This is a genomic window from Arthrobacter sp. K4-10C (genome assembly GCF_059090085.1).
Map to the genome: position 1 here is coordinate 1 of NZ_JBNHFI010000002.1, position 56,658 is coordinate 56,658.

Here is a 56,658-nt window from a genome sequence, read left to right on the forward strand (position 1 = left end):
TGGTGCCGCTGTCGGTGCCGGTGACGTTTCCGAGGGCCAGGGCTGCGTCGGCGGCAACGGCTACGTCGGTGCTGCCTGTGTCGGTGCCCAGGGTGCCAAGGCCGAGGGTTACATCAGCGGCTGCGGCCACGTCGGCGGTGGTGCCGCTGTCGGTGCCGGTGACGTTTCCGAGGGCCAGGGCTGCGTCGGCGGCAACGGCTACGTCGGTGCTGCCTGTGTCGGTGCCCAGGGTGCCGAGGCCGAGGTTGACGTCGGCCGCTGCCGCCACGTCGGCGGTGGCGCCTGAATCGGTGCCGGGGATGGTGCCGACGCCGAGCGCGACATCCACTACGGCGGCGACGTCGGTCGAGTCGGACGGCGTTGGGTCACCCAGCAGGCCCAACGACGTCGTATCAGCGGACGCCGCCGCCGAGATCAGGGCGGAAGCGGAAAGATCCGATCCGCTGGCAGTGTCCGCGTTTGCCGCGGTGCAGCCGAGGGCTAGGAGCCCGCCGGCAAAGAGGGTGCCAAGCAGCCCCCTGCGAAGGTTGGAACTCATGGTGATGTCTCCTGAAACAGTTGAGGTTCGGGCGCTGGTCAGCTGCCCGTATGGCCACGTGCTGCCGAGTGGGCAGGGCGGACTCAACTAGTCAGGAGAAGAACCGGGGTCGAAGGACACCGGTGCGGGAGCATGCTCGGTGGCTTCGCCGGCAAGATCTGCACCGGCAACAGGAAGGTCAAAGTCAAGAGTGTCCAGCCACGCTGCGGAACCGGCGGAGCTGCCGGATACGCCGCCGCTTCCCGTGCCGGAACCGGGAACAGCCGGGGCCTGGGCGCGGTACGGTGGGGCATCCTCAGCATCAGGCTGGTCCCCACCTATGGAAGGGATACCATGCATGGCCGGAGGGAAAGCCCATGTTCCTGCAAGGGCAGTTGCGCCAGCACTGGTTTTTGCGGCTGCCGCCAGGCCTGAAGCCGCAGCAACGGACTGGTCTTCGGCAGCAACATCTGCGGCCAGTGCATTTTCGCTTCCGGACTCTGCCGGTGCGGCTGGAACGACGGTTGCGGGAAGCTCTTTCCCGACTGCCACCTCGGGCAGTTCTGGAGCGGGAACCGGCAGCGGTGCAGAGCCCGTCACGGCATCCGCGACGGGCTGCAGTACAGGCTCAAGCACCGGAAGGGTCTCGGCGACGGGCGGCGCAACGGTTTCCACTACAGCTGTGGTTGTTCTGTCGGCAATTTGAGTGATGGGCGTGGACACGGCGGTCATCGTGCCCGCCGGGACCACGTGGTTTACCACCGGCACCGAAGCAACGAGGTAGTCAGCAACAGCTGACATTTGGCCCACCGCGGGCTGCAGCACGCCAGCCGAAGGTGGCGCGGCGGGTGTCTGCGCCGGTTGGGCAGGCACCGCCGGGACTATTTTCTCCGTCACCGATTGTGCAGAACTGGTGACGCCCCCCAACAGGGATGAAGTGTCCGGAAGTATGTCTGCAGCGGCCGCGGTGGACGAGAATGTCAGCCAGGTGAAGGCAGCGGCTCCAGCCAGGAGGACGGGCCGCAGGGCACGCCATGGTGAACGAGATTCACCCATGCGTACCACCCCCAGTGCAGCTGCATTCGACGACGCCTATAGCGTAAGACTGAATATTGCAGAAAGTCTAGGGCCTTCTAAAACAAATCGACAAAGCATGAACATTTGCCCGCAGGCATCACTGAGGATGTTTATGCCCGTCACGTTATTGATTGCTCGGCAATGCAAAATGAACAGTTCGTCGCGTTCCTTTTGCACTGGAGATATGCCGTTCAGTGACTATCGTTCGGATAGCTGACACCGAGCTGTGCACGCACCCCGTCAAAGAGGCGCATGGTGTTGAGTGAATCCTCCAGTGGCATTACAGGGCTTTCAACGAGGCCCTGCTGGATGCAGCGGGTTACCTCGCGAAGTTCGTACGCATAGCCCTTGCCGACGACGTCGAAGGTTTCGGTCCTGCGTTCGGCGCGCCCCGTGACCACTGTCAGTTTGCGGGGGTTGTTGATGGACCCAATGCTCTGCAGGAAACCCAGGCTGCCGGCTACCGTGGCCGTGCGTGGACCGTGGGAAAGCAGTGAAGAAGTTAGTTGGACCTGCGCGCCGTGGCGGTACCCCAGTGTCATGGCATTCTGGGCATCCACGCCGTCGCCATTGACAAAGCCCGTGGCACTCACGGTTTGGGGAAATCCAAGGGTTCCCAGCGCCCACAGGAGTGGGTACACCGAAATATCCAGGAGGGCACCACCGCCGTCCTGGCGTGACCACAGGCGGGAAGTGGGGGAGTACGGGGCGGGAAAGCCGAGATCGGCCGTCACCCAGTGGAGGTCTCCGAGTTCACCTGATGCCGCAATTTCAAACGCTCTTTGCATTCCCGGCAGGAAACGGCTCCACACTGCCTCCATCAGAAAAAGGTTGCGGCTGCGGGCGGCGTCAATCAGCTCCGCTGCTTCCCGGGCGTTGATAGTGAAAGCCTTTTCGCAGAGGACGTGCTTGCCGGCATTGAGGGCTGCCAGGACGATCTGATGGTGCTGGGCGTGCGGCGTGGCAACGTAGACAATGTCCACCGCATCATCGGCGAGGAGACGCTGGTAACCGTGCAGGCCGCCGTCGTCCCCGTACGCCACGGCGACGCCATAGGCCGCAGCGAAAGCGTCCGCCGTCGCCTGCCCACGGGAACTTACGGCGTAGAGCTCGGCGTCCGCCAACAGGGCAAGGTCCTGCGCCACTGCCCTGGCAATACCGCCGGTAGCAATGATTCCCCACCGCAGGGAATCCCCGGTGGCGGAACGGGGATCCGTATCGGGCTGGCTGGACAGCCACGGCGTGGCGATGGGCGCACTCATGGGGCCATCCTGTCACAGCGGTGGTGGTGATTTTGAACATTACCGGTTGGGTAGGCTCCGGCCCAAAGGCACTCGACGCGCCGGGAGCAGGCCGGGGGTGAGATAAGCATACCGGCTGACATAAAGGACCCTTGACAGCCTTGTCACAGCACGCGTAAGAATGAAGCACCGCTTCGGAAACCGATTTCTCACGACGGTCCAGCAACGGTTTTTATCCGCACCCACCAAGGCATGTGGTGTATTTGGCATGCCGGAAATAAGGCCAATGACGTCCCTGATCCCCGATAACGCGCACACTTTTCCCATCGGCAACTTACGCCGCACCGCACGGATTGCAGCCGCCGCATCGGTCCTGGCGCTCACCGCCGGTCTCTTTGCTGCCATACCCGGAACGGCCAGTCCAGCCCCTACCGGCGGAGGCATCATCCGCGCGGACGATGCGGCACCGACGGGCTGGGCCGCCGTCGGACGCGGCACGAACGGCGGCGCAGGCGCGCCCGCCGGAAGCCGTTATGAGGTGAGTACATTGGCGGACCTGAAGACCGCGCTCGCCAACAACGGCCAGCCCACGGCACCCAAGATCATCTATATCAACGGAACAATCGACGGAAACCAGACGCCGGACGGCCGGATTCTCGGCGAACAGGACTACGCGGCGGGCTATGACATCTACAAGTACATGTCCTGCTTTGGACCTGACGGGAAGGTGTGGAGCGACCAGACCTTTGAGTACTGCAAGAAACAGCGGCAGCTGCGGCAAACAGGCAGCAACAACATGAAGCGGCAGATTGAGGTGAGTATCCCGAGCAACACCACCCTGATTGGACTCGGCACCGACTCAGGGTTTGTCGGCGCGAACATCGTCATCCTGAGCGCCACCAACGTGGTGATGCGCAACCTGAGCGTGGAGGCGCCGGTGGACTTCTTCAGCACCTGGTCTCCGGATGACGGGGATGGTGCGTGGAACGCCCGGTTCGACGCAGTCTCCTCCGTGACGTCCGACCATCTCTGGATCGACCACGTTAGGCTGACCGACGGACGGTACCCGGACAGCGAGGCACCCATAGGTTTTCGCGGCAAGCCCGCCAACCGGCATGACGGCCTGCTGGACCTCAAGGACGGCACGGACTACGTCACCATCTCCAACAGCAAACTTTCCAACCACGACAAGACCATGCTGCTGGGCTCCGGCGACGAACACGTGGACAAGGACGGCGGAAAGCTGCGGGTCAGTTACATCGGAAATCACTTTGAAAACATCCAGCAGCGCGGACCACGTGTGCGCTTTGGCCAGGTCCACGTCCTCAACAACTACTTTGTGGGCAGCACCGACCACCCGCAGTACCCCATGGTCAGCGAAGGCCAGGGCGGCACCAGCTACTTCCTGGGCGCAGGCTACGAATCGCGGATCTTCTCAGAGGGCAACGCCTTCCACTACACGGGCCCCGGAGCCGACCCGACCATCATGGTGAGCAGCTACAACGGACACCGTTTCAGTGACACGGGCTCATGGTTCAACGGCGAGGCTGCGGACCTCAACGCCGTGGCGCGGACGTCGTTCGAACGGAACCGGGCTGAGGCGCTCAAGGAAGCAGAGCTGTCCGGCACCGCCGCCCCGGACTGGACGGACTGGGAGTTCACCACTGACGTCGGCTGGGATCCCGCGGATGCCTACAGCTACAAATCCTTCACCACCCCGCAGGCAGTGCGGAACCATGCGCTGCAGTTCACGGGGCCGGGAGTGCTGACCGTCAAGCGGTAGGTTCCCGCCTCCAGGCACGGAAAAGCCCGGTCCTCCGCAACGCGGAGGACCGGGCTTTTCCTGAGCGGGCTACTTGGTGATGGGTTCGAGCACCGGGTCGCCGACGTAAGCCGTCTTCACGTTTGCGGCGGTGACGATGACCGGCTCCAGCAGGTAGGCCGGGACGGTCTTGACGCCGTTGTTGTAGGAGTTGGGATCATTGATCTCCAGTTCCTTGCCGGCCTGGAGATCCTTCACCATGGTGATGGCGTGCTCCACGAGCTTGCGGGTGTCCTTGTTGATCGTGGAGTACTGCTCCCCGGCCATGATGGACTTGACCGACTCAACCTCGGAGTCCTGTCCCGTGATGACCGGCAGCGGCTTGCCGGCGGCCCTGACGGACGTCAAAATTGACCGGGCCAGAAGGTCATTGGGAGACAGGACACCGTCCAAGGACTGGGTCGTGTAGTTGCCACTCAGCAAGGTGTCAGCGCGGCGTTGAGCATTCTCGCCCTTCCAGGCCTGGGTTACGGCCTGTTCGAAGCTGGTCTGGCCGGAGAGGACCTTGAGGGTCCCGTCATCGATCTTCGGCTTCAGGACGCTCATGGCGCCGTCGAAGAAGACCTTGGCGTTAGCATCGTCGGGCGAGCCGGCGAACAGTTCGATGTTGTACGGGCCGGAGGGCTTCTTGGCCTTGAGGCCTTCCAGCAGCGCCTGGCCCTGCAGCTCGCCCACCTTGAAGTTGTCGTAGGCCACGTAGTAGTCCACATTCTCGGTGTTCAGCAGCAGCCGGTCATAGGCGATGATGGTGGCACCGGCATCCTTGGCCTGCTTGAGCTGGGTGCCGAGCTGCGTGCCGTCAACGGCCCCTACGATGAGGACCTTGGGGTTTTTGGTGATCATGGCGCTGATCTGGTTCTGCTGCTCCGAAACACCGGCATTGGCGAACTGCACGTCGGCCTTGAATCCGGCCTCGGTGAGGCCGTCGTTGAACAGTTTCTCGGCGAGGACCCAGTTTTCACTGGTCTTCTGCGGAAGTGCGACGGCAATGGCTGCGCCCTCCTCGAATCCGCCCGCGCCTTCGGTTCCGCCGCCCGTGCTGGGCTCGGAGCGACCGCAGCCCGTCAGCGCCAGTGCTGCGATGGCAGCTACCGCTGCGGCCTTTCCTGATTTACCAAACATTCTCATTGTTGGTTCTCTTTCTTTGTGTGGTGTGACGGTGTCAGGCCGCTGTCAGGCTTCCCTGGCGATTGCTTCCTTGGTGGAGGTGGTTTCGTCGGGCTGGAGCGGGTTGCTGGGACCGCGGCCGGACGGACGATTGAAGTTCTGGGTCAGCAGGCCGATGATCGACCTCTTGCCCTGGCTCTTGTTGTAGACATCGAAGGCGACAGCGATCAGGAGGACCAGGCCTTTGATGATCTGTGTGAGGTCGGCTCCGACGCCGAGCAGCTGCAGCCCGTTGTTCAGGACTGCCATGACCAGGCCGCCGATGATGGACCCGACGACGGTTCCTACGCCGCCGGTGACAGCGGCGCCGCCGATGAAGACTGCGGCGATGGCGTCAAGCTCCCAGCCGACGCCGTCGAACGGTCCGGATGCGGTGGACCGGCCAACGAAAATCATGCCGGCCAGGCCGGCCAGGATGGACATGTTCATCATGACCAGGAAGTTGACCTTCTTGGACTGGACGCCGGAAAGCTCGGCTGCGTGGCGGTTGCCACCGACGGCGTAGATATGGCGGCCCAGGATGGTGCGGGAGGAGATGAAGCCGTAGAGCAGGACCAGGACCGCCAGGATCAGGCCCGGGATCGGGAAGGACGTACCGGGCCGGCCGGTGGCGAAGAGGTAGGTGGCGTAGAGGATGGCAGCGGCGATCAGGACCAGCTTCAGTGCGGTGACCCACATTTCCGGGACCTCGGCGCCGAGGGCCTTGGCCCGGGCGCGGGAACGGAGTTCGCCCCAAACAACGAAGGCCGCCGCGGCGATGCCGAGCAGGAGCGTGAGGTTGTTGAACCCGGTGTCGGGGCCGACTTCCGGGAGGTAGCCGGCGCCCAGGTACTGGAAGTCATTGGGAACCGGGATGGTGTTGGACTTGCCGACGAACTGGTTGAAACCGCGGAACAGCAGCATGCCGGCCAGGGTCACGATGAAGGCGGGTATCCCCACGTAAGCCGTCCACCAGCCCTGCCAGGCGCCAATGGCCGCGCCAAGCAGCAGCCCCAGCAGGACGCCGGCGTACCAGGGGATGCCCCAGTCGCGGATGGCCAGTGCCACGGTGACGCCGACAAACGCTGCCACGGACCCGACGGAGAGGTCGATGTGTCCGGCGATGATGACCAGGACCATGCCGATGGCCAGGATCAGGATGTAGGAGTTGCCGTTGAAAAGGTTGATGACGTTGCCGGGGGTGAGGGTCCGGCCGTCGGTGGCGATTTGGAAGAAAATGATCAGTGCCACCAGGGCGAAGATCATGCCGAATTGGCGGGTGTTGCCGCCAAACAGCTTCTTGAGGGCGTTCATGGTGTCAGTCCTTGTGTCCGGAAGGTTCTGGGGTGATCCAGAGGGTCAGGCGGCTTCGGCTTTGCGGGCGGAGGTCATCAGCTTCATCAGGCTTTCCTGGCTGGCCTCGTCTTTGTTCAGGACACCGGTGATGGCGCCTTCGAAGATCGTGTAGATACGGTCGGAAAGGCCAAGGAGCTCGGGTAGCTCCGAGGAGATGACGATGACCCCCTTGCCTTGGTTGGCAAGTTGCTGGATGATGCCGTAAATCTCGTACTTGGCGCCAACGTCAATGCCGCGGGTGGGTTCATCAAGGATCAGCAGGTCCGGGTCCGTGAACATCCACTTGGCGAGGACCACCTTCTGCTGGTTGCCGCCGGAGAGCTTGGCGACCCCTTCCTCTACGGACGGGGTCTTGGTGCGCAGCGACTTGCGGTACTGCTCCGCCACCGTGAACTCCTGGTTGGGGTCCACCACGGAATTGCGGCTGATCTTCCGCAGGTTCGCGGCGACGGTGGTGGTCTTGATATCGTCCAGCAGGTTCAGCCCCAGGGACTTGCGGTCCTCCGTGACATAGCCCAGCCCGGCGTCGATGGCCTGGCGGACCGACTTCAGGGTGACTTCCTTGCCGTCCTTGTAGATCTGGCCGCTGATGAAGCGGCCGTAGGACCGGCCAAAGACCGAGCGGGCCAGCTCGGTGCGGCCTGCGCCCATCAGTCCGGCGAAACCGACGATCTCGCCACGGCGGACGAAGAAGCTGGAGTTCTTGCACACCAGCCGGTCCTGCACGTTGGGATGGCCGACGGTCCAGTTCTTGACCTCGAAGAACACCTCGCCGATCTTCGGGGTGTGGTCCGGGAAGCGGGACTCGAGGGTGCGGCCCACCATGCCTTTGATGATGCGGTCCTCATCCACGCCGTCCGCTTTGACGTTCAGCGTCTCGATGGACTTGCCGTCCCGGATGATGGTGATGGAGTCCGCGATCTGCTCGATCTCGTTGAGCTTGTGGGAAATGATGATGCAGGTGATGCCCTTGGCTTTCAGGCCGAGCATCAGGTCCAGGAGGTGCTGGGAGTCGGATTCGTTGAGTGCAGCTGTGGGCTCGTCCAGGATGAGGATCTTGACCGACTTGTTCAGGGCCTTGGCGATTTCCACCAACTGCTGCTTGCCGACGCCGATTTCCTTGATGGGCGTGTCCGGATCCTCGCGGAGGCCCACCCGCGCCAGCAGGTCCAGGGACCGGAGCCGCGCCTCGGCCCAGTCAATGACGCCGCGTTTGGTGGGTTCATTGCCCAGGAAGATGTTCTCCATAATGGACAGTTCGGGGATCAGGGCCAGTTCCTGGTGAATGATCACGATGCCGGCGTGCTCGCTGGCCCGGATGTCCCGAAACTGCTGGACCTGCCCCTGGTAGACGATGTCGCCGTCGTAGCTCCCGTACGGGTAGACGCCCGAGAGGACCTTCATCAGGGTGGATTTACCGGCGCCGTTCTCCCCGCAGATCGCGTGGATCTCGCCGGCTTTCACCCGCAGGCTCACGTCCGACAGGGCTTTGACGCCGGGGAATTCCTTGGTGATGGACCGCATTTCAAGAATGATCGGTTCGGTTTGCGTGGTCTGGGACGTCATCTGCCCTAACCCTCCAATGCAATGACTTCTTTGTCCGGCCGGGCAAAGCGCAGGGCCGTCTGATGCAAAAGTAAACTGGATCACAGCCGTTGTCGTCAAGTCTTTAACGCAACTGTGGGGTAACGAAACGGTCTACGTCTTACGGATCCCGGCATGCTGGAAGACCAGGGCGGCGGCGCCGAGGGCCTCCGCGCGGTCGCCGAGGGAGGACATGGTCAGGGTGGTGGTCTCACCGATCACCGGGACGGCATGACGGACCAGGCCACGGCGGATGGGCTCCAGGAGAAGGTTGCCCAGGCCGGCCAGGGGCCCTCCCACCACGATGACTTCCGGGTTGATCAGGTTGGCAACGTTTCCGAGGGCACGGCCCACGGACAGGCCCGCATCGTCCACGACGCGCAGCGTGGCGGGGTCCCGGTTCAAGGCTTTCCGGACGATGTCCGCAGGGGTCAGGGGCCGGTCCTCGCCGCGGCTGAGGAGCTCGATCATGGTGGTGGTGGAAGCGATTGTTTCCAGGCAGCCGCGGTTCCCGCAGCGGCAGACAAGGCCTTGCTCGTGAATGGTGGCGTGCCCTATCTCGCCGGTGATTCCCACGTTCCCGTAGTAGGGGGCGCCGTTGAGGATCAGCCCCGCGCCGATGCCCGATCCGATCTTCAGGAACATCAGGTTGCTGACCCCGGTGTGCTGCCCCCACGTCACCTCCGACCAGGCGCCAAGATTCGCGTCGTTGTCGACGAACACGGGAATTTTCAAGGTTTCCTCGAGGTGCTGCAGGATGTTGATCCCCACCCATTCAGGAAGGATGGCGCCCTGGGCCACGGTCCCGGTACGCCGGTCGATGGGGCCGGGAATTCCGACGCCGGCGCCCACCACGGCGGAACGGTCAATGCCGCTGTCCTGCAGCAGTTTGTCCAGCAGGACCACCGCTGCCTGGATTCCCTCCTCAGCCTGATGGCCGAGCGGAAGCATCACCGATTCCTCTGCGATGACGTGGTAGCTCAGGGAGGCCAGGACCACCCGGAGGTGGCGCCGGCCAAAGTCGATTCCGACGGCCACGGCACCGTTGCTGTTGAGCCGTACGTTGAGGGCCCGCCGGCCCGAACTGGTAATCGGCTCCGTGGACGCCAGGCCCGAATCCAGCATGATTTTGACGATGTTTGAAACTGTTGCCGTGGAGAGCCCAGTCTGCCGGGCAAGCTCGGCCTGCGTGGAGGGACCGCCCATAAGGCTTTCTATGATCCGCTGCTGGTTCAGCTGCCGCAGCGCAGACTGAGAACCCGGATTCTTCGGTTTGCTCTTCGTTGAGCGCGGGGTTGCGGACATGCTAAGAAGATTGCCCTATTGCCCATCTTGGCGTCAAGAAGTTAACGCATAAGCCCCCTTAGGCGCCCTTTTTTCAGCACGGGACGATCTGGCCGCGCACCCTCATCCTGCGGTGCAAAAGGCCCCGGGCTTCCGGCAGGAGTGTAGCTACGCTGGAAGAACGGCCCAACATGCGGCCGGTCCAACGATGGAAGGTGGTAGCGGTGCTGCTGGCACTCCTGCAGGAAAACGCTGCAGTCCTTGATCCCGAGGCCAACTGCGCCGTCATAGACGCGGCCGCCCGGCAAGCCTCCGCTGCCGGTGCCGACGTGCTTGTCACCCCCGAGCTTTTCCCGGTTGGGTACGCCCCCCGCAAAGTCCGGTCCGGGTTGGATCCGGCAGTCCTGCCGGCCTTGCGCGAAAGGCTCGCGGACGTCGCCCGCCGCCACGGCATCGGACTGGTTTACAGCCTTCCCCGTGTCACGGCCGAGGGGGAGTGGCAGATCGCCGCCACCCTGCTGGGTGCGGACGGGACGGTGCTGCTGGAGTACGGAAAGGTCCATCTATTCGGACCCGACGAGAGGGCTGCCTTCACGCCCGCATCCGGGCGCCCCGCAGTTGTGGACTTCAACGGAATCCCAACGTCCATGGTGATCTGCTACGACGTGGAATTTCCCGAAGCCGTCCGGGCTGCGGCGGCCGGCGGTGCCGAGCTGCTGCTGGTGCCCACCGCGCTGGCCCACGGGTTCGACGACGTTCCCCAGGTGCTGCTGCGGGCGCGGGCCCTTGAGAGCCAATTGACCGTCGCCTACGCCAACCATTCCGGCGTTGAGGACGGCTGCAGGTTCCTGGGCGGCAGCGTGATTGCCGGACCCGACGGGAAGCTGCTGTCAGCAGCAGGGGAAGAGCCGCAGTTGCTCTACGCCGAAGTGGACCCGGAAGCGGCGAAGCGTGAGCGGGCTACTGTGCCCTACCTGGAAGAGCGCCGCCCGGACCTCTACCGGGCGTGGGAAGGCTGAGCCTCCCGGGCCACGCCTCCTTCTGCAACCGCGGCATCGACAAACTGCAGGGCGATCCATAGCTCCGCCCGCGTCGAAGCCTGCGCCAGGTCCAGGTCCAGGATTTCCGCCAGCGCGGTGATCTGCCTGCGAACGCTGTTCCGGTGCAGGCCCGTGTCCTTGGCCGTCGCGTCCCAGTTGCCGTTGGCACCCAGCCACGAGCGAAGGACCTGCAGCTGGGCTTCCCGGCGCTCCGGCTCCTGCTCCAGGACCGGGGCCAGCAGCCGGGCGGCCAGCATGCCGCCGGCCTCCCTGCCAAGGAGGCCAGTGACGGACCACGTCAGTTCCTCTTCGCGGACGGTTTTGCCGGTAGCCAGGACCCGGGGGCGCAAGGCCGAGGCGCTGCGGTAGGCGGCAGCAAGGCCCGGAAGCTCCGCGGCCCGGCCCACCACAAGCCGCCAGCCCAGCTGCTCCACCTCGGCCAGCAGCTGGTCGTCCACCTTCAGGCGGGTCACAGCGGCGAAGCCATACCCGGTAAGCTCCACCATCTTCGTATCGAACAGCCGGCGCCATTGCAGCAGTTCGCGCACCGGACCGTCAGCGGCAGCCGCTGCTTCCGCCCGGATGCCCTGCACAACCCGGACCTGCCCTGTTCGGCTGCCGCCGACGCTTTGCGCCAGCAGATCCCTTATGCTGTTGAGCTCCGTGGAGCTGGCGCCTGCGAGGCTCTCCGGATGCAGCAGCAGGGCCGTCGCCAGCTGGCTTGGGGCCAGGGAGCCGCTGGTCCGCTGCCGGACCAGGAGTTCCAGCAGGCCCACCACCGAGGAGACCACGCTGTTCTGGGCGGGAGTCAGCGGCTTGTCCGTCCCAAGCACCAGGCCGCCCAGGGTGGCGTCCCTGGTGCTCCGAAGGGGATGGCCGAACACCAGCGCGGAACCGGGCACGTCGAATGCCTCGGTCTCCACCCGCGGGCCGCTGCCGGCGAGCAGCCTTTTCAGCAGCGGCTGGAGGGCGGAAAGTTCGACGGCGGCACCTGCCCGGGCGCGTATCCTCCCGTCCGCCCCAACCAGGACGGCCCACGCCGGAACCCGCTGGGCCAGGGCCGCCAGCAGCTCATGCTCGGGCCGGGCCGAAAGGACGGCCCGCATGAGGTGGCGGTTGGTCTCTGCGAGCTGGCGGAACACCTGGGCGTTGCCCGATTCCAGCAGCTTCGAGAACTCGAGTCCGAGCGCGGCGAACGGGATGCTGGCGGGTACCTCCACCAGCGTCAGGCCATGCTTCCGGCAGGCCGCCACAACGTCCTCGGGGACCGCCCCGAAGTACGGCTCAAGGCCGAAGCCCAGTGCCGCGACTCCCGCGGCCACAAGCCGGCGGACGTACCCGTCGGCAACGGCTGCCCCTGCTTTGTTGCCGGCACTGCCCGAGGCGGCGCCGCCGTCGTGGTCCCTCCCGCTGCTGCCCTGCAGGAACGGCAGTCCGGCCGTCAGCACGAATTCACCATCGAGCAGATAAGGCGTAGGGTCAACAAGTTCGCTTGGTTCCACCCAGCGAAGGGGAGCATGGCCATTGCCGGCGTCATGCACCACGGCCACACCGGGGGGCAGCGACCCGAGGAACTGGCTCAATGTCACGGCATCCAGCTGGGCGGGGAGCTCACCTGGACTGGCCCCAAGGGCTGGTGCATTGCGTCTCATGACCCAAGACTATAGGTCATTTTGCACAGCTTGAGATCCGGCTCACACCCCTACGCTGGAGAAGGGGAACCAGTTCAACCATCCACCGACATGAACGGACGTCAACGATGACTGTGCCTACACTTTCAGGCCAGGTACCGGCCCGCCCGGCCAGCCGCCCTTCGCTTGGCGCGCAGCTGCTGCGCCGCAAGCCCATCGCCCAGATGGTCACCGAAGCTGAATCCGGCCAGGGCGGGCCCCGCCTGGTCCGCAGCTTCGGGGTACTGCAGCTGACCATGATCTCCGTCGGCGCGACGCTGGGCACGGGCATCCTGGTGATCCTGGGCGAATCCGTTCCGCTGGCCGGTCCTGCCATCTGGATCTCCTTTGCCATCGCCGGACTCACGGCGCTGCTGTCCGCTGTTTCATATGCGGAAATGGCCGGGCTGGTGCCCGTAGCCGGCTCCAGCTACTCCTATACCTACGCCACCATGGGTGAGGGCATGGCGTGGATCTGCGGCTGGTGCCTGGTGCTTGAATACGCGGTGTCCGTGGCGGCTGTCGCCGTTGGCGCCGGCCAGTATGTGAACGAGGCCCTGGCCGTGTTCGGTACGGCGCTGCCGGATGCCTTCTCGCAGCCTCCGGGTGACGGCGGCCTGGTCAATATCCCCGCAGTGGTGATCGTGGTGCTCGCAACGATCCTCCTGGTCCGCGGCGCCAAGGAAAGCGCCTGGATCAACACTTCCATCGTGGTGGTCAAGGTGGGCATCCTGGTCTTCTTCTGTGCCGTCGCCTTCACCGCCTTCAACGCCGGCAACTTTGAGCCGCTGCTGCCCATGGGTGCGGCAGGCGTTTCCGCTGCAGCCTCCCGCGTCTTCTTCTCCTACATCGGCTTTGACGCCGCCTCCACCGCCGGCGAGGAAGCCCGCAACCCCAAGCGCGACCTGCCGCGCGCCATCATGCTTTCCATGCTGATCGTCACCACTATTTACGTGCTGGTGGCAGTGGCCGCCATAGGCGCCCGTCCCTGGGGCTGGTTCGACGGCACTGAGGCAGCCCTGGTGAAGATCCTCGAGGAGACCACAGGCCAGCCCTGGATTGCCCTGGTCTTTGCCGTGGGCGCCGTGTTGGCCATCGCCAGCATCGTCCTCACCGTCCTTTACGGCCAGACCCGCATCCTGCTGTCCATGTCCCGCGACGGCCTCATCCCCGCAATCTTCGGCCGCGTCTCCCGCCGGACCGGCACCCCCGTGGCCGGGACGCTGCTGGTAGGCATCGCCGTCGCACTTACGGCCGGGCTGGTGCCGCTGGGTGCGCTGGCCGACGCCACCAGCATCGGCACGCTGTTCGCGTTCGCCCTGGTGAATGTGGCGGTCATCTACCTCCGTCGGACCCGGCCCGAGCTGGAGCGTACCTTCCGGGTCCCGCTGTTCCCGCTCACGCCGATCCTTGGTGCCCTCATGTGCGGCTACCTCATGGCCAACCTCGGCGCAGACACCTGGCTGACTTTTGCCGTGTGGATGCTGGTGGGCCTGGCCGCCTACTTCGCCTACGGACGCCGCAACTCCAGGGTGGCGGCCCTGGACAACGAGGAATACCTTGAATTGTCCGCCCCCTCTCCAACGTCCGGGGCCAGCACGTCCTGACCCTTTCCAACCACCCATAGACGCCCCCGACCAACATAAGGCAGACATTCCATGACCATCGCCACCGAACTTCCGGCCTCCGATCCGTCCAGCACCTCCACACTGACGGAGGATGCCGCCCGCCGGCGCCCGGAAGAGCAGACGGCCCCCATCACGATGCTCAATCCCGACTTCCCGTTCAGCTACGACCACTACCTGGCGCACCCGGACGGGCTGGGATCCGTGCCCGAGGACATGCTGGGCACCGAGGTCGCGGTCATTGGTGCCGGGTTGTCCGGGCTGGTCACGGCGTATGAGCTGATGAAGCTGGGCCTGCGGCCGGTGGTGTACGAGGCTGACCAGATTGGCGGGCGGCTCCGCACCGCCGCCTTCCCGGCTGCACCGGGGGTGGTTGCGGACCTTGGCGGCATGCGTTTCCCGGTCTCCGGCAAGGCGTTCTACCACTACGTTGACCTGCTGGGCCTGGAAACCCAGGATTTTCCGAATCCGCTGGCGGAGGCCACCTCCAGCACGGTGATCGAACTAGCCGGCAAGAAGCACTACGCGGAAAAGCCCACTGACCTTCCGCCCTTCTTCCGCGAGGTTGCGGAGGCGTGGAAGTCAGCAGTCAACGACGGCGCCAAATTCGGGGAGATGCAGGACGCCATCCGCGCACGGGACACGGCGCGGATCAAGGAACTCTGGAACGAACTGCTGCCCCTTATGGACGAACAGACCTTCTACGGGTTCATCGCGGCAAGCGAGTCCTTTAAGGAGGCCGGCTTCGCACACCGTGAAGCATTTGGTCAGGTAGGTTTCGGCACCGGCGGCTGGGACACCGATTTCCCCAACTCCATCCTGGAAATCCTGCGTGTGGTGTACACGGACGCGGACGACCAGCACCGCCTGATCCGCGGGGGAGCGCAAAGGCTGCCGGAGGCACTGTGGCAGCACTCGCCGTCGGGCATGAAGCATTGGCCCGAGGGCACCTCGTTGGCGTCGCTGCACTCGGGTTCGCCCCGCGGCGCCGTGGGAAAGATCAGCCGCGACCCGGACGGCAACCTGCGGGTCCGGGAACGGTGGGGCCGCGAAGCCAGCTACCCGGCAGTGGTGACCACCTGCCAGTCCTGGCTCCTGTCCACTCGGATCCACACGGAGGAGGCGCTGTTCCCGGCGGAGCTGTGGACCGCCATCGAGCGCTCGCACTATATGCAGTCGTCCAAGACGTTCGTGATGGTGGACCGGCCGTTCTGGAAGGACATCGATCCGGAAACCGGCAACGAAGTCCTGTCCATGACCCTGACGGACCGGCTCAACCGAGCCACCTACCTGCTGGACAACGGCCCGGACCAGCCCGCCGTCATCCTGCTGTCCTACACGTGGAACGACGACGCACTGAAGTGGCTCGCGCTGGACGCCAACGAGCGCGTGGAACTCATGCTCCACTCACTGGAACAGATCTACCCGGGCGTGGACATCGCCAGCCACATCGTTGGCCAGCCCATCACCGTGTCCTGGGAGGCGGACCCCAACTTCATGGGCGCCTTCAAGGCGAACCTGCCGGGGCACTACCGCTACCAGCAGCGGCTCTTCACGCACTTCAAGCAGGACGGCCTGCCCGAATCCCAGCGCGGCATCTTCCTCGCCGGCGACGACGTTTCCTTCACCGCCGGCTGGGCCGAAGGCGCCGTGACCACGGGACTGAACGCCGTGTGGGGCGTCGTCAATCACCTGGGCGGCTCGTCTGCACCCGGAAATCCCGGTCCGGGCGAACTGCTGGAGACGATCGGCCCCATCAGCCTGGACTAGGCGGGCGGGGACAGCTCCCGGTGCTTCGCCGCGAGTTCGATGTACCGGGACGCATTGGCGCGCACGCCGTCGTACTCCTCATCGGTGAGTTCGCGGCGGACCTTGCCCGGAACGCCTGCAACCAGCGAGCGGGGCGGGACCACAGTCCCCTCCAGTACCACGGCGCCCGCCGCCACAAGCGAGCCGGCGCCGATCACCGCGCCGTTGAGGACGGTGGCGCCCATGCCAATCAGGCAGTTGTCCTCCACGGTGCAGCCGTGCACGACGGCGGCGTGTCCCACGCTGACACGTTTGCCCACTTTGCAGGGGAATCCCGGGTCGGCGTGGAGCACCACGTTGTCCTGCAGGTTGGTGCCTGCACCGACGGTGATGGCCGCGGTGTCGGCCCGGACGGAGACGCCGTAGAAGGCGCTGGCGTCCGGGCCCAGGCTGGCGTTGCCGATGATCGAGGCTGTAGGCGCAACGAAAGCTGATTCATGGACGTCCGGGCTGTTGCCGGCGAAAGAGTACAGGGGAGCCATGGCAACACCCTAGGCCACTCCTGCCCGCTGCGGCCCACCCGGCCCAATATGACCCGTGGGGGTGCGGAGGACCAGGAACTGGTAGTGCTGCGTCCAGGCGCCCCGCCCCGGGCCTGACTCGTCCCCGCTGCCCTCCGGCCAGGTGCGGAAGTGCTCCAGCTCGCCGTGCCCGCCGAAGATCCGACGGACCACGGCGTCACTGCGGCGGCTGAAAAACCGTCGCGGCTCCTCATCGTCCTCCGGGTTCAGGACCTCTTCATCTTCCCCGGACCAAAGCCCGACGGCGATGGGCGCCCCGGGTGAGCACACCCGGACCAGCTCGCTGACCACGTCGTGGATGCGGCTGTTGGGCACGTGCAGGAGGGTGCTCATGCTCCATGCGGCGGAAAAGGAACTGTCCGGGAACGGCAGGTTCCGGCCGCTGGCCACGCTGGCGTTCAAGCCTCTGGCCGCTGCCAGGCGGACACTTTCACCGGACAGGTCCACGCCGCAGTAGTGCAGCCCGGCGCGGACGAACTCAACGCCCTCGACGCCGGTGCCGCACCCCAGTTCGAACACGGACTGCCGGTGTTCGTCCTTAAGCAGGCGGATGAACCACTTCCGGCATTCCACCCGGTGCGGGGTGGTTGCGCGGGTGTTGCGGGCCGTGGCCTGCCGGTCGTAGAAGAGCGCGAGGTCGGCCTCGTGGTCCGCGGGATCAGGGATGCCCTGCATGACTCCAGCCTAAGGCTGGACCGCGGTCTCCGGGCCTAGTTGAAGACCACTGTCCGGTTGCCGTCCAGCAGCACCCGGTGCTCTGCATGCCACTGCACCGCCTGGACCAGGGTGCGGCCTTCCACGTCGCGGCCCATCTGCACGAACTGCTCCGGGGTGCGGGCGTGGTCCACGCGGATGACTTCCTGCTCGATGATGGGGCCCTCGTCCAAGGCAGCGGTTACGTAGTGCGCGGTGGCGCCGATCAGCTTCACCCCGCGTGCGTGGGCCTGGTGGTACGGCCTGGCGCCCTTGAAGGAGGGCAGGAACGAGTGGTGGATGTTGATGGCCTTGCCGGTCAGTTCAGTGCAAAGCTCGTCCGACAGGATCTGCATGTAGCGGGCCAGGACCGTCAGCTCGATGTCGTGCTCGGCGATGAGGGCCCGCAGCTTGTCCTCGGCCTGGCCCTTGGTGTCCTTGGTCACGGGGATGTAGTGGAACGGGATGCCGTAGAAATCGGCAAGCCCGGCAAGATCGTGGTGGTTGGACACGATGGCCGAAATCTCGACCGGCAGGGTGCCCGAACGCTGCTGGAACAGGAGGTCGTTGAGGCAGTGGGCGGAGGTGCTGGCCATCACCAGGGTCCGCACCTTCTGGCCCACGGCGTGCAGGCCCCACTGCATGCTGAAGGCTTCACCCACAGGCTCCAGCGCGGCGCGGAGCTCGGCTGCGGATGCCGCCGTCGTCACCTCAACGCGCATGAAGAAGTTGCCGGTGGCGGGGCTGCCGTACTGCTGTGAGTCCGTAATGTTGCAGCCTGCCACCAACAGGGCGCCGGCCACCGCGTGGACGATTCCGGGGCGGTCGGGGCAGGACAGGGTTACTACGTACGCTTGGCTCAGCTGCTGTTCACTCACGCCTACAAGCCTACCCGCGCTGCGGGCGCCGGTTTTGGTAGGCTGGAAGGGTCGCAACTGGCGTTGGGTGGCTAACCACCAGGGAGCGGCAATCACGAAGACCACGGATCGTACGCCTGGGCCGAGGGTCATGTTTTGCCGGAAGTGGGGCTGCGCAGCGTCCAGTGCTGCAGCGCCATGCGCGCTTTCGCGCCCGTTCATCAACGCGGTGTGAGGACGCGCCAGCCGGTAGCCTGACCTAAGCAGTGCCCACATCCCTAGCCAGGAGTTTCCGTGACTACTACAGCCACCTCAACCACAGCCGTCAGCAACCAGCCGCTGGCCGAGCTCGATCCCGAAATCGCCGCAGTCCTGGACCAGGAGCTTGGCCGCCAGCGCGGCACCCTGGAAATGATTGCCTCCGAAAACTTCGCGCCCCGCGCCGTGATGGAAGCCCAGGGCTCCGTCCTGACCAACAAGTACGCCGAGGGCTACCCGGGCCGTCGCTACTACGGTGGCTGCGAGTACGTTGATGTTGCAGAGCAGCTGGCCATCGACCGGGTCAAGGCCCTGTTCGGCGCCGAGTACGCCAACGTCCAGCCGCACTCCGGTGCGCAGGCCAACGCCGCGGCCCTGTCCGCCATGATTACCCCCGGCGACAAGATCCTTGGCTTGTCCCTGGCACACGGCGGCCACCTGACGCACGGCATGAAGCTGAACTTCTCAGGCAAGCTCTACGAGGTAGCGGCGTACCAGGTGGAGGAGGACACCTTCCGCGTGGACATGGACAAGCTCCGTGAACAGGCCATCAAGGAAAAGCCGCAGGTCATCATCGCCGGCTGGTCCGCCTACCCGCGCCACCTGGACTTCGCGGCCTTCCGCTCCATCGCCGACGAAGTGGGCGCGCTGCTCTGGACGGACATGGCGCACTTCGCCGGCCTGGTTGCCGCCGGCCTGCACCCGAGCCCGGTCCCGCACTCCGACGTCGTCACGTCCACGGTGCACAAGACCCTCGCCGGTCCCCGTTCCGGTGTGATCCTGGCCAAGGAACAGTGGGCCAAGAAACTGAACTCCAACGTGTTCCCGGGCCAGCAGGGCGGGCCCCTGATGCACGTCATCGCTGCCAAGGCCGTAGCCTTCAAGATCGCCGGCACCGAGGAATTCAAGGAGCGCCAGGAGCGCGTCCTGGAAGGCGCCCGGATCATCGCCGACCGCCTGAACCAGGCCGACGTCGCCGAAGCAGGTGTCTCCGTCCTGACCGGCGGCACCGATGTGCACCTGGTCCTCGTTGACCTGCGCAACTCCCAGCTGGACGGCCAGCAGGCCGAGGATCTCCTGCACTCCGTGGGCATCACCGTCAACCGCAACGCTGTTCCGTTCGACCCCCGCCCGCCCATGGTCACCTCCGGCCTGCGCATCGGCACCCCGGCACTGGCCACCCGCGGATTCGGCGCAGCTGAATTCACCGAGGTCGCCGAGATCATCGCCACCGCCCTGAAGGCAGGCAGCGGCACCGACGTGGAAGCCCTGCAGGCGCGCGTCGACAAGCTGGCCGCGGACTTCCCGCTCTACCCGCAGCACGAGCAGTGGTGAGCAATGCCTGAAACCACAACTGCACAGATCCTTGACGGCAAGGCTACCGCCGCAGCCATCAAGGCCGAGCTGACCGAACGCGTGGCCGCACTCAAGGCCAAGGGCGTCACTCCCGGCATCGCGACTGTGCTCGTGGGCGCGGACCCTGCCTCGCAGCTGTACGTGTCCATGAAGCACAAACAGTCTGTGCAAATCGGGATGAACTCGATCCAGCGTGAGCTTCCGGCAGATGCCACCCAGGAACGGGTGGAGGCCCTCATTGACGAACTCAATGCGGACCCCGCCTGCCACGGGTACATCGTGCAGCTGCCGTTGCCCAAGCACCTGGACACTGACGCCATCCTGGAGCGCATCGACCCCGCCAAGGACGCCGACGGCCTGCACCCTACTAACCTCGGGCGGCTGGTACTGAACGTCAACAGCGAAATCACCTCGCCGCTGCCGTGCACGCCCCGCGGCGTCATCGAGCTGCTGGAGCGCAACGGGTACAGCCTTGCGGGCAAGCACGTGGTGGTGGTGGGCCGCGGCGTCACCATCGGCCGTTCCATCGGGCTGCTGCTCACTCGGCGGAACGTCAACGCCACTGTCACCCTGACGCACACGGGCACGAAAAACCTCTCGGATCTCCTGCGCCAGGCTGACGTCATTGTGGGTGCGGCGGGTGTGAAACACATCGTCAAGGCCTCGGACGTGAAGCCGGGCGCGGCCCTGCTGGATGTCGGTGTCACCCGTGAAACCGACCCCGGGACGGGCAAGAGCAAGGTCCACGGCGATATCGATCCCGCCGCTGCGGAAGTGGCAGGCTGGATCTCGCCGAACCCCGGCGGCGTCGGCCCCATGACCGTGGCGCTGCTGATGACCAACGTGGTGGAAGCCGCGGAGCTTCAGGCCGGCATCGTTCGCTGATTCCGCCTTCCCCACGCCCCACGGCGGCACGGCACCTTTTCAAGAGAGGCACCGTGCCGCCGTCGGACGTTAAGGGCGGAACTGCTAGTCCCCTTCCACATCCCGGGCACCTCCACTAGTCTGCGGAGGGTGCACAACGAAGCCATCCTGCCCGCCGGAACCCGGGCCGGCAGCCCGCAGCCGCGCGGCACTGTGATCCGGGCCGAGAACCTGACCAAGAAGTACGGCGATGTGGCTGCGGTGGACGGCATTTCGTTCAGCGTCCCGGCGGGGCAGTCCTTTGGACTGCTGGGCCCCAATGGTGCAGGCAAGTCCACCACCATGAAGATGATCGGCGGTGTCACCGGGCGCACGTCCGGCAGCCTCAGCATCATGGGCCTGGATCCCGATTCCCACGGGCCGGAAGTGCGGGCCAACCTGGGTGTGGTGCCGCAGCAGGACAACCTGGACGAGGAGTTGCGCGTCCGCGACAACCTCCTGGTCTACGGGCGCTACTTCGGCCTGCCCATGAGCTACCTGAAGCCAAAGGCCGATGAGCTGCTGGAGTTCGCGCAGCTGACGGACAAGGCCAAGTCCAAGGTGGACGCACTCTCGGGCGGCATGAAACGGCGGCTAACCATTGCCCGCTCACTCATCAACGAACCCCGGATCCTGCTGCTGGATGAGCCCACCACAGGCCTGGATCCGCAGGCCCGGCACATCCTTTGGGACCGGCTGTTCCGGCTCAAGGAACAGGGCGTCACCCTGATCCTCACCACGCACTACATGGACGAGGCAGAGCAGCTCTGCGACAGGCTCATCGTGGTGGACAAGGGACGCATCATGGCGGAGGGGTCCCCGGCGCAGCTGATCCGGGAACACTCCACCCGGGAGGTGGTTGAGCTGCGGTTCGGGTCCGAACGCAACACCACCATCGCCACGGAACTGGACGGCATCGGGGACCGGCTGGAGGTTTTGCCGGACCGGGTGCTGATTTACGCGTACGACGGCGAAGCCGCCCTTGAGCTGGTGGCGTCCCGCGGCCTGAGGCCGCTGACGTCGCTGGTGCGGCGGTCGTCGCTGGAGGACGTCTTCCTTCGGCTCACCGGCAGGAGCCTCGTTGATTGAGCCCGAGGAAACAGGCCCCCGGGTCCTTCAGGCACACAGCCCGGAGACAGCGGCCGCGAAAGCCCGCCGCTGGGGTGCCTTCTACTACGCGGAGCAGGTGCTCCGGGTCATGAAGAACTACGGCTGGTCCATCCTGATGTACAGCGTGGGACAGCCGGTGGCATACCTTTTCGCCATGGGCATAGGCCTCGCCACACTGGTGGACAGCCAGGGAACCGGGGCTTTCGGAGGAGTCAGCTATCTCACCTTCATCGCGCCGGCATTGCTGGTGTCCGCCGCCGTCATGACCGCGGCCAATGAGTTCACCTTTCCGGTGATGGCAGGGTTCAAGTGGCGCCGGACCTACTTTGGCCCGCACGCTTCACCGCTGACGCCGGCCCAGATAGCGGCCGGCCACGTCATGGCGGTCACGCTCCGCCTGCTCCTGCAATCCGCCATCTATTTCGCCGCCGTCGCACTCTTTGGTGCCTCCCCGTCCGGCGCGGCATGGGCGGGGATCCTGGTGGCCACACTCGCCGGCCTGGCCTTCGGGCTGCCGCTGATGGCCTATTCCGCTTCCATCACGGAGGACAAGGGCCAGTTCGCGCTGGTGATGCGCCTGGTCGTGATGCCGCTGTTCCTGTTTTCCGGAACCTTCTTTCCGCTGGACACGCTCCCGCTGGCCGTCCGCTGGATCGGCTGGATCTCACCCATCTGGCATGGCACCGAGCTGGGGAGGGCAGTCAGCTACGGCTACCAGGAACCGCTGCTGCTGACGCTCGTGCACATCGCGGTCCTGGCCGGGCTCGCCGTCGCGGGCTGGGTGCTGACCCGACGCCGCTTTGCGATAAGGATGGGGCAATGAGCCAGGCTGCCCGCGGCGTTGACGTGCCGAACGCCGCGGATCCGGCCCGGAGCAGGTCGTTCGGCGTGCTGTATTCGCGCAACGCCAAGGCGGTGATTTCCCGCGGACTGATGGCCACCCGCAGCAGCAACTGGCTGGTGATGCTGTCCGGGTTCTTCGAACCGGTGCTGTTCCTGGTCTCGATGGGCGTGGGTCTGGGCGCCATCGTGGGGACGGTGGAGGGGCCAGGAGGTGGCGAGATCAGCTATGCGGCCTACATTGCACCCGCCCTGCTGGCCGTCTCGGCGATGAACGGGGCGGTGTACGACTCCACCTGGAACGTCTTCTTCAAGATGCACTTCGCCAAGCTGTACCAGGGCATGCTGTACACCTCCCTGGGTCCGCTGGATGTGGCCCTGGGGGAGATCTTCCTGGCCTTACTCCGCGGGATGCTCTACGCCACCGGATTCACGGCCGTGATGGGGGTCATGGGGCTGATCACCACGCCGTGGGCGCTCCTGATGGTCCCGGCCTCCGTGCTCATCGCGTTTGGATTCGCCAGCATGGGAATGGGAATCACCAGCTTCCTGAAGACTTTCCAGCAGATGGACTGGATCAATTTCATCCTCCTCCCCATGTTCCTCTTCAGCGCCACTTTCTACCCCCTCAGCGTCTACCCGGACCCCGTCCAATGGTTCATCCAGGCCATGCCGCTCTGGCACGGCGTGGAACTGCTGCGCCAGATCAGCGTGGGAACCTTCACGGCCGCGACGCCCATACACATCGGCTACTACCTGGCGATGACCGCCATCGGCATGCTGCTGACAACCCTGCGCCTGCGCCGGCTGTTCCTCAAATAGGCGCCCGCCGCCAGCCGCCCCAGGCGGCAAGGGATGTTCGCCGGAGGTGGAAGCGGCGGGAGCATACCCCGGGGTTTGAGAGAATAGCTGCATGCAATCTCTGGGCAGCTCCAAGTCATCCGCCAAACCCGCCAGGGGCGGCTTCTCCATGTTCCGCATCAGTGGTCCCGGGCTGATGGTCCTGGTGACGGCGTTCGTCGTGGCCGTCATCTTCGCGGCCAACCAGAACGACGTGGTTGGCTGGGTTGTTGCGGTGATCGCCCTCTTCTGGCTGCTGCTCGCCTGCTTCGTCGTGTTCAGCATCCAGAAGGCTGCGAAGAAGGCCGGAGCCAAGCTGACCGAAGCCCAGAACGCCTTTACCACGGCAGCCGGCCGTGGCCCGTCGTCGTCCGCCGTCAACCATGGCGGCACCCGCGTGGTGTCTGAACGCAGCGAGGCTGAGGAGGTCCGCGACCTGAAGCTGGACCACTCCTTCAAGATCGTCCAGGTGCAGGTCCGCGTGGTTGAGGAAGAACGCGCCAAGGGAGCTGCAGCCAACCAGGACACCATCAACCGCGCCCTGGAAACAATCGAGATCACAGCCACCAACGCCCGTGACATGATCAAGTCCTCGGGCGGCAGCGGGGAACCGGTCACCGGCACCATCATCGACTAGAGTGGAGCGGGTGAGCTCGGCATTGAAGAAGGACCACCTTCGTATCGCATCCGTTAACGTCAACGGCCTCCGGGCTGCCTACAAGAACGGCATGGCGGCCTGGCTGGAACCGCGCGATGTGGATATCCTTTGCCTTCAGGAAGTCCGGGCCCCTGATGCAATCGTGCGACAGTTGCTGGGCGAGGGCTGGCACATCCTGCATGCCGAAGCCGAAGCCAAGGGCCGGGCAGGTGTGGCCATCGCATCCCGGGAAGAGCCCCTGGCCACCCGGAACGGCATCGGGGATAACTACTTCGCGACGGCGGGACGTTGGGTGGAAGCCGATTTCCGGCTGACTGATGCTGCCGGTGAACGCGTGCAGCTGACCGTGGCCAGCGCCTACGTGCACTCCGGCGAAGTTGGCACCCCAAAGCAGGATGACAAGTTCCGCTTCCTCGATGCGATGAGCGTCCGGCTGCCGGAGCTGACCAAGCACAGCGACCACGCCCTGGTGGTGGGTGACCTCAACGTAGCCCACACCTCCTTGGACATCCGGAACTGGAAGGGCAATGTCAAGAAGGCAGGCTTCCTTCCGGAGGAACGCGCCTACTTCGACAGGTTCTTCGGCGAAGACATCGGTTGGCAGGACGTGCACCGGAACCTGGCGGGTGAGATGGACGGGCCCTATACCTGGTGGTCGCAGCGGGGCAAGGCCTTTGACAACGACACCGGCTGGCGCATCGACTACCACCTGGCAACCCCGGCGCTGGCCGGCGCCGCCATCTCCGCCGTGGTGGACCGCGCCGCTTCGTGGGACACCCGCTTCTCCGACCATGCACCCCTGGTAGTGGATTACCAGCTCTAAAGCCCGCAGTTCCCAGCCCCGAAAGTTTCCTCCCCATGACTAGCCAGACATCCTCGGCCGCCAAGAAGCGCATCCTTTCCGGTGCCAAGCCCACTGCAGACTCGCTGCACCTGGGCAACTACATCGGTGCTGTCCGCAACTGGGTGGACATGCAGGCGGAATACGACGCCGTCTTTTTCATCCCGGACCTGCACGCCATCACCGTGGATTTCGACCCCGCCGAGCTTGCCAAGCGCACCCGCATCGTTGCGGCCCAGTACATTGCCGCCGGCATCGATCCGGACAAGAGCATCTTCTTCGTCCAGTCCCATGTGCCTGAGCATGCGCAGCTGGCCTGGGCGCTGAACTGCATCACCGGCTTCGGCGAAGCCTCGCGGATGACGCAGTTCAAGGACAAGACCCAGAAGTCCGGCGCGGACGCCGCCACGCTGGGGCTCTTCGCGTACCCGACGCTGATGGCGGCCGACATCCTGCTGTACCAGACGGACCTGGTACCAGTGGGGGAGGACCAGCGCCAGCACCTGGAGCTGACCCGGAACCTGGCACAGCGCTTCAACACCAGGTTCGGTGCCACCTTCACCGTTCCGGAGGCGACCATCGTCAAAGAACGTGCCAAGATCTATGACCTCCAGAACCCCAGCGCGAAGATGTCAAAGACCGGCGAATCTCCCAACGGGGCCATCCAGCTGCTTGAGGACCCCAAAATTGCGGCCAAGCGGATCAAGTCGGCTGTCACGGACGCAGGCACCGAAATCCGATTTGACCAGGAGGAGAAGCCGGGCGTATCCAACCTGCTGACAATTTACTCGTCCCTCACCGGCAAATCCGTTGCGGAGTTGGAAGCGGAGTACCAAGGAAAGATGTACGGCCACCTGAAAGTAGACCTCGCCGAGGTGGTGGTTGAATTCGTCACTCCGCTGCGGGACCGTACCCACGAGCTGATGTCAGACCCGGCGGAGCTGGACCGGCTGCTCGCCATGGGCGCCGAACGCGCCCGGGAAATTGCCTCGGTCACGCTCGGCCAGGTGTATGAGCGCATGGGATTCCTCCCCTCCCTCAGCCTCGCAGGAGTCCGCTAGCGCCATGTCATCCAGCGTAGGCGTCATCCTGGGGTTCCCGCCTGACATTGCGGAGGAGCTGCAGCGCTGGCGGGCGTCCTTCGGGGACCCGCTGGCGAACGTGGTGCCTGCCCACATCACGCTGGTGACCACCACTCCCACCCACGACTGGGAAGCCACGCGGGAGCATGTCCGCGAAGTGGCGCGGCGGCAGAGCCCTTTCATGGTCACAATCGCCGGCACTGGTACCTTCCGTCCCGTTTCCCCCGTGGTCTTCATCAATGTGGAGGAGGGCTTTGAGGACTGTGTTGAGCTGCACGAAAAACTCCAGCAGGGGCCCCTGCAGCGGGAACTGCCTTTCACCTACCATCCCCACGTCACCATCGCCCATGACGTCGCACCGGAAAGCCTTGATGAAGCCGAAACGGCGCTGAAGAACTACAGGGCCTCCTTCCCCGTGGTTAGCATGGGTCTTTACGAGCACGATGCAGACGGCATTTGGCAGCTACGGGAAGAGCTGGACTTTGGGACCGAAACTGACAACCACGCCGGCGCCAGATTCACGGAAGCCGCCGCGGAAGCAGCAGCCAAAGCAGGCGGAGCAGCAGCCTCTTCCCACTGAGCGTGCCCAGCTGCAGCTCGCCGTCATCCAGAAACGGATCGATTGGGGCAAGGCGCGCAGGTCCGGCGGAAGCCCGTTCCCAGCCCTGATGGCCATGGTGCAGTGGCTTCTGGCCCGTCTCAACGCCTTCCGGCCCATGCGGTCCTTCCGGCACTACAGCCTCCAGCGCGGCCCGTTGATGAGCGCCGGCATCGGCTTTAACATGTTTTTCTCAATCACCGGCCTTCTCACCACCGGCTTTTCCATCGCCGGCCTGGTGCTGCGGGGGCAGCCGGCCCTCCTGGACACGATCATCAGCAGTGTGGCTTCGAGCGCGCCCGGGCTACTGAAGCTGAACGGCGGTGCGGGGCTGGTTGATCCGCAGGACCTGCTGAATCCGGAGGGACTGGGCTGGACAGCGCTGATCGGCTCCCTGGTCACTGTGGTCACCTCGCTGCGGTGGATGTCCGGGATCCGGGAGGGGCTTCGCGGCGTGCTGGGACTGCCGCCGTTGCTGGTCAACCCCATCCTCCTTAAGCTGCGGGACGCGGGAACGCTGTTGCTCCTGGGTGTGGCTCTGGTGATCAGCGCCGGGGCTTCCCTGGTGTTCGGGACCGCCGCCGGGTGGGTCTCGGATTTCCTGCGGCTCGACGACGCGCTGGCCGGGCCTCTGGCCACGTCCGTCAAAATCTCCGTTCCCCTGGTTCTGAGCTGGGTGACAGCTTTCATCATGTACAGGTTCGCCGCCAGCCTGAAGCTGTCGCGCCGGGCGCTGCTGGAAGGTACCGCCCTGGCGGCACTGGGCACTGGAGCGCTCCAGATTTTTAGCACCGAACTGCTGGCCGGAGCCAGCCGCAATCCCATCCTGGCACCGTTTGCCATCATCATCGGCCTGCTGATCTGGTTCAACCTGGTAAGCCAGGTCTACCTCATCTCAGCGGGCTGGGCGGCCGTTCGGGAAGCGGACCTGGGGAGCGTTGGCACAGGACATGACAAGGGCACTTGGGGTGCACGCCAGGTTCAACCCGGGAAAGTGCCGGTCCAGCCCGGGAAGGCTCCGCTGTACTCGGGTGACGGTAAAGCCGCTACTGCCCGGCGTCGAGGTACTGGTCGGCCCACGCAGCGATAATCCGGCCGGCCCGTGCCGCCTGGCCCTTGCCTGTCAGCAGGTGGTCGCTGCCCTCAAGGGAAACAAAGTTCCGGGGGTGGCGGGCCGTCTGGAAGATGGTGCTGGCGTTCTCGATTCCGACGGTGTTGTCCGTGGGGGAGTGGAGCACCATCAGCGGCTTGTGCAGCTGCCGGATGCAGTCGGTCAGGTCGGCGTTCTCCAGGTCCTCCACGAAATGCTTGCGGATCTCCACCCGCTTACCGCCAAGGTCGACTTCCGCGCTGCCCTCGTTCAGGATCTTGTCCAGCGCAGCGTCGAACACATGGGCCACATGCTTGGGCGAGAAAGGGGCACCCACGGTGGCGACGGCGTCGAGCTCGGGGATATCCCTGGCGGCGGCAAGCACGGCCGCGCCCCCGAAGGAGTGCCCTACCAGCAGCGAAATCGCCTTTCCTTGGCTCCGCATGAACTCCGCCGCCTTGACCGTGTCCGCCACTTTGTGGCTGAAGGAACCCGCGGACCATTCCCCGGCCGATCCGCCAAGTCCCAGGTTGTCAAAGCGCAGCATGCCCACCCCGCTGTCCGCCAGCGCCTTGCACATCCGTGATGCGGACGGCGCGTCCTTGCCCAGGGTGAAGCCGTGGGAGAAGACGCCCCAGCCCTTGACAGGGCCATCGGGCACATCAATGATGCCGGACAGAGTTTCCCCCGTGGAACCGGCGAACGAGACCTTTTCGGATCGGGACACGGCGTCCCCTTTCTTGTGGTGCGGACGGCCTTCCAGCCATGACGACGACGGCGCCGCCCACCGTACGTTTCCCGTACAAGGTGAGCGACGCCGTCGTCCGCTTGATCCTTTGGGTCAGATCTTGCGGGAAAGGATGGCCTGCTTGACCTCGGCGATAGCCTGGGTCACCTGGATGCCGCGGGGGCATGCCTCGGAGCAGTTGAAGGTGGTGCGGCAGCGCCACACGCCTTCCTTGTCGTTGAGGATTTCCAGGCGCATATCGCCGGCATCATCACGTGAATCGAAGATGAAGCGGTGCGCGTTCACGATGGCAGCCGGCCCGAAGTACTGTCCGTCGGTCCAGAACACCGGGCAGGAGGACGTGCACGCGGCGCACAGGATGCACTTGGTGGTGTCGTCGAAACGCTCGCGGTCCTCCGCGGACTGCAAACGTTCCCGGGTGGGCTCATGACCCTTGTTGATGAGGAACGGCATGACCTCGCGGTAGGACTGGAAGAACGGCTCCATGTCCACAATGAGGTCCTTTTCCACCGGCAGGCCCTTGATGGGTTCCACCGTGATGGGCTTGGACGTGTCCAGGTCCTTCAGAAGGGTCTTGCAGGCGAGCCGGTTGCGGCCGTTGATGCGCATGGCGTCGGATCCGCATACCCCGTGGGCGCAGGAGCGGCGGAAGGACAGGCTGCCGTCCATCTCCCACTTGACCTTGTGCAGGGCGTCCAGCACACGGTCCGTGCCGTACATGGTCAGGTGGAAGTCGTCCCAGGTGGCCTCCTCTGAGACCTCCGGGTTGTACCGGCGGACGCGCATGTGCACATCGAACGTGGGGATTTCGCCGCCACCGCCGACGCCGGCAGGCAGTTCAATCTTTGAGGCTGGCTCAGCGATTTCAGCGGTCATCTTAGTACTTCCTCACCATCGGCTCGTAGCGGGTAAAGACAACCGGCTTGGTGGCCAGGCGGATGCCGGCAATTGACTCTGCCGATCCGTCAGCCGGGGCGTGGTCGTCCTTGTACGCCATGGAGTGCTTCATGAATTTCTCGTCGTCGCGGTCCGGGAAGTCCTCGCGGAAGTGTCCGCCGCGGGATTCCTCGCGGTGCAGGGCTGCCACGGTCATGACCTTTGCCAGCTCCAGCAGGAAGCCGAGCTCAACGGCTTCCAGCAGGTCCAGGTTGAATCGTTTGCCCTTGTCCTGGACGTTGATGCGCTTGTACCGCTCCTCGAACGATGCGATATCGCGCAGGACCTGGTTCAGGGTCTCGGCCGTACGGAACACCTGCATGTTCGCGTCCATGGTGTCCTGCAGTTCCTTGCGGATCTGCGCCACCTTTTCGTCGCCGGTGCCGTTGCGGGCAATGTCCAGCAGTTCGGTGGTGTATGCTACCGGGTTTTCCGGAAGTTCCACGAACTGGGCCGTCTTGGCATATTCGGCAGCAGCGATGCCGGCGCGCTTGCCGAACACGTTGATGTCCAGCAGCGAGTTGGTGCCCAGCCGGTTTGAGCCGTGCACGGATACGCAGGCTACCTCACCCGCAGCGAAGAGGCCGGGGACAACCGTGTCGTTGTCCTGCAGGACCTCGGTTTCGATGTTCGTGGGGATGCCGCCCATAGCGTAGTGGGCCGTGGGGAACACGGGAACCGGCTCGGTGTAGGGCTCAACGCCCAGGTACGTGCGGGCGAACTCGGTGATGTCCGGAAGCTTGGCATCGATGTGCGCCGGCTCCAGGTGGGTCAGGTCGAGGAGCACGTAGTCCTTGTTCGGACCGCAGCCGCGGCCTTCACGGACTTCGTTGGCCATGGACCGGGCCACGATGTCACGGGGGGCCAGATCCTTGATGGTGGGGGCGTAGCGCTCCATGAAGCGCTCACCCTCCGAGTTACGCAGGATGGCACCTTCACCGCGGGCTGCCTCGGAGAGGAGGATGCCCAGGCCGGCCAGGCCGGTCGGGTGGAACTGGAAGAACTCCATGTCCTCCAGCGGAATGCCGCGGCGGAAGGCGATGCCCATGCCGTCACCGGTGAGGGTGTGGGCGTTCGAGGTGGTTTTGAAGACCTTGCCGGCGCCGCCGGAGGCGAACACCACGGACTTGGCCTGGAAGACATGCAGTTCACCGGAGGCGAGGTCGTAGGAGACCACGCCCGCCACGCGCTTCTGCTTGTACGGCGTACCGTCCTCACGGACAGCGTCCTCTTCGACCGTCAGCAGGTCCAGGACGTAGTACTCGTTGTAGAACTCGACGTTGTGCTTGACGCAGTTCTGGTAGAGGGTCTGCAGGATCATGTGGCCGGTGCGGTCCGCGGCATAGCATGCGCGGCGGACCGGCGCCTTGCCGTGGTCGCGGGTATGGCCGCCGAAGCGGCGCTGGTCGATCCGACCTTCGGGCGTGCGGTTGAACGGCAGGCCCATCTTTTCCAGGTCAAGCACGGCGTCGATGGCTTCCTTGGCCATGACCTCGGCGGCGTCCTGGTCAACCAGGTAGTCGCCGCCCTTAACGGTGTCGAACGTGTGCCATTCCCAGTTGTCTTCCTCGACGTTGGCGAGGGCTGCACACATGCCACCCTGTGCCGCACCAGTGTGCGAGCGGGTGGGGTAGAGCTTGGTCAGTACTGCTGTGCGCGCACGCTGACCGGATTCGATCGCGGCGCGCATGCCAGCGCCACCGGCACCGACGATGACGACGTCGTACTTATGGACCTGCATACCGGATGCTCTTTCTCTCAAAATTCGCTATAGAACAACGGGGCGGCTGTGCCTGCTCCGCAAAACAGGGCCCGCGGAAAAGCCCGCGGGCCCGGGGTAGTCCTGGGGCTAGGCAGGGCAGAAGCCACCGGGCAGGGGAACGCCGTCCACCACAGGGCACGGGTCAAAAGTGAAGATGACCAGGGTGCCCAGGACGATGATGACCACGGTGGCGGAGTAGAGGACGGTCTTCAGCCAGCGGCGGGTGGAGTCTTTTTCCGCATAGTCGTTAATGATGGTGCGCACGCCGTTGGTCCCATGCAGCATGGCCAGCCACAGCATGGTGAGATCCCAGAACTGCCAGAAGGGATCGGCCCACTTGCCGGCAACGAAGCCGAAGTCGATGGCATGGATGCCTTCGCCCACCAGGAGGTTCACGAAAAGGTGGCCGAAAATAAGGACCACAAGGACCACGCCGGAGAGGCGCATGAACAGCCAGGCGATCATTTCGAAGTTGCCGCGGGTGCCGCCACTGCGGCGGTACTGGGGGGCGATCCGCCCGCTGCGAGGGCTCTCGATGGTTGCAGACATGGCTTAGTGGCCTCCGAGGGCGAGGGACAGGTGGCGGATGGAGAAGGCGACCATGGTGACGACCCAGAGGCCCAGGACTGCCCAGAGCATCTGCCGCTGGTACTTGGCGCCCTTCTTCCAGAAATCGACCGCGATAATCCGCAGGCCGTTGAAGGCGTGGAAGACGATGGCGGCAACGAGGCCGGTCTCGCCCAGGGCCATCAGGGGATTCTTGTACGCACCGATCACGGCGGTGTATGCCTCGGGTGACACACGCACCAAGGAGGTGTCCAAAACGTGGACCAACAAGAAGAAAAAGATCACTACACCGGTAATACGGTGTCCTACCCAGGACCACATGCCTTCACGGCCGCGGTACAAGGTGCCAGCTGGTTTTGTCGGCACTGATAAACCTCCCTGCAACACAGCGGCGCTGGCATGAGATCCACGCGGGGGGAACGCCTGCTGCGAGAGCACTCGTAGCTCAGGCCTAAATCTAGGCTCAGCTAACAGCTTATTCAATTTAGGAACGCCTTGGTGCCCTGTAGTGGCGCGGATTATGGAAATTTGTGAGACAAAGACCACATCGTCCTGGCGCCTCATGGCCACACTGTGTCAGGGCTTCGTCGTCAGGGCACCGTCCCGCGCCAAGGGCCTCCGCTGCCGTTCGGCTAAAGTAGGCGGTGATGAGTACAGACAAAGTGATAACCCCGGCATCGCCCCTTGAGCGCTTCATTGCGGTGATCCCGGCTGGCGGAGTGGGGACCCGCCTTTGGCCCCTGTCACGCGCCGCAGCTCCCAAGTTCCTTCACGATCTCACGGGTTCGGGCAGCACGCTGCTGCGCGCCACGTATGACCGGCTGCATCCCCTTGCCGGGAGCCGGATGCTGGTAGTTACCGGCAAGGCCCACCGTGATGCCGTTTGCCGGCAGCTTCCGGAGGTCAAGGACTCGGACCTGGTCCTGGAATCCGAGCCCAAGGACTCCGCCGCGGCCATCGGTCTGGCCGCCGCCATCCTGCACGAGCGCGACCCGGGAACCATCATGGGTTCCTTCGCCGCCGACCAGGTGATCAGCCCGGACCACCTCTTCCAGCAGGCCGTCCGCGAAGCCATCCACACTGCTGCGGCCGGCAAGATCGTGACCATCGGCATCAAGCCCACCCACCCGTCCACCGGTTTCGGGTACATCCGCTCGGGCCAGGACCTTCGCATCGAAGGTGCGCCCAGCGCCCAGGACGTGGTGGAGTTCGTTGAAAAGCCCGACGAAGTGGTTGCGCAGCAGTACGTGGACAGCGGCAACTACGTGTGGAACGCCGGCATGTTCGTGGCGCCGGTGGCCCTGCTGCTCAAGCACCTTGAAGCCAACCAGCCCGAACTGTTCCAGGGCCTGCAGGAGATTGCGCGCGCCTGGGACACGCCCAGCCGGGACGAAGTCACGGCACGCGTGTGGCCCACCCTGCCGAAAATCGCGATTGATTACGCGGTTGCCGAGCCCGCAGCCGAAGCCGGGGACGTCGCCGTCGTGCCTGGAACCTTCCGTTGGGACGACGTCGGTGACTTCGCTTCCGTGGGCCGGCTCAACTCGGCCAAGGAAGTGGACGATGTCACCGTCCTGGGTGAAGGCGCCCGCGTCTTCACCGAGAACTCCAGTGGCGTGGTGGTGACGGACACCAAGCGGGTCATTGCCCTGATCGGCATCGAGGACGTTGTCATCGTGGACACCCCGGACGCGCTGCTGGTCACCACCATGGCGAACTCGCAGCGGGTCAAGGCAGCAGTTGACGCCCTCAAGGCCAGTGGCGACACGGACGTCCTTTAACCCAATATTCGCCTGCAGTTCCTTGCTGTCACGGCCGCCTGATGTAACGCGGCGACCGTGATGGCCTGTATTGCACCCATTCTCGCTAGAGTGATGCAGTGCGCAATTACACTACTGAAGCCGAGCCCACCGTCCTGGTGTCGCCGTGGCTCGAGCCGCTCCTCCCGGAACTGATCGAATTCCGTAGGGACCTGCATGCGCACCCGGAACTGTCCTTCAAGGAATTCCGCACGACGGACAAACTGGCCGAGCGCCTTGAGGAAGCAGGCCTGACCCCGCGCCGCCTTGAGGGGACCGGGCTCACCGTGGACGTCGGCGAAGGGCCCATTGCCACTGCCTTGCGCGGTGACATCGACGCCCTGCCCATCATCGAGGAAACGGGCCTGCCGTTCGCGTCGAAGAACCACGGCGTCACGCACGCGTGCGGCCATGACGTGCACACCACCACCATGCTTGGCATCGCCCTGGTGCTGCACCGCATGCACCAGGAAGCGCCTCTCGGCGCAACCGTCCGCATTATCTTCCAGCCCGCCGAGGAGACGATGCCCGGCGGCGCCCACTCGTGCATCGAGCAGGGCGTCCTGGAAGGTGTGCCCCGCATCCTGGCGCTGCATTGCGATCCGCGCATTGAGGTAGGCAAGATCGGCACGCGCATCGGGGCCATCACCTCCGCGTCGGACACTATCCGGATCGAACTCTCCGGCCGTGGCGGGCACACCTCGCGGCCACACCTGACCGAGGACCTGGTGTTCGCGCTGGCCCAGATTGCCGTCAACGTGCCCGCGGTCCTGTCACGCCGCGTGGATGTCCGCAGTGGGGTGTCGGTGGTCTGGGGCCAGATCTCGGCGGGTTCCGCGCCTAACGCGATTCCTGGCATCGGCTACATGGCGGGCACCATGCGCTGCCTGGACCGTGAGGCCTGGCATGCCGCCGGTGAACTCCTGGACGAGGTGGTCCACGAGGTGGCGGGGCCCTACGGCGTGGAGGTCAAGCTGGAGCACACCAGGGGAGTGCCGCCAGTGGTGAACTCCGAACACGAAACGGCCATTATCGAGGCCTCCGCCCGCGCAGAGATCGGCGAGAATGCCGTGGTGCTCACGCCGCAGTCCATGGGCGGCGAGGATTTCGCCTGGTTCCTGGCCGAGCTGCCCGGCGCAATGATGCGCCTGGGCACAAAGACTCCGGGCGGCGAGGAATACGACCTCCACCGCGGCGACTACATCCTGGACGAGCGGGCGCTGGGCCATGGCATACGGGTCCTGACGGCAGCGGCCCTGCGCACCATCCGCGACCTTTAGGCGCCTGACGGGAAGGGCCCGAGCGCGGCACCTGCTGAAGTGCCGCGCGTCGGGCCTTCTTCTTGCCTTCCGCCCCGTTGCAACCAGCCACTTGAGTTGTGCACAATTTAATTGCTTGCTACTCTTCTAGGCATGAGTGAAACCCCCCGCCTGCACCGCCAGGTCTGTTTCGCGCTGTACTCGGCCTCCCGCGCCGCCACCGCTGTGTACAGGCCCGTTCTTGAAGACCTGGACCTGACCTACCCGCAGTACCTGGTAATGCTGGTGCTCTGGGAAAGTGAGCCGCGGGGCGTGAAGGAGCTGGGGGAGGAGCTCGGGCTGGACTCCGGTACCCTGTCGCCACTGCTGAAGCGCCTTGAAGCGCTGGGCTTTGTTGAACGCCGCCGGTCGGGCGAGGATGAGCGCCGGGTGGCCATCCACCTCACCCCTGCGGGACGAAGCCTCAGGGCAAAGGCCTCAGTGATCCCCCAACGGCTCGCGGACGCCGCGGGACTCCCGGCCGCGGAGCTCGACCAATTGCGCGAAACCCTCGGCAAGCTCACTGCCGCCCTCCATGGTGCGCTCTGACCGGCCCACGCCGCATCGACCACAACAGAACCCGATCCCAATAGAACGGATTATCCATGAAGCCCCTTTACACGGCAGAAGCCCTGGCCTCCGGCGAAGGCCGCGACGGTACCGCACGGACCAGCGACGGCAGGCTGGACGTTTCCCTCGCCAGTCCGGTGGAACTCGGCGGCAACGGCGCCGGGACCAACCCGGAGCAGCTGTTCGCCGCCGGGTACGCCGCCTGCTTCCATTCGGCGCTCCGCCTGGTGGCGCGCAAGGAACGCGCCGACCTGACCGACTCCGCGGTGGCCGCCAAGGTGCATCTCGGCCAGCTCGACGGCGGGGCAGCGTTCGGACTCGCCGCCGAACTTGAGATCGCGCTGCCGGCCCTGGACCTGGCCACCGCGGAGGCCCTGGTCGCCAAAGCGCACCAGATCTGCCCCTACTCCAACGCCACCCGCGGCAACATCAACGTGGACATCAGGGTCCTGGAGTACTCGGCATGAGCGCCACCCTTCCCGTCGCCACCCGTGAAATCCGCCTCGCCTCCCGTCCGGTGGGCCGGCCTGCCGGGGAGAACTTCCAGCTGGCCGAATCGCCGCTGCCTGAACTGGGCAATGGACAGATCATGGTCCGGAACCTCTATATTTCCGTTGACCCCTACATGCGCGGGCGCATGAATGACGTGAAGTCCTATTCCGCACCCTTCGCCGTGGGCGCAGCGCTCGACGGCGGTGCCGTGGGTGAGGTGATCGCATCCCGTTCCGCATCACACCAGGAGGGGGACGTCGTCGTGCACTCGCTCGGCTGGCGTGAACATGCCGTGCTGGACGCCGAAGCCGTAAAGCCGGCCCGCGCGGACCTGGCGCCGCCGTCAGCGTTCCTGGGAGCCCTTGGCATGACCGGCCTGACCGCCTACGCCGGGCTGCTCAAGGTCGCCCGGTTCGCCCCGGGCGACGCCGTATTTGTTTCCGGTGCGGCCGGGGCCGTCGGCTCGCTGGTGGGCCAGATTGCCAAGGCGATGGGCGCTTCGCGGGTCATCGGCTCCGCAGGATCACCCGCCAAAGTGGCCCGGCTGCTGGAGCTCGGGTTCGATGCGGCCTTCGACTACCACGACGGTCCCGTGCGGGAGCAGCTGGAAAAGGCGGCGGGCAGCGGCGGCATCGACGTCTACTTCGACAACGTGGGCGGCGAACACCTTGAGGCCGCCCTGTCAGTATTGAACGTTGGCGGACGGGTGGCCATGTGCGGAGCCATTGCGCAATACAACTCCACGCAGCCCACCCCGGCCCCACACAACCTGATGCTCGCTATCGGCAAGCAGCTCACCCTCCGGGGTTTCCTGGTGGGCGGACAGCAGCAGCACTCGGCGGAGTTCGCCGAAAAGATGGCAGGCTGGCTGGCGGACGGCACCGTGCGCTACGACGAAACGATCGTGGACGGGTTGGAGAACGCACCGCAGGCATTCATGGACCTGCTGGACGGTGCCAACACGGGCAAGATGCTGGTGCGGCTCTAGCTTCCCGCGCTGCCCGTGCAATAGGGGGTGCCGCATGGCAGCGGCACCCCCTACTGGTTGGTAACAACTTGTAAACAATCTCCGGAAAGACATCCTGCTGTGCTACTGGCACGTGGCGCAGGCCACTAAAGTAAGTGGCATCAGTGCGCTCCGGCGCAGTGCTGCGAGCCCTCAGTGACAACAGAATTTCAGTGCAGAAACGGACACTCATTGAATTCGAGCCGTAGCGCCACTCTTTTCATCCTGGAGGAATCTTGATGACATCACTGCGTGCACACCTCAAGCGCGGTTCGGTTGCAGGCCTGGCCACGGTGGGTGCCACAGCGCTCGTGCTGGCCGGTTGCGGTGCGCCCCCCGAAGCCGGCAGTGGCTCCACCGGCGGAGCCAGCGACTACACCGGCTGCATCGTCTCCGACTCCGGCGGATTCGACGACCAGTCCTTCAACCAGTCCTCCTACGAGGGCCTGAAGAAGGCAGAGGCTGACCTGGGCATCAAGGTCAACCAGGTCGAGTCCAAGACCAACAACGACTTCGAACCCAACCTCCGGGCAATGGTGACCGCGGGCTGTGACCTCACGCTGACCATCGGCTTCCTCCTGCGCGACGCCACCAAGACGATGGCGGAGGCCAACCCGGACAGCCACTTCGCGATCGTCGATGCCACCTATGAAACACCCATCGCGAACGTGAAGCCGATCATCTACGACACCGCCCAGGCGGCCTTCCTCGCCGGTTACCTCGCGGCAGGAACCACCAAGACCGGCACCGTGGCAACGTTTGGCGGCAGGAACATCCCCACGGTCACCATTTTCATGGACGGCTTCGCCGACGGCGTGAAGTACTACAACGAGCAGAAGGGCAAGGAGGTCAAACTCCTTGGCTGGGACAAGGATGCCCAGGACGGGACATTCACCGGCGACTTCGAGAAGCAGGACGTGGGCAAACAGGTCACCCAGAACTTCTTGGACCAGGGCGCCGACATCGTGATGCCGGTCGCCGGGCCGGTCGGCAAGGGAGCCGGTGCGGCGCTGAAGGATGCCAAAGCCGCGGGCAAGGACGTTAAGCTGATTTGGGTCGACTCTGACGGATACCTCACCGCCCCTGACTACAAGGACATCATGCTGTCCTCGGTGATGAAGACGATGGGTGAAGCTGTTGAAACAGTGGTCAAGGATGACAAGGAGGGGAAGTTCAGCAATGAACCCTATGTCGGCACCCTGGCCAATGACGGCGTCCAGCTGGCACCCTTCCACGACCTCGACTCCCAGGTTTCCGCCGAACTGAAGTCCGAGCTGGAGCAGATCGAGAAGGACATCATTGACGGCAAGCTGAAGGTTGAGTCCAAGGAAAGCCCCAAGGCCTGATCCTGCGCAAAGCGCCACCGCCCGGCCGGTCCAGCACCGGCTGTGCGGTGGCGCTTTTTGCTGGCCTGTAATTCCGGCCAGCCCCCGCTCCTCCCCGGGCCGCAGCCACTAGGCTGGTGCTGCAGCCATATATCCCGTCCAGTGGATCACTGGACGCTTCGAGATTGGTCAGAGTTTTGAAACTTGAACTCAGAGGAATCACCAAACGCTTTGGCACCCTGCTGGCGAACGACCACATCGACGTGGTGGTTGAATCCGGACAAATCCACTGCCTGCTCGGCGAAAACGGCGCCGGCAAATCCACGTTGATGAATGTGCTGTACGGGCTGTATGAGCCCTCCGAAGGCGAGATCCTGATCGACGACAAACCGGTGGCTTTCCGCGGCCCGGGTGACGCCATGGCTGCCGGCATCGGCATGGTGCACCAGCACTTTATGCTTGTGCCGGTCTTCACTGTCGCCGAAAACGTGGCCCTGGGCGCGGAACCCACCAAGGCCGCAGGCTTCCTCAACCTGGACGAAACCCGCCGCCGGATCAAGGAGATTTCAGACCAGTACGGCTTCGACGTCGATCCCGATGCCTTGGTGGAAGACCTCCCCGTTGGTGTCCAGCAGCGCGTGGAGATCATCAAGGCCCTGGTCCGCAACGCCAACGTCCTGATCCTTGACGAACCCACGGCTGTGCTGACACCCCAGGAGACCGACGAACTTCTTGACATCATGCGCCAGCTCAAGGCCGGCGGCACCTCGATCGTCTTCATCTCGCACAAACTCCGGGAGGTGAAGGAAGTTTCGGACACCATCACGGTCATCCGCCGCGGAAAGGTGGTGGGTTCCGCCGAACCCACCGCCCCCACTACGGAACTGGCGTCCATGATGGTGGGCCGGGCAGTGAGCCTGAACCTGGACAAGGAACCCGCCAAACCCCAGGAGAAAACCTTTGAGGTCCGCGACCTCACGGTCATCGCCCCCAGCGGCCAGCATGTGGTTGACGGACTCAGCTTCCACATCGCCCGGGGCGAAATCCTGGCCATCGCCGGGGTCCAAGGCAACGGCCAGACCGAACTGACGGAAGCAATTTTGGGGCTGCAGGAGCGCGTGTCCGGCTCCGTGACCCTGGACGGCCAGGAACTCCTGGGCCGCACCGTCAAGGAAGTCCTCAGGGCCGGCGTCGGATTCGTTCCGGAAGACCGCAAGGTGGACGGCCTGGTGGGCACCTTCTCCGTGGCCGAAAACCTGGTCCTGGACCTATACGACAAGCCTCCCTTCGCCAAGGGCATCAGCATGAGCCCGGCGAAGATCCTCGAAAACGCGCAGGCACGCATCGGCGAGTTCGACGTCCGCACTCCTTCCGCTGCTGCGGCCGCCGGGACGCTGTCCGGCGGCAACCAGCAGAAGGTGGTGATGGCGCGTGAACTCTCCCGGCCCCTGCGCCTGTTCATCGCCTCCCAGCCCACGCGCGGCGTGGATGTGGGCTCCATCGAGTTCCTGCACCGCCGGATCGTGGCCGAGCGCGACCAGGGAACGCCCGTCATGATCATCTCCACCGAACTGGACGAGGTGATGGAGCTGGCGGACCGCATCGCGGTCCTCTATAAGGGCAGGCTGGTGGGCATCGTTCCGGCCGGCACCAGCCGCGACACCCTGGGCCTGATGATGGCCGGCATCCCCCCGGAGGAACACGCGCACACGTCCCAGGCCGGACCGGCCGCAGCCATACCCACAGCCGCCACCCCAGACGCCGAGGGAGACGACCATGTCTGACAAGCATCCCCCCAAGCACGTGGCCGGAGAAGGGCCCCGCGCCACGCCTTCCGGCAAGCCGCACCACCAGGCCAGCCCGGCCGAAGAGGAAACCGCCGCCGTCGTCTCCGTTGACACTGCCGGCGGTGCCATGGAGCCCTCCGCCGTCCCCGCCACCGCCCAAAGCGGGCAGCTTCCGGGCGGCCCGGACACCGTGCTCCGCAGGATCTTCACCGGCAGCGGCATGGTCTCCGTCCTTGCTGTGCTGCTGGCCCTCATCATCGGCGGTCTGCTGATCGCCAGCACGGACCAGCGGGTGGCCACCACCTCCACCTACTTCTTCGCCCGGCCAGCGGACTTCCTCGGCGCGGTCTGGGACGCCGCCACCCGCTCCTATATTGCGCTGTTCCAAGGCTCGGTGTTCAACCCCCGCGGGAACAGTGTGGCAGCCCAGTTCGCGCCCTTCATGGAAACGCTCACCATCGCCACGCCGCTCATCACGGCCGGCCTTGGCGTGGCACTGGCATTCCGGGCAGGGCTCTTCAACATCGGCGCCCAGGGCCAGATCATCGTGGCCGGCATCTTCGCGGCGTGGGTCGGTTTCGCGCTGCACCTGCCCTTTGGCCTGCACCTGCTCCTGGTCCTGGTGGCGGGCATCGCCGGCGGCGCCCTGTGGGGCGGACTGGTGGGCGTGCTCAAGGCCCGAACCGGTGCCCACGAGGTCATCCTCACCATCATGTTCAACTACATCGCACTGTATTTCCTGCGATATCTCCTGAACACGCCAGCGTTCCAGCGCCCGGGGGAGTCGAACCCGATCTCCCCGATCCTTGACCCCACCGCCGTCTACCCGCAGATCTTCGGCACCCAGTACCGGCTCCACCTTGGCTTCATCCTGGCCATCGGGGCCACTGTCCTGGTGTGGTGGCTGCTGAACCGTTCCACCGTCGGCTTCGAATTTCGGGCTGTCGGCGCCAATCCGAAGGCAGCCCAGACCGCCGGCATCAACGTCTCTCGCTCCACCATCCTGGTGATGGCCCTGGCAGGCGCGCTGGCCGGCATGTCCGGCGTTGCCCAGGTGGCCGGAACCGAGAAGGTGCTCACGGACGGCGTAGCCGCCACCTACGGGTTTGACGCCATCACCGTCGCGCTGCTGGGACGTTCGACGCCGTGGGGCACCTTTGCCGCCGGCCTGCTGTTCGGCGCCTTCCGCGCTGGAGCGGTCCAGATGCAGATCCAGACCGGCACCCCCATCGACATCGTCCTGGTGGTCCAATCCCTGATTGTCCTGTTCATCGCGGCACCGCCGCTGGTCCGCGCGGTCTTCGGCCTGAACCCGCGGCGGAAGAAGCCCGCCCGTCCGGCCAAGTCGCGGCAGGCAGCCACTACCGGAGGTGCAGCATGAGCACAACAGTTTCGTCCCCCCGTCCGGGTACCCCGCAACCTGCCGGAACTGACACCGGTGCCGCCGCCCTGTCAGCCAAGCCTGTCAGCTGGAAGACTCCCGTCCTGCTCGCCGCCTTCGGGCTGATAGCACTGGTCTTCTTCGGACTCCTGGCCCCCAACCAGACAGCAAGCTTCGGCATCTCCACCGGCGAGGACTTCTTCCAGCTGCCCGCCCTTGCGGTGAACGCATCCGCCGGGGGCACTGTGCTGTCCGTCCTGATGCTGGGTCTGGCCGCCTACGCGGTGTACCTCAAGACGAAGGACCGGCCCGCGCCAGGCTGGCTGCCGGTGACTTTCATCGTCCTGTTCGTTGCGGCGTTCCTCATCTGGGTTGTGGGCGGCGCCCGTACGCCGAGCATCTCACTCGCCGGACTGATCGCGGGCTCCGTCACCCTTGCCGTTCCCCTGGTGTTCGGCTCGCTGTCGGGTGTCCTCTGCGAACGGGTGGGCGTGGTCAACATCGCCATCGAAGGCCAGCTGCTTGGCGGCGCCTTCACGGCGGCGATCGTGGCCAGCATGACGCAGAACCCGTTCATCGGGCTCCTCGCCGCCGCCGTCGCCGGAGCGCTCGTGTCCATGGTGCTGGCACTGTTCAGCATCAGGTACCTTGTGAACCAGATCATCGTCGGGGTCGTCTTGAACGTGCTCGTCTCGGGCGTCACCGGCTTCCTGTTCAGCACCGTCATGCAGGAGGACAGCGCCCGGTTCAACTCCCCGCCCGGGCTGGATGCGATCGAGATTCCGGTCCTGTCCAGTATCCCCATCATCGGTCCCATCCTGTTCCGGCAGTCCCTGGTGGGTTACCTGATGTACATTGCCGTCCTGGTGGTCTGGGTGGGCCTGTTCAAAACCCGGTGGGGCCTCCGGGTGCGGGCAGTGGGCGAACACCCGCAGGCCGCCGACACCCTGGGCATCAACGTCAACGCCACCCGCTTCTGGAACGTCACACTGGGTGGCGCCGTCGCCGGGATCGGTGGCTCCTTCTTCACCCTGGTGGCCATCGACAGCTTCACCAAGGAGATCTCCGGCGGCCGCGGGTTCATCGCACTCGCCGCCCTGATCTTTGGCCGGTGGAACCCGATCGGCGCATTCTTCGCGGCACTCCTCTTCGGATTCGCGGACAACCTGCAGAGCATCGTCACTATCATCGGGACCCCCGTCCCCAGCCAGTTCATGGCCATGCTGCCGTACCTGGTGACCGTCCTCGCCGTCGCCGGACTCGTGGGCAGGTCCCGGGGACCAGCAGCCAGCGGCATACCGTACGTCAAGGGATGACCGCCGTGGACCAGACAACCGCGGTGGACTGGCAGGCCCTGGAGGCAGCCGCCGTCGCCGCCATGCGGAACGCCTACGCGCCCTACTCGAAATTTCCGGTGGGGGCCGCGGCCCTCACCGGCGACGGGAGGATCGTCAGCGGCTGCAACGTGGAAAACGCCAGCTACGGGCTCACCCTCTGTGCCGAGTGCGCATTGGTGGGCAACCTGCAGATGACAGGCGGCGGGCTGCTGCGCGCGTTCTACTGCGTGGACGGCGGCGGCAACATCCTGATGCCCTGCGGCCGTTGCCGGCAGCTTCTCTACGAATTCCGCGCCCCGGACATGGAACTCATGACCACCCGGGGTATCAAGACCATGGACCAGGTGCTGCCTGACGCCTTCGGTCCCGAACACCTGGAGGAGACACGGTGACAGAGACCCGCGCAGCGAACAACACCGCCGAAGCATTCGATGCAGTGGACATCATCCGCACCAAGCGGGACAAGGGCACACTGAGCCCCAAACAAATCGACTGGACCATTGATGCCTACACCCGGGGTGCCATCGCGGACGAACAGATGGCCGCGCTCAACATGGCAATCCTGCTGAACGGCATGAACCGTACGGAGATTGCCCGCTGGACCGCCGCGATGATCGCCTCCGGCGAGACGATGGACTTCTCCAGCCTCCGCCGGCCCGACGGTGGCCTGAAATACACCTCGGACAAGCATTCGACCGGCGGTGTCGGGGACAAGATCACCCTGCCGCTGGCTCCGCTGGTGGCAGTGTTCGGCGTCGCCGTGCCGCAGCTCTCCGGCCGCGGCCTGGGACACACCGGCGGGACCCTGGACAAGCTGGAGTCCATCCCCGGCTGGCGTGCATCCCTCCGCAACGAGGAAATGCTGGCCCAGCTGCAGGACGTGGGCGCCGTGATCTGCGCCGCCGGCGCCGGCCTGGCACCCGCCGACAAGAAGCTGTATGCCCTGCGGGACGTCACAGGAACCGTGGAAGCCATTCCGCTGATCGCCTCGTCCATCATGAGCAAGAAGATCGCCGAAGGAACCGGCTCCCTGGTGCTCGACGTCAAGGTGGGCAGCGGCGCCTTCATGAAGGACGAAGCCTCCGCACGGGAGCTTGCCGAGACCATGGTGGCCCTCGGAAAGGATGCCAGCGTCAACACGGTGGCCCTGCTGACCAACATGGACACCCCGCTGGGACTCACGGCCGGAAACGCCATTGAGGTGGAGGAATCCGTGGAAGTCCTGGCGGGCGGCGGCCCCGCCGACGTGGTGGAGCTGACGGTCAGGCTCGCCGAGGAAATGCTCACCGCTGCAGGCGTACCCGGCGCCGATCCTGCGGCCGCGCTGAAAGACGGCCGTGCCATGGACGTGTGGAACCGGATGATCGAGGCGCAGGGCGGCGATCCCCGCGCCAAGCTGCCGGTGGCACGTGAGTCCGAAACGGTCTACGCCCCTGCGGACGGGGTGCTTGTGGAACTCGACGCCCTGGCCGTGGGCATTGCCGCGTGGCGACTGGGTGCGGGACGCGCGCGCAAGGAAGATGCGGTGCAGGCAGGGGCAGGCGTCCGGATGCATGCCAAACCCGGCGCAATGGTGCGGGCCGGCGAACCGCTGATGACCCTGCTCACGGACACCCCGGAACGGTTTGCGCGCGCCAGGGAAGCCCTGGAACACGCTGTGGTCATCGCCCCCGAAGGATCAAGGCCGGCGCAGCGGCTGATCCTGGACCGCATAGCATAGGGGATCATGCAGGCCGTCAATGACTTCATCCTCGCCGCAGCCGGGCAGCCCTGGGTGCTTTTCCTGGTGCTGGCGTGCTGCATCATTGACGGCTTCTTTCCCCCCATTCCCAGCGAATCCGTGGTGGTGGGGTTGTCCGCCGTGGCTGCCACGGCGGACGTCCCCAACCCGTGGCTCCTGGTGTTGGTGGCTGCTTTGGGCGCCTTCTCCGGGGACAACATCGCCTACCTGATAGGGCGCCGGGTTGGCACCACCCGCTGGTCGTGGATGCGCCGTCCACGCATGCAAAGCGCCTTCCGCTGGGCCGGCGGGGAACTCCGGAAACGCCCCGCCTCGCTCATCCTCGTTGCCCGGTTCGTGCCCATCGGCCGGGTGGCCGTGAACCTGACAGCCGGGGCAACGCAGTACAACCACCTCCGTTTCATCGGCCTCACAACACTTTCGGCCGTCCTCTGGGCGGGGTACTCCGTGGGGATCGGGCTGTTTTTCGGCCAATGGTTCGAGGAGAACCACCTGCTGGGCGCCGTCATCGCCATCGTGTGCGCCGTGGCGCTCGGCATCGTGGTGGACGTGGTGATCAACCGCATCCGCCGGACGACTCCCGTCGTCGAACGGATGCGGGAACCCGAGGCCTGACGGGCACCGGAAATATCACCCGCAGGGACGACGCGCAGGGGCGGCTGGCGGGGATAGCGTGAAGGGTGTTCCCGGGGCCGGGGCGTAGCGAACGACGCCCCGGCCATGGGACACTTAGGAACGATTTCCGCTACGGCAGCGTCGCTATGGCTGCGTCATCATTGTCAGGAGCAAGACCGCGTGGAGTTTGTTAATGAGGCCGTGCTCCATGCAGCGGGCCAGTGGTGGATTTACCCCGTCCTGCTTGTTTTTTTCTTCGTGGACGGCTTTGCCATGGTGGTCCCGAGCGAAACCCTCATCGTGGCGCTGGCGGCCTTCGCCAGGCACAGCGGGGAACCCAACCTCTGGATCCTGGGAAGCACCGCACTGGTCGGGGCCATCGCCGGCGACAACATGGCCTTCATGCTGGGACGCCGGATCGGGCTTGACCGCTGGAAATGGATGCGCCGGCCCAAGGCGAAGAAGGCCTTCGGCTGGGCACGCTACGAACTGGACAAACGCGGGGCGGTATTGATCTTCACCGCCCGGTACATCCCCTGGGGCCGGGTAGCCGTTAACTACGTGGCCGGAAGCACCGGCTTCGCGCACCGCAGGTTTTTCCTGCTGGACGCCTTTGCCTGCATCACCTGGGTGGGCTACTCCATCGGCATCGGTCTGCTGGCCAGTTCCTTCCCCTGGCTGCACCACAACCCCCTGCTCAGTGCCGGCATCGCGGTCGTCTTCGCTATCCTCCTGGGAATTCTCATCGACCACGTGCTCCGCTGGTGGCACAAACACCTGGCCCGCAACGACGCCAAAGAAGTGGATGAATGGCTCGACGGCGGTCCCTCCGGCGCCCTTAACGGCCAGGCCGGCTCCACCCTGCTCGCCCCGTCCGCAGACGGACCGGCAGCAACCTAGCGGCTGGCTTTGCGCCCCTGCCCACCCTAAGGTGGGAACGTGACTGAGCCTATTGTTGACGCTGCCCCTGCCATCGATTTTGACCTGAAGAGCCTGCCCAAGGTTTCGCTTCACGACCACCTGGACGGAGGCCTCCGTCCGGCAACCATCATCGATCTGGCCAAGGGCGTCGGGCACACCCTTCCGTCCACCGATCCCGTGGCCCTGGGCCAGTGGTTCCGTGAATCCGCAGACTCCGGCTCGCTGGTCCGCTACCTTGAAACCTTCGACCACACGGTCGCGGTCATGCAGACGCACGAAGGCCTGTTCCGGGTCGCCAAGGAATTCGTCGAGGACCTGGCAGACGACGGCGTGGTGTACGGCGAAGTGCGGTGGGCCCCCGAACAGCACCTGCAGAAGGGCCTCACGCTCGACGAAGCCGTTGAAGCGGTGCAGGAAGGCCTTGAGGCCGGCGTGGAGGCGGTGGGGGAGAGCGGCCGCGAAATCCAGGTGGGCCAGCTGATCACGGCGATGCGCCATGCCGACCGTGGCCAGGAGATCGCCGAGCTCGCCGTCCGCCACCGCAACCGCGGTGCCGTCGGCTTCGACATCGCCGGCGCGGAAGACGGCTTCCTGCCGGCGCGCTTCAAGGACGCCTTCACCTACCTGGCGCAGCAGAACTTCCCCGCCACCGTCCACGCCGGCGAAGCCGCCGGGCTGGAAAGCATCCAGTCCGCGCTCGTGGACGGCCGCGCGCTGCGGCTGGGCCACGGCGTGCGGATCGCCGAGGACATCATGGTGGAATTCGACGACGGCTCCTCCGAAGGTGGAGAGGACACCATTGGCCTGGTCACCCTGGGCGACCTCTCGAGCTGGATCCGCGACCGCGGCATCGCCCTGGAAATCTGCCCCTCCTCGAACCTGCAGACCGGTGCAATTGCCGCGTTCGGCGACGGCATCGACAGCCACCCGCTGGACATGCTGTACCAGCTTGGCTTCAACGTCACCATCAACACGGACAACCGGCTGATGAGCGGCGTCACCCTCACGGACGAGTTCGAGCTCCTGGTGGAAACTTTCGACTACGACCTCGATGACCTGCTTGAGATCACCCTGAACGCCGCGGAGGCCTCCTTCCTGCCGCTGGAGGAGAAGGAAGCGCTGGTGGAGTACATCAACGACGCCTATGCAAACCTTGGCTGAAACTCCCGCTGAGCGGCTGGTGACCGTCATAGGCCAGCTGCGCGAGCACTGCCCCTGGATGGGTGCCCTGACGCACGCCTCACTGGTGGAATACCTCCTCGAGGAGGCCTACGAAGTGGCCGAAACCATCGAGACAGGCAATCCCGACGCCGAACTCCGGGGAGAGCTGGGTGACGTACTGCTGCAGGTGGTGCTGCACGCCCGGCTCGCCCAGGAGCGCGGTGCTTTCACGTTCGACGACGTCGCCCGCGGCCTGGCTGCCAAGATGGTCCGCCGGAACCCGCACGTTTTCCGGCCTGACGGCTCGTTGCAGGACACCTTTCCCGCAACGGTTGAGGAAATCGTGCAAAAGTGGGACGCCGTCAAACGGGCGGAACATCCTGCCCGTGCCAGCCATTTCGACGGCATTCCACACGCCCTTCCCGCACTTGCGCGTGCCCAGAAGTCTGTGGACCGTGCGGCCCGCGCACAAGCCCCTTTGCCCGCGGAAGCCCCCATCCCCGAAACGGAGGAGGAACTGGGGGAGCTGCTGCTCGCCGTCGTACGCTCGGCGCATGAGGCCGGCTTCGACGCCGAACGTGCACTGCGCGGTGCTGTCCGCCGCTACCAGCAGGGGAAATCCTGATACCAACACCATCATGACGTCCGGGGCCGGACAGGTTTCCGTAACCCGCACCACTCTCGACTACGCTAGTCCGTGACGAGTACGTCGAGTTTTCCGCTAGATTCCCCCCGTTAATCGCCCATAAGGAGCAAATTCATGGCGCTTATCGATGCCATCCACGCACGCGAGATCCTCGATTCCCGTGGCAACCCGACCGTAGAAGTTGAGGTCCTGCTTTCCGACGGCCAGATCGGCCGTGCAGCAGTACCCTCCGGCGCTTCCACCGGTGAGCACGAGGCTGTTGAGCTGCGTGACGGCGACAAGGGCCGTTACCTCGGCAAGGGCGTACAGAAGGCTGTCGACGCGATCCTCGACCAGATCGCTCCGGCCCTGACCGGCTTCGACGCCACCGACCAGCGCAGCATCGACCAGGCCATGCTGGACCTGGACGGCACCCCCAACAAGGGCAAGCTGGGCGCCAACGCCATCCTGGGTGTTTCCCTCGCCGTGGCCAACGCAGCTGCCGCCTCTGCCGACCTGCCCCTCTACAAGTACCTGGGCGGCCCGAATGCGCACGTCCTGCCCGTGCCGTTGATGAACATCCTGAACGGCGGCTCCCACGCGGACTCCGACGTCGACATCCAGGAATTCATGATCGCCCCCATCGGCGCCGAGACCTTCTCCGAGGGCCTGCGCTGGGGCGTGGAGGTTTACCACAACCTCAAGTCGGTGCTGAAGGAAAAGGGCCTGTCCACGGGCCTGGGCGACGAAGGCGGCTTCGCCCCGAACCTGCCCTCCAACCGTGCTGCGCTGGACCTGATCCAGGAAGCCATCAAGAACGCCGGCTACACCCCGGGCAAGGACATCGCACTGGCGCTGGACGTCGCATCCTCCGAGTTCTTCAAGGACGGTGCCTATCAGTTCGAGGGCAAGTCGCTGAGCTCCACCGAGATGAGCGCCTACTACACGGAACTCGTGTCCGACTACCCGCTGGTGTCCATCGAGGACCCGCTGGACGAGAACGACTGGGATGGCTGGAAGACCCTCACCGACGCCATCGGTGACAAGGTCCAGCTGGTGGGCGACGACCTGTTCGTCACCAACCCCTCCATACTGCAGCGCGGCATCGACACCCGGACCGCCAACTCGCTGCTGGTCAAGGTCAACCAGATCGGCTCCCTGACGGAGACGCTGGACGCCGTCAGCCTGGCCCAGCGCGCCGGCTACACCACCATCACCTCCCACCGCTCCGGCGAGACCGAGGACACCACCATCGCCGACATCTCGGTGGCAACCAACGCCGGCCAGATCAAGACCGGCGCACCGGCCCGCTCCGAACGCGTCGCGAAGTACAACCAGCTGCTGCGCATCGAAGAGGAGCTCGACGACGCCGCACGCTACGCAGGCCGCAGCGCGTTCCCGCGTTTCAAGGGCTAGTAGCCGCGTAAACCAATGACCGGTGGCTATGGTTGAAAGACCATAGCCACCGTTATTGTTTTTGCAGCACACGTCAGCCCGGTTGCTGTGCAGCGCCGTTTTGTTGTTCAGCACAGACAGTGGCGGCCGCAGGCAGGCCGCGTTCAGGAGTGTCATGGCTACCCGCCGTCCCCAAGTCCCCAAGGTCAGCCCCGCCCGTCCAGCCAGGGATTCCTCCGACGGTGCCGACGTCATCCAGGCGGACTTCGGTTCGGCCAAGGACAAACCAAGCCGGGAACGCCCAGCCACGGCCGCTGGCGATGACACAGCTGGCACCCGCGACACAGCTGGTCCCCGCGACACAGTACGTCCCCGCGACACAGCTGGCGCCCCGTCCGGCGGCAAGGGCGGCGCGGCCTCCGGCCCTTCCGCCGACGACCACCAGCAGCCTGTTCCGGCGAAGGCATTTTCCGGCCGGATGCTGGCACTGGCCGTGGTGATGGTCGCCATCACCATCATGTTGGCGCCCACCGTCAAGATCTTCTTCGACAAGAAGGCTGAAATCGAGGCGCTCAATGCCGACATCGCCGCGCGGGAGGCCGAAGGCGACCGGCTCCGCCAGCAGGTCTCCCGCTGGCAGGACCCCAACTACGTGAAACAGCAGGCCCGGGACCGCATTAACATGGTTATGCCGGGCGAAACCGGCTACTGGGTCTTTGGCAGCGACTTGCCTGCAGGAGACGCCAGCGGCCAGACCGGTGCAGCAGCACAAGACCCCGCCGATCTGCCGTGGGTGGATTCCCTGTGGGAGTCCATCGAGCGCGCGGCCACAGACTGAACCGCAAAAGGAAGGACGGCCCGCGAGAGTGGAACACAACACGGCAGCCGCCCGGGATGAATCCCGCCAACCATCAGCACACGACCTTGAAGTACTGAGCCGGCAGCTGGGACGGCCGGTCCGCGATGTGGTGGAAATCCCTGCCCGCTGCGTTTGCGGCAACCCGCTCGTGGCGGCAACGGCGCCGCGGCTAAGCAATGGCACCCCGTTCCCCACCACCTTCTACCTGACCCACCCCGTGATCACGTCCGCGGTCTCCAGGCTTGAAGCCGCAGGCGTCATGAACACCATGAACGAGCAGCTGGCCGACGACCCCGGCCTGGCCGCCGCCTACCGTGCCGCGCACGACGCGTACCTGGCAGCAAGGGACGCAATCGGCCGGCGGTCCGGCATCGGCGCAGTTCCCGAAATCGATGGAATCTCTGCCGGGGGCATGCCTACCCGCGTCAAATGCCTCCATGTCCTGGTGGGGCAGTCGCTCGCGGCCGGGCCGGGGGTAAATCCCCTCGGGGACGAGGCGCTGCTTCAGATCAGCGAGTGGTGGACCGTGGACAGATGCTACTGCGAGGGCGCCTGGGACACCACCGGGGACGCTCCCTCCAAGGACCTCAGCCGGCACGGGCCGCAGGGCCTGCCGGACATCGTTGGCCGCCCCGCCCCGGTGCGGAATTCCGCCACCCAGGCCGAGGCCGCCCAATGACGCGCGTCGCCGCCATCGACTGCGGCACCAATTCGATCCGCCTTCTGATCGCCGACATCAAGCGCAGCAACGGCACCACCAGCCTCACCGACGTGGTCCGTGAGATGCGCGTGGTCCGGCTGGGAGAGGGCGTGGACGCCACCGGCGAACTTGCCCCCGGCGCACTTGAACGCACGTTCGCTGCCACCGCCGATTACGCACAGCTGATCCGCCACCACGGGGCCGAGGCAGTCCGCTTCGTGGCAACCTCCGCCAGCCGGGATGCCCGCAACCGGGACGTCTTCGTGGACGGAATCCGCCACCTCCTGGGCGTGGAACCGGAAGTGATTTCCGGGGACGAGGAAGCCGCACTGTCCTTTGCCGGCGCCAGCAGCGTCCTGCCTATCCTGGACGGCCACGAGGTGCTGGTCGTGGATCTGGGCGGCGGCAGCACGGAGTTCGTCCTGGGCACCGCACAAGGCGTCACCGCGGCGAAGTCAGTAGACATCGGCTGCGTCCGGCTGACCGAACGGCACCTGCGGAACGATCCGCCCACCGCCGAACAGATAGCGGCGGCGGAAGCCGACGTGGACGCAGCCATCGCCCGTGCAGGACAGGACGTTCCGCTGGAACGCGCCACCGCCGTCGTCGGCGTTGCCGGCTCCATTACCACCATCACCGCCCACGCGCTCCGCTTGCCCGAATACACTCCGGACGTGATCCACGGCGCCGAGCTCCCCATTGATACCGTCCGCGCCGCCTCAACGGAACTCCTGGAGATGGTCAGGTCCGAACGCGCAGGGCTGCCGTACATGCACCCCGGCCGCGTGGATGTCATCGGCGCCGGGGGACTGGTATGGCGCCGGATCCTCGAACGCCTCCGCGAGCTTAGCGGTGGCCGGATCAGCACCGCGACAGCCAGCGAGCACGACATCCTCGACGGCATCGCGCTGAGCATCGGCTGAGCAGGATGCGATTCTCCACCGAACCCGTGCTGCACAGGACAGGGGCCGCGGCACTTGCCCTGGTCCTGGCCGCCTGCTGTCTTTGTGCCGGCCTTGTTACTGCTCCTGCAGCACACGCGGACGAGTGGCGCGACAAACAGTACTGGCTGGCAGATTCAGGCATCACCAAGGCCTGGGAAGTGTCCAAGGGTGCCGGCGTCAAGGTCGCCGTCATCGACAGCGGCGTGGACGCCCAGCACCCTGACCTGAAGGGCGCGGTGGCAGGCGGCTACGACGCTTCAGGCTCCGGCCAGCCCAACGGCCAGAAGAGCGTCGGGTCGAAGCCCGAACATGGCACCCTGGTTGCCACCATGCTTGCCGGACGCGGACACCAGCCCGCCCGTGCAACGCCCACGCCCGCCCCCGGCGCTGCCGCGCAGGCTCCGGACGGGATCATGGGTGTGGCCCCGGAGGCGCAGATCCTTGCGGTGTCCACCTGGCTTGGCTCACCCAACCCCTCCGGCAAAAGTGACCAGGACCAGATCCCCGAAGCCGTCAGGTGGGCAGTGGACAACGGCGCCAAAGTCATCAACATTTCACTGGGCAGCACCACCCCCCAGTGGCCGCAAAGCTGGGATGCCGCCTTCCTCTACGCCGAACAGAAGGACGTGGTCATCGTGGCCGCGGCCGGCAACCGGATCGGCGGGAACACGCAGGTTGGCGCCCCGGCCACCATTCCGGGCGTCCTCACCGTCGCCGGCCTGGACCGTACCGGAACGGCCAGCGTCGACGCGTCCTCGCAGGGCATCAGCATCGGCGTGGCGGCACCGGCCCAGAACCTGCTGGGCGGCGTCCCGGGCGGGGGATACGCCGAATGGGCCGGGACCTCCGGCTCCACGCCCATTGTTGCCGGCGTGGCAGCCCTGATCCGCTCCAAATGGCCCTCCATGAGCGCCAAGCAGGTCATCAACCGCATCATCTCCACCGCCAAGGACGCCGGCGCCCCCGGCAAGGACCCCCTCTACGGCTACGGGATCCTCAACGCGGAAGCGGCGCTGAAGGATGACGTTCCCGAAGCGAAGAGCAACCCGCTGGGGACCATCGCCGAATGGATCAGGGTCCACCGGCGCGGCAACCTGGCCACCCCCACCCCGGTGCCCACCGCCGAGGCACCCGTTGCGGCGCCGGCGCTTCCCGAGCCGACCGTTCCCGCAGCGGAACCGCCGTCCCAGCGGGACACCGCCGTAGGCGCCGCCGTCGTCATCGGTTTCGCCCTGCTGTTCGCAGCCATCATCGCAGCAGCGGCAATCCAGTTGAGAAGGGCAGCCAAGGATCCGGCCCTCACTGCGGAGGAGCCAGAAACAGGGGCCGTGGAAAGGGTGGATTCAGGGCGGAAATCCTGACGCTCCAAGCCCTCGCAGCAGTTAGTGAAGATTTTCACAAAGTACGCTATCCTTAAACTATGGCAACCACCCCAGAGCTCCAGGACCGTCCCAGGGTACTCGTCGTCGGCGGCGGGTACGTCGGCCTGTACGTAGCACTCAAACTGCAGAAGAAGATCGCGAACGCCGGTGGCATCGTCACCCTCGTGGATCCACTGCCCTACATGACTTACCAGCCGTTCCTTCCCGAGGTAGCGGGCGGCAACATCGAGGCCCGCCACGCGGTGGTGTCCCACCGCAAGCACCTCAAGCAGACCGAACTGATCCAGGGCCGAGTCACCTCGATAGACCACGCCAACCGCACCGCCGTTGTGGCTCCCGCGGACGGCGGCGAACACTTCGAAATTCCCTACTTCGACGTTGTCCTGGCGGCAGGTGCCATCACCCGCACTTTCCCCATCAAGGGCCTAGCGGATAAGGGCATCGGCCTGAAGACCATCGAGGAAGCCGTTGCGCTGCGTAACAAGGTCCTGGATCGCATTGAGGTTGCCTCCACCATGACCGATCCGGCTGCCCGCGCCAAGGCCCTCACCTTTGTGGTGGTCGGCGGCGGCTTCGCGGGCATCGAGTGCATCACCGAGATGGAGGACCTTGCCCGCGCCGCAGTGCGGAACAACCCGCGGATCAAGCAGGAGGAAGTCCGCTTCGTCCTGGTGGAAGCCATGGGCCGCATCATGCCCGAGGTCACTGCGAAGCAGGCCGAGTGGGTCGTGGAACACCTGCGCAGCCGCGGCATCGAGGTCCTGCTGAACACCTCGCTGGACAGCGCCGAAGGCACCCTCAAGCTCATCAACCTCCCGGACAAGACCCCTGCCCAGGAATTCGTAGCGGACACCCTCGTGTGGACGGCCGGCGTGCAGGCCAACCCCATGGTCCGCTCCACTGACTTCCCGCTCGAGCCCCGCGGCCGCGTCCGCGTCCTCCCGGACCTGCGCGTTGGCGGCGATGAAGGAATCGTGGACAACGCCTGGGCCGCCGGCGACATCGCGGCCGTACCCGACCTCACCGGCAAGGGCCTGCCGGACGGAACCTGCGTGCCCAACGCGCAGCACGCCCTCCGCCAGGCCAAGCGCCTTGCCAAGAACCTGTGGGCCTCGCGCTGGGAGAAGCAGCTGAAGGACTACAAGCACAAGAACCTCGGCGCAGTGGCAGGCTTCGGGGAGTGGAAGGGCGTCGCCAACATCAACCTGGTTGGCAGCATCGGACTCAAGGGCGGACTGGCCTGGCTGGCCCACCGCGGTTACCACGGCCTCGCCATGCCCACGTTCGAGCGCAAGTTCCGGGTGATCTTCAACTGGATCATCAGCTTCTTCGCCGGCCGCGACACCACCCAGCTGATGGACCTGGACAACCCGCGCGGTGCCTTCGTGGCTGCCGCCACCCCGGCTCCCAAACCGGCCGCCGCTCCCGCACCGGCTGCGCCTGCCGCGCCCGCCGCCGGCGGGGCCGGCTCGACAGCGGTGCAGGCCAAGGAATCCGTGACGGCCCAGGCCAAGTAGACACGCAGTGCCCGACGGCGGCTGTCCCTTTCGAGGGGCAGTCGCCGTTTTTGCGTCGGCGGCCCCTCGAACGGGATAGCCCACCCACGCGGCCGCATCCAGGACGTACAGGCTGCCCCTGCCCCTGCCGGTGAAGACTGCCTCCTAGACTGGGCTCATGAACGGCGAAAATAACCTGCAGGCCCTGCTGGCCGGGCTGCACCCCGTGCAGCGCAGCGGCGAGTACGTCTATGTCCTCTGGCCTCATGGACGGCCGCTTGCCGCCGGCATTGAGGCAGCGGTACGGGAGGCCGAAGGCCTGACCGTGGTGCTGCCGCGCCTTGAGGCGGACAGGCAGGGGCTGTCCTACGACTTCGTCGGAACGTGGATCACGCTGCAGATCCACTCGGACCTCGAAGCGGTTGGACTTACCGCTGCCGTCAGCAGGACATTGGCGGAAGCCCGGATCAGCTGCAATGTCCTTGCAGGTTTCCACCACGACCACCTGCTGGTGCCGGTCGCGGATGCTCCACGGGCCCTTGAGGTCCTTGCTGAACTTGCTGACCGCAGCCGGGACGTGCACCGGCCTAAGCTGCAGTTGCGCAGCGAGACCCCGGCGGACCGGGCTGCCATCCTGGCCCTGACCGCTGACGCCTTCGCCGTATCTCCAGCGACGGGACTTCCGGCAGAAGGGGAGCCTGTGGAAGTGAAAGTGCTTCGCGGATTGTTTGAGGCTAAAGAGTACATTCCGGACTTCAGCGTGGTGGCAGTTCTGGACGGGGACATTGTTGGCCACTCCATCAGCACCCGCGGGTGGGTGGGTGATCAGGGCCTCCTGGGGCTTGGCCCGATTGGCGTTACCCCCCGGCTGCAGCGGCACGGCATCGGGTCGGCGCTCATGAAGGAAACCATCGACAGGGCCAACGCAGCAGGGGAGCGCGGAATAGCGCTGCTGGGCAGCCCCGACTATTACTCCAGGTTTGGTTTTGTCCCGGCGTCCACCCTCGGTGTTCAACCACCGGAGCCGGAGTGGGGAGACTACTTCCAGCTCCTGCCGCTCGCCCTCTGGCCAGGTGGTATCCACGGGACGTTCCGGTACGCCGCACCGTTCTCGCTCGCCTGACGGGATACGATTGTCCCGGCGCCCCAGTAGCCCAATTGGCAGAGGCATCGGACTTAAAATCCGCGTGTTGTGGGTTCGAGTCCCACCTGGGGTACAAGAAGAAGCCGGAGGCCGCAGGGCCCGTGGCAGGAAGCCGTCCGCATCCTACGGGCGGCTTCCCCCGTTTAATTCCACATATGCAACGACTGTTATAAGGATGTGACCTCACTCACTTATCTTCGCCCGGGATATGCACTAGCTTGAAGCTAAATCAGGAACACCTGGTTTTTCGTGTCAAAGGCCGTTCGCACCTTTAGATCGAGGAGCTCGTAAATGACTTTAATCCCCCACGCGGGAACCCGCGTTGCCAAGCTGACAGCGCTTGGCATCGGCGTGGCCTTTATGGCAACGGCTTGCGGCGGTTCGTCCACACCCACGGCAACCGAAACCGCCACCGGATCAGCGGCAGGAATTGCATGCCCTGCCCCCGGTTCTACGGGCGGAAGCACAGCCCAGGCGACTGGCGCGGGCGGCGCGGTCCCACCGTCCAAGGGTGCAACCGAAACACCCCTTAAGCTCGGTTCGCTGCTGCCCACCACGGGTTCGCTGTCTTACTTGGGCCCGCCGGAAATTGCCGGTGTTAACCTTGGCGTGAAGGAAGTCAATGACGCTGGCGGCGTCCTGGGCAAGCCCATCGAGGTCGTTCACCGGGATTCGGGCGACACCAAGACGGACATTGCAACCCAGTCCACGTCCGCTTTGCTCGGCCAGGGCGTCAACGCCATTATCGGTGCTGCCTCCTCCGGCGTATCCAAGACGGTCATCAACCAGATCACGGGCGCCAATGTGCTGCAGTTCTCGCCCGCCAACACCTCGCCGGACTTCACCACG

General features: G+C 65.3%; 52 protein-coding genes, 1 tRNA gene, 1 pseudogene and 1 riboswitch (1 of these 55 only partly in view). Of the genes and pseudogenes, 38 read left to right on the forward strand and 16 right to left on the reverse strand.

Annotated features, from left to right (window positions below):
- The 3 genes and pseudogenes from AC5RUU_RS02765 to AC5RUU_RS02775 form a co-directional block, all read right to left on the reverse strand.
- Nucleotides 1–538: pseudogene (locus tag AC5RUU_RS02765) on the reverse strand (hypothetical protein); the annotation flags it as partial.
- Between the two features lie 87 nt (nucleotides 539–625).
- Entirely contained in the window at nucleotides 626–1,318 is a 693-nt protein-coding gene (locus AC5RUU_RS02770; protein ID WP_493973691.1) for a hypothetical protein, read from the reverse strand.
- Between the two features lie 467 nt (nucleotides 1,319–1,785).
- Entirely contained in the window at nucleotides 1,786–2,856 is a 1,071-nt protein-coding gene (locus tag AC5RUU_RS02775; RefSeq protein WP_493973692.1) for a Gfo/Idh/MocA family protein, read from the reverse strand.
- Between the two features lie 265 nt (nucleotides 2,857–3,121).
- On the opposite strand from AC5RUU_RS02775, the gene AC5RUU_RS02780 reads away from it, so the two are divergent.
- Entirely contained in the window at nucleotides 3,122–4,618 is a 1,497-nt protein-coding gene (locus tag AC5RUU_RS02780; protein ID WP_493973693.1) for a pectate lyase family protein, read from the forward strand.
- 69 nt (nucleotides 4,619–4,687) lie between these two features.
- Here AC5RUU_RS02780 and AC5RUU_RS02785 read toward each other — a convergent pair whose 3' ends face one another.
- The 4 genes from AC5RUU_RS02785 to AC5RUU_RS02800 form a co-directional block, all read right to left on the reverse strand.
- A complete protein-coding gene (locus AC5RUU_RS02785) occupies nucleotides 4,688–5,785 on the reverse strand; it encodes a substrate-binding domain-containing protein (protein WP_493973694.1) in 1,098 nt (365 codons plus the stop codon).
- 45 nt (nucleotides 5,786–5,830) lie between these two features.
- Complete coding sequence (gene mmsB, locus AC5RUU_RS02790; protein ID WP_493973695.1) at nucleotides 5,831–7,117, reverse strand: multiple monosaccharide ABC transporter permease; 1,287 nt, start codon at nucleotides 7,115–7,117, stop codon at nucleotides 5,831–5,833.
- 45 nt (nucleotides 7,118–7,162) lie between these two features.
- Entirely contained in the window at nucleotides 7,163–8,725 is a 1,563-nt protein-coding gene (gene mmsA / locus AC5RUU_RS02795; RefSeq protein WP_493973696.1) for a multiple monosaccharide ABC transporter ATP-binding protein, read from the reverse strand.
- 132 nt (nucleotides 8,726–8,857) lie between these two features.
- Nucleotides 8,858–10,048: an ROK family transcriptional regulator gene (locus tag AC5RUU_RS02800; RefSeq protein ID WP_493973697.1), complete on the reverse strand. Its 1,191-nt coding sequence runs from the start codon at nucleotides 10,046–10,048 to the stop codon at nucleotides 8,858–8,860.
- Nucleotides 10,049–10,251: 203 nt separating this feature from the next.
- On the opposite strand from AC5RUU_RS02800, the gene AC5RUU_RS02805 reads away from it, so the two are divergent.
- Nucleotides 10,252–11,046, forward strand: coding sequence for a nitrilase-related carbon-nitrogen hydrolase (locus AC5RUU_RS02805; protein ID WP_493973698.1), 795 nt, complete (start codon nucleotides 10,252–10,254; stop codon nucleotides 11,044–11,046).
- On the opposite strand, the gene AC5RUU_RS02810 is transcribed toward AC5RUU_RS02805, so the two are convergent.
- A complete protein-coding gene (locus AC5RUU_RS02810; RefSeq protein WP_493973699.1) occupies nucleotides 11,025–12,719 on the reverse strand; it encodes a PucR family transcriptional regulator in 1,695 nt (564 codons plus the stop codon). The two genes, AC5RUU_RS02805 and AC5RUU_RS02810, sit on opposite strands and share 22 nt — an antisense overlap.
- 107 nt (nucleotides 12,720–12,826) lie before the next feature.
- Between AC5RUU_RS02810 and AC5RUU_RS02815 the strand changes: the two genes are divergently transcribed.
- Together AC5RUU_RS02815 and AC5RUU_RS02820 are read left to right on the forward strand one after the other, a co-directional pair.
- Entirely contained in the window at nucleotides 12,827–14,344 is a 1,518-nt protein-coding gene (locus AC5RUU_RS02815) for an amino acid permease (RefSeq protein WP_493973700.1), read from the forward strand.
- Nucleotides 14,345–14,395: 51 nt separating this feature from the next.
- Entirely contained in the window at nucleotides 14,396–16,132 is a 1,737-nt protein-coding gene (locus AC5RUU_RS02820; RefSeq protein WP_493973701.1) for a flavin monoamine oxidase family protein, read from the forward strand.
- Here the strand turns inward: AC5RUU_RS02820 and AC5RUU_RS02825 are convergent.
- The 3 genes from AC5RUU_RS02825 to purU are packed head-to-tail and all read right to left on the reverse strand — an operon-like array spanning nucleotide 16,129 to nucleotide 18,263.
- A complete protein-coding gene (locus tag AC5RUU_RS02825; RefSeq protein WP_493973702.1) occupies nucleotides 16,129–16,653 on the reverse strand; it encodes a gamma carbonic anhydrase family protein in 525 nt (174 codons plus the stop codon). The two genes, AC5RUU_RS02820 and AC5RUU_RS02825, sit on opposite strands and share 4 nt — an antisense overlap.
- A 9-nt stretch (nucleotides 16,654–16,662) precedes the next feature.
- Nucleotides 16,663–17,367: a class I SAM-dependent methyltransferase gene (locus AC5RUU_RS02830; RefSeq protein WP_493973703.1), complete on the reverse strand. Its 705-nt coding sequence runs from the start codon at nucleotides 17,365–17,367 to the stop codon at nucleotides 16,663–16,665.
- Nucleotides 17,368–17,402: 35 nt separating this feature from the next.
- A complete protein-coding gene (gene purU, locus AC5RUU_RS02835) occupies nucleotides 17,403–18,263 on the reverse strand; it encodes a formyltetrahydrofolate deformylase (protein WP_493973704.1) in 861 nt (286 codons plus the stop codon).
- Nucleotides 18,264–18,306: 43 nt separating this feature from the next.
- Nucleotides 18,307–18,392: riboswitch (ZMP/ZTP riboswitch) on the forward strand.
- A 144-nt stretch (nucleotides 18,393–18,536) separates the two neighbouring features.
- Here purU and glyA point away from each other — a divergent pair.
- The 10 genes from glyA to AC5RUU_RS02885 all read left to right on the forward strand — a co-directional run bounded on the left by glyA (nucleotide 18,537) and on the right by AC5RUU_RS02885 (nucleotide 27,818).
- On the forward strand, nucleotides 18,537–19,835 hold the full coding sequence (glyA, locus tag AC5RUU_RS02840) for a serine hydroxymethyltransferase (RefSeq protein ID WP_493973705.1): 1,299 nt from the start codon (nucleotides 18,537–18,539) through the stop codon (nucleotides 19,833–19,835).
- A 3-nt stretch (nucleotides 19,836–19,838) separates the two neighbouring features.
- The gene (locus tag AC5RUU_RS02845) at nucleotides 19,839–20,741 is read left to right on the forward strand and encodes a bifunctional methylenetetrahydrofolate dehydrogenase/methenyltetrahydrofolate cyclohydrolase (RefSeq protein ID WP_493973706.1); all 903 of its coding nucleotides are present in this window, start codon (nucleotides 19,839–19,841) and stop codon (nucleotides 20,739–20,741) included.
- A 129-nt stretch (nucleotides 20,742–20,870) separates the two neighbouring features.
- On the forward strand, nucleotides 20,871–21,848 hold the full coding sequence (locus AC5RUU_RS02850; RefSeq protein WP_493973707.1) for an ABC transporter ATP-binding protein: 978 nt from the start codon (nucleotides 20,871–20,873) through the stop codon (nucleotides 21,846–21,848).
- Nucleotides 21,841–22,692, forward strand: a complete 852-nt coding sequence (locus AC5RUU_RS02855) for an ABC transporter permease (RefSeq protein ID WP_493973708.1) — start codon at nucleotides 21,841–21,843, stop codon at nucleotides 22,690–22,692. The genes AC5RUU_RS02850 and AC5RUU_RS02855 overlap by 8 nt, the downstream gene beginning before the upstream one ends.
- Nucleotides 22,689–23,531: an ABC transporter permease gene (locus AC5RUU_RS02860; protein ID WP_493973709.1), complete on the forward strand. Its 843-nt coding sequence runs from the start codon at nucleotides 22,689–22,691 to the stop codon at nucleotides 23,529–23,531. Before AC5RUU_RS02855 ends, AC5RUU_RS02860 begins: the two co-directional genes overlap by 4 nt.
- 91 nt (nucleotides 23,532–23,622) lie before the next feature.
- Nucleotides 23,623–24,186 carry a hypothetical protein gene (locus tag AC5RUU_RS02865; RefSeq protein WP_493973710.1) on the forward strand — a complete coding sequence of 188 codons (564 nt, stop codon included), beginning with the start codon at nucleotides 23,623–23,625 and terminating at the stop codon, nucleotides 24,184–24,186.
- Nucleotides 24,187–24,196: 10 nt separating this feature from the next.
- Nucleotides 24,197–25,030, forward strand: a complete 834-nt coding sequence (locus tag AC5RUU_RS02870; RefSeq protein WP_493973711.1) for an exodeoxyribonuclease III — start codon at nucleotides 24,197–24,199, stop codon at nucleotides 25,028–25,030.
- Nucleotides 25,031–25,065: 35 nt separating this feature from the next.
- Nucleotides 25,066–26,109: a tryptophan--tRNA ligase gene (gene trpS / locus AC5RUU_RS02875; RefSeq protein WP_493973712.1), complete on the forward strand. Its 1,044-nt coding sequence runs from the start codon at nucleotides 25,066–25,068 to the stop codon at nucleotides 26,107–26,109.
- A 4-nt stretch (nucleotides 26,110–26,113) separates the two neighbouring features.
- The gene (locus AC5RUU_RS02880) at nucleotides 26,114–26,710 is read left to right on the forward strand and encodes a 2'-5' RNA ligase family protein (RefSeq protein WP_493973713.1); all 597 of its coding nucleotides are present in this window, start codon (nucleotides 26,114–26,116) and stop codon (nucleotides 26,708–26,710) included.
- Nucleotides 26,711–26,747: 37 nt separating this feature from the next.
- Nucleotides 26,748–27,818, forward strand: a complete 1,071-nt coding sequence (locus AC5RUU_RS02885) for a YihY/virulence factor BrkB family protein (protein ID WP_493974011.1) — start codon at nucleotides 26,748–26,750, stop codon at nucleotides 27,816–27,818.
- On the opposite strand, the gene AC5RUU_RS02890 is transcribed toward AC5RUU_RS02885, so the two are convergent.
- The 5 genes from AC5RUU_RS02890 to sdhC all read right to left on the reverse strand — a co-directional run bounded on the left by AC5RUU_RS02890 (nucleotide 27,775) and on the right by sdhC (nucleotide 32,197).
- Nucleotides 27,775–28,545: an alpha/beta hydrolase family protein gene (locus tag AC5RUU_RS02890; RefSeq protein ID WP_493973714.1), complete on the reverse strand. Its 771-nt coding sequence runs from the start codon at nucleotides 28,543–28,545 to the stop codon at nucleotides 27,775–27,777. The two genes, AC5RUU_RS02885 and AC5RUU_RS02890, sit on opposite strands and share 44 nt — an antisense overlap.
- Before the next feature lie 114 nt (nucleotides 28,546–28,659).
- The gene (locus AC5RUU_RS02895; RefSeq protein ID WP_133351107.1) at nucleotides 28,660–29,442 is read right to left on the reverse strand and encodes a succinate dehydrogenase iron-sulfur subunit; all 783 of its coding nucleotides are present in this window, start codon (nucleotides 29,440–29,442) and stop codon (nucleotides 28,660–28,662) included.
- A gap of 1 nt (nucleotide 29,443) precedes the next feature.
- Entirely contained in the window at nucleotides 29,444–31,243 is a 1,800-nt protein-coding gene (sdhA, locus tag AC5RUU_RS02900; RefSeq protein ID WP_493973715.1) for a succinate dehydrogenase flavoprotein subunit, read from the reverse strand.
- 108 nt (nucleotides 31,244–31,351) lie between these two features.
- On the reverse strand, nucleotides 31,352–31,813 hold the full coding sequence (locus AC5RUU_RS02905; protein ID WP_493973716.1) for a succinate dehydrogenase hydrophobic membrane anchor subunit: 462 nt from the start codon (nucleotides 31,811–31,813) through the stop codon (nucleotides 31,352–31,354).
- A 3-nt stretch (nucleotides 31,814–31,816) separates the two neighbouring features.
- Complete coding sequence (gene sdhC, locus AC5RUU_RS02910) at nucleotides 31,817–32,197, reverse strand: succinate dehydrogenase, cytochrome b556 subunit (RefSeq protein ID WP_015936418.1); 381 nt, start codon at nucleotides 32,195–32,197, stop codon at nucleotides 31,817–31,819.
- 281 nt (nucleotides 32,198–32,478) lie between these two features.
- Between sdhC and AC5RUU_RS02915 the strand changes: the two genes are divergently transcribed.
- From AC5RUU_RS02915 to AC5RUU_RS03030, 24 genes are all read left to right on the forward strand, one after another.
- Complete coding sequence (locus AC5RUU_RS02915; RefSeq protein WP_493973717.1) at nucleotides 32,479–33,612, forward strand: mannose-1-phosphate guanylyltransferase; 1,134 nt, start codon at nucleotides 32,479–32,481, stop codon at nucleotides 33,610–33,612.
- A gap of 98 nt (nucleotides 33,613–33,710) precedes the next feature.
- Nucleotides 33,711–34,910, forward strand: a complete 1,200-nt coding sequence (locus AC5RUU_RS02920; RefSeq protein ID WP_493973718.1) for an amidohydrolase — start codon at nucleotides 33,711–33,713, stop codon at nucleotides 34,908–34,910.
- 132 nt (nucleotides 34,911–35,042) lie between these two features.
- Nucleotides 35,043–35,477: a MarR family winged helix-turn-helix transcriptional regulator gene (locus AC5RUU_RS02925; protein ID WP_493973719.1), complete on the forward strand. Its 435-nt coding sequence runs from the start codon at nucleotides 35,043–35,045 to the stop codon at nucleotides 35,475–35,477.
- A 56-nt stretch (nucleotides 35,478–35,533) separates the two neighbouring features.
- Entirely contained in the window at nucleotides 35,534–35,965 is a 432-nt protein-coding gene (locus AC5RUU_RS02930; RefSeq protein ID WP_493973720.1) for an organic hydroperoxide resistance protein, read from the forward strand.
- Entirely contained in the window at nucleotides 35,962–36,978 is a 1,017-nt protein-coding gene (locus AC5RUU_RS02935; protein ID WP_493973721.1) for an NADP-dependent oxidoreductase, read from the forward strand. Before AC5RUU_RS02930 ends, AC5RUU_RS02935 begins: the two co-directional genes overlap by 4 nt.
- A gap of 257 nt (nucleotides 36,979–37,235) precedes the next feature.
- Entirely contained in the window at nucleotides 37,236–38,342 is a 1,107-nt protein-coding gene (locus tag AC5RUU_RS02940; RefSeq protein WP_493973722.1) for a BMP family lipoprotein, read from the forward strand.
- Between the two features lie 176 nt (nucleotides 38,343–38,518).
- Entirely contained in the window at nucleotides 38,519–40,105 is a 1,587-nt protein-coding gene (locus AC5RUU_RS02945) for an ABC transporter ATP-binding protein (protein WP_493973723.1), read from the forward strand.
- Nucleotides 40,098–41,489, forward strand: coding sequence for an ABC transporter permease (locus AC5RUU_RS02950; RefSeq protein ID WP_493973724.1), 1,392 nt, complete (start codon nucleotides 40,098–40,100; stop codon nucleotides 41,487–41,489). Before AC5RUU_RS02945 ends, AC5RUU_RS02950 begins: the two co-directional genes overlap by 8 nt.
- The gene (locus tag AC5RUU_RS02955; protein ID WP_493973725.1) at nucleotides 41,486–42,805 is read left to right on the forward strand and encodes an ABC transporter permease; all 1,320 of its coding nucleotides are present in this window, start codon (nucleotides 41,486–41,488) and stop codon (nucleotides 42,803–42,805) included. The genes AC5RUU_RS02950 and AC5RUU_RS02955 overlap by 4 nt, the downstream gene beginning before the upstream one ends.
- Nucleotides 42,802–43,218 (forward strand): cytidine deaminase, encoded by a 417-nt coding sequence (locus AC5RUU_RS02960; RefSeq protein WP_493973726.1) that lies wholly within the window; start codon nucleotides 42,802–42,804, stop codon nucleotides 43,216–43,218. The genes AC5RUU_RS02955 and AC5RUU_RS02960 overlap by 4 nt, the downstream gene beginning before the upstream one ends.
- Nucleotides 43,215–44,546 carry a thymidine phosphorylase gene (locus tag AC5RUU_RS02965; protein ID WP_493973727.1) on the forward strand — a complete coding sequence of 444 codons (1,332 nt, stop codon included), beginning with the start codon at nucleotides 43,215–43,217 and terminating at the stop codon, nucleotides 44,544–44,546. Before AC5RUU_RS02960 ends, AC5RUU_RS02965 begins: the two co-directional genes overlap by 4 nt.
- 6 nt (nucleotides 44,547–44,552) lie before the next feature.
- Nucleotides 44,553–45,182: a DedA family protein gene (locus AC5RUU_RS02970; RefSeq protein WP_493973728.1), complete on the forward strand. Its 630-nt coding sequence runs from the start codon at nucleotides 44,553–44,555 to the stop codon at nucleotides 45,180–45,182.
- A gap of 180 nt (nucleotides 45,183–45,362) precedes the next feature.
- On the forward strand, nucleotides 45,363–46,082 hold the full coding sequence (locus AC5RUU_RS02975; protein WP_493973729.1) for a DedA family protein: 720 nt from the start codon (nucleotides 45,363–45,365) through the stop codon (nucleotides 46,080–46,082).
- A 39-nt stretch (nucleotides 46,083–46,121) separates the two neighbouring features.
- On the forward strand, nucleotides 46,122–47,264 hold the full coding sequence (locus AC5RUU_RS02980; protein ID WP_493973730.1) for an adenosine deaminase: 1,143 nt from the start codon (nucleotides 46,122–46,124) through the stop codon (nucleotides 47,262–47,264).
- 58 nt (nucleotides 47,265–47,322) lie between these two features.
- Entirely contained in the window at nucleotides 47,323–47,889 is a 567-nt protein-coding gene (locus AC5RUU_RS02985) for a MazG nucleotide pyrophosphohydrolase domain-containing protein (protein WP_493974012.1), read from the forward strand.
- A gap of 135 nt (nucleotides 47,890–48,024) precedes the next feature.
- Nucleotides 48,025–49,305, forward strand: coding sequence for a phosphopyruvate hydratase (gene eno, locus AC5RUU_RS02990; protein WP_493973731.1), 1,281 nt, complete (start codon nucleotides 48,025–48,027; stop codon nucleotides 49,303–49,305).
- A 154-nt stretch (nucleotides 49,306–49,459) separates the two neighbouring features.
- Nucleotides 49,460–50,122, forward strand: a complete 663-nt coding sequence (locus AC5RUU_RS02995; protein ID WP_493973732.1) for an FtsB family cell division protein — start codon at nucleotides 49,460–49,462, stop codon at nucleotides 50,120–50,122.
- A 28-nt stretch (nucleotides 50,123–50,150) separates the two neighbouring features.
- On the forward strand, nucleotides 50,151–50,822 hold the full coding sequence (locus AC5RUU_RS03000) for a DUF501 domain-containing protein (RefSeq protein WP_493973733.1): 672 nt from the start codon (nucleotides 50,151–50,153) through the stop codon (nucleotides 50,820–50,822).
- Complete coding sequence (locus AC5RUU_RS03005; RefSeq protein ID WP_493973734.1) at nucleotides 50,819–51,766, forward strand: Ppx/GppA phosphatase family protein; 948 nt, start codon at nucleotides 50,819–50,821, stop codon at nucleotides 51,764–51,766. Before AC5RUU_RS03000 ends, AC5RUU_RS03005 begins: the two co-directional genes overlap by 4 nt.
- 5 nt (nucleotides 51,767–51,771) lie before the next feature.
- Nucleotides 51,772–53,148: a S8 family serine peptidase gene (locus AC5RUU_RS03010; RefSeq protein WP_493973735.1), complete on the forward strand. Its 1,377-nt coding sequence runs from the start codon at nucleotides 51,772–51,774 to the stop codon at nucleotides 53,146–53,148.
- A 59-nt stretch (nucleotides 53,149–53,207) separates the two neighbouring features.
- Nucleotides 53,208–54,686: an NAD(P)/FAD-dependent oxidoreductase gene (locus AC5RUU_RS03015; RefSeq protein WP_493973736.1), complete on the forward strand. Its 1,479-nt coding sequence runs from the start codon at nucleotides 53,208–53,210 to the stop codon at nucleotides 54,684–54,686.
- A 157-nt stretch (nucleotides 54,687–54,843) separates the two neighbouring features.
- Nucleotides 54,844–55,788 carry an N-acetyltransferase gene (locus AC5RUU_RS03020; RefSeq protein ID WP_493973737.1) on the forward strand — a complete coding sequence of 315 codons (945 nt, stop codon included), beginning with the start codon at nucleotides 54,844–54,846 and terminating at the stop codon, nucleotides 55,786–55,788.
- Nucleotides 55,789–55,808: 20 nt separating this feature from the next.
- Nucleotides 55,809–55,882, forward strand: a tRNA-Leu gene (locus AC5RUU_RS03025).
- A 218-nt stretch (nucleotides 55,883–56,100) separates the two neighbouring features.
- Nucleotides 56,101–56,658 carry the 5' portion of an ABC transporter substrate-binding protein gene (locus AC5RUU_RS03030; RefSeq protein WP_493973738.1) on the forward strand. Its footprint extends 795 nt past the window's final position, so 558 of the gene's 1,353 nt are visible here — the first part of the coding sequence; it begins with the start codon at nucleotides 56,101–56,103; its stop codon lies off the right edge, out of view.

What these genes read in the sequence shown, in the direction of transcription:
- AC5RUU_RS02770 (WP_493973691.1), bottom strand. Translation starts at nt 1,318, where the DNA reads ATGTCAGCTGTTGCTGACTACCTCGTTGCTTCGGTGCCGGTGGTAAAC.
- AC5RUU_RS02775 (WP_493973692.1), bottom strand. Translation starts at nt 2,856, where the DNA reads ATGAGTGCGCCCATCGCCACGCCGTGGCTGTCCAGCCAGCCCGATACG.
- AC5RUU_RS02780 (WP_493973693.1), top strand. Translation starts at nt 3,122, where the DNA reads ATGACGTCCCTGATCCCCGATAACGCGCACACTTTTCCCATCGGCAAC.
- AC5RUU_RS02785 (WP_493973694.1), bottom strand. Translation starts at nt 5,785, where the DNA reads ATGAGAATGTTTGGTAAATCAGGAAAGGCCGCAGCGGTAGCTGCCATC.
- mmsB (WP_493973695.1), bottom strand. Translation starts at nt 7,117, where the DNA reads ATGAACGCCCTCAAGAAGCTGTTTGGCGGCAACACCCGCCAATTCGGC.
- mmsA (WP_493973696.1), bottom strand. Translation starts at nt 8,725, where the DNA reads ATGACGTCCCAGACCACGCAAACCGAACCGATCATTCTTGAAATGCGG.
- AC5RUU_RS02800 (WP_493973697.1), bottom strand. Translation starts at nt 10,048, where the DNA reads ATGTCCGCAACCCCGCGCTCAACGAAGAGCAAACCGAAGAATCCGGGT.
- AC5RUU_RS02810 (WP_493973699.1), bottom strand. Translation starts at nt 12,719, where the DNA reads ATGAGACGCAATGCACCAGCCCTTGGGGCCAGTCCAGGTGAGCTCCCC.
- AC5RUU_RS02815 (WP_493973700.1), top strand. Translation starts at nt 12,827, where the DNA reads ATGACTGTGCCTACACTTTCAGGCCAGGTACCGGCCCGCCCGGCCAGC.
- AC5RUU_RS02820 (WP_493973701.1), top strand. Translation starts at nt 14,396, where the DNA reads ATGACCATCGCCACCGAACTTCCGGCCTCCGATCCGTCCAGCACCTCC.
- AC5RUU_RS02825 (WP_493973702.1), bottom strand. Translation starts at nt 16,653, where the DNA reads ATGGCTCCCCTGTACTCTTTCGCCGGCAACAGCCCGGACGTCCATGAA.
- AC5RUU_RS02830 (WP_493973703.1), bottom strand. Translation starts at nt 17,367, where the DNA reads ATGCAGGGCATCCCTGATCCCGCGGACCACGAGGCCGACCTCGCGCTC.
- AC5RUU_RS02845 (WP_493973706.1), top strand. Translation starts at nt 19,839, where the DNA reads ATGCCTGAAACCACAACTGCACAGATCCTTGACGGCAAGGCTACCGCC.
- AC5RUU_RS02860 (WP_493973709.1), top strand. Translation starts at nt 22,689, where the DNA reads ATGAGCCAGGCTGCCCGCGGCGTTGACGTGCCGAACGCCGCGGATCCG.
- AC5RUU_RS02865 (WP_493973710.1), top strand. Translation starts at nt 23,623, where the DNA reads ATGCAATCTCTGGGCAGCTCCAAGTCATCCGCCAAACCCGCCAGGGGC.
- trpS (WP_493973712.1), top strand. Translation starts at nt 25,066, where the DNA reads ATGACTAGCCAGACATCCTCGGCCGCCAAGAAGCGCATCCTTTCCGGT.
- AC5RUU_RS02880 (WP_493973713.1), top strand. Translation starts at nt 26,114, where the DNA reads ATGTCATCCAGCGTAGGCGTCATCCTGGGGTTCCCGCCTGACATTGCG.
- AC5RUU_RS02895 (WP_133351107.1), bottom strand. Translation starts at nt 29,442, where the DNA reads ATGACCGCTGAAATCGCTGAGCCAGCCTCAAAGATTGAACTGCCTGCC.
- sdhA (WP_493973715.1), bottom strand. Translation starts at nt 31,243, where the DNA reads ATGCAGGTCCATAAGTACGACGTCGTCATCGTCGGTGCCGGTGGCGCT.
- AC5RUU_RS02905 (WP_493973716.1), bottom strand. Translation starts at nt 31,813, where the DNA reads ATGTCTGCAACCATCGAGAGCCCTCGCAGCGGGCGGATCGCCCCCCAG.
- AC5RUU_RS02915 (WP_493973717.1), top strand. Translation starts at nt 32,479, where the DNA reads ATGAGTACAGACAAAGTGATAACCCCGGCATCGCCCCTTGAGCGCTTC.
- AC5RUU_RS02925 (WP_493973719.1), top strand. Translation starts at nt 35,043, where the DNA reads ATGAGTGAAACCCCCCGCCTGCACCGCCAGGTCTGTTTCGCGCTGTAC.
- AC5RUU_RS02930 (WP_493973720.1), top strand. Translation starts at nt 35,534, where the DNA reads ATGAAGCCCCTTTACACGGCAGAAGCCCTGGCCTCCGGCGAAGGCCGC.
- AC5RUU_RS02935 (WP_493973721.1), top strand. Translation starts at nt 35,962, where the DNA reads ATGAGCGCCACCCTTCCCGTCGCCACCCGTGAAATCCGCCTCGCCTCC.
- AC5RUU_RS02940 (WP_493973722.1), top strand. Translation starts at nt 37,236, where the DNA reads ATGACATCACTGCGTGCACACCTCAAGCGCGGTTCGGTTGCAGGCCTG.
- AC5RUU_RS02950 (WP_493973724.1), top strand. Translation starts at nt 40,098, where the DNA reads ATGTCTGACAAGCATCCCCCCAAGCACGTGGCCGGAGAAGGGCCCCGC.
- AC5RUU_RS02955 (WP_493973725.1), top strand. Translation starts at nt 41,486, where the DNA reads ATGAGCACAACAGTTTCGTCCCCCCGTCCGGGTACCCCGCAACCTGCC.
- AC5RUU_RS02960 (WP_493973726.1), top strand. Translation starts at nt 42,802, where the DNA reads ATGACCGCCGTGGACCAGACAACCGCGGTGGACTGGCAGGCCCTGGAG.
- AC5RUU_RS02970 (WP_493973728.1), top strand. Translation starts at nt 44,553, where the DNA reads ATGCAGGCCGTCAATGACTTCATCCTCGCCGCAGCCGGGCAGCCCTGG.
- AC5RUU_RS02985 (WP_493974012.1), top strand. Translation starts at nt 47,323, where the DNA reads ATGGGTGCCCTGACGCACGCCTCACTGGTGGAATACCTCCTCGAGGAG.
- eno (WP_493973731.1), top strand. Translation starts at nt 48,025, where the DNA reads ATGGCGCTTATCGATGCCATCCACGCACGCGAGATCCTCGATTCCCGT.
- AC5RUU_RS02995 (WP_493973732.1), top strand. Translation starts at nt 49,460, where the DNA reads ATGGCTACCCGCCGTCCCCAAGTCCCCAAGGTCAGCCCCGCCCGTCCA.
- AC5RUU_RS03005 (WP_493973734.1), top strand. Translation starts at nt 50,819, where the DNA reads ATGACGCGCGTCGCCGCCATCGACTGCGGCACCAATTCGATCCGCCTT.
- AC5RUU_RS03010 (WP_493973735.1), top strand. Translation starts at nt 51,772, where the DNA reads ATGCGATTCTCCACCGAACCCGTGCTGCACAGGACAGGGGCCGCGGCA.
- AC5RUU_RS03015 (WP_493973736.1), top strand. Translation starts at nt 53,208, where the DNA reads ATGGCAACCACCCCAGAGCTCCAGGACCGTCCCAGGGTACTCGTCGTC.
- AC5RUU_RS03020 (WP_493973737.1), top strand. Translation starts at nt 54,844, where the DNA reads ATGAACGGCGAAAATAACCTGCAGGCCCTGCTGGCCGGGCTGCACCCC.